Here is a 57,671-nt window from a genome sequence, read left to right as displayed (position 1 = left end):
CGCCACCATGCACCCCTGGGAAGACTGGGCCGAAACCTGGGCCCACTACCTGCACATGATGGACGCGGTCGACACCGCCCTCGGCTTCGGCATGAGCGCCCGCACGATGGAGCTGGATTACCAGCCATTCCCGCTCAGCACGCTCTACGACCCTGAACACCCTGGCGGTGCAGCGTTCCTGTCGTTCGTCAATGCCTGGATCGAACTGGCCGGCATGCTTAACGAGCTGTCGCGCAGCATGGGTCAGCCGGATTTCTATCCCTTCGTGCTGCCACCGGCAGTAATCGCCAAGCTGCACTTTATTCACCTGGTGATCCAGGAAGAGGGCGGTAGGGCGGATGAGGTGGTACAGGCGCAGTAACTCGCCGTGTGTGGGAGCTGGCTTGCCTGCGATGGCATCACTCGGTAGCCCAGGCAGACCGAGTCGTCAGCATCGCGGGCAAGCCCGGCTACCACAGGGTTCTGTGTGGCTCCCTGGGGCGCAGACAAGTGCTTGAGCCCCTTCATATTTTTAATCCGGCCCCAACGGTTGTAACTTCCGATGAGATCGGTACAATGGCCCCGCTTGCCGAGAGGCAGGCGTCGTTATGGTGACCCCATCGGTCCCCCCGCAACGATTACCCGTGAACCTGGTCAGAGCCGGAAGGCAGCAGCCACAGCGGGAACATTGTGTGCCGGGGTGTGGCTGGTGGGGTTGCCTCCATAACGCTCTTTCTTGCAACACCTCATCACTTTCAATTCAAAAATGCTTTCACGCCATCTGCCATCGGGCAGTCCATGGCGGCATACTCCTATGCCTGGCATCCGGAGACAGCACACGTGGAAAAAGTCGACGACCTCACGCGCGAAAAACTGCGGGAATGGCAGATGCGGCGCCTGGAGATCAAGGACCGTATTCAATCGCATCCTGAACAGACCCTGGAATTGTCGAGGGTATTGGACCTGATGGACGACGAACACGCGCAAATCCTCAGCGAGGCGCAAATGATCCGGGTCGAGGAAGTGACGGATGCCCCCGCGCCGATCGCCCAGCCCGCGCCGCCGCCACTCGCGGGCGCCTGCACGCTGCAATTGAATGTGGCCGCGCAGAGTGCCGAAGACTTGCGCAGGTTGCTCGAGATGGCGGTTTTCGAACTCCAGCAGCAGATCAATGCGATGGCCTCTGGGGCTGACTCGCCGGCCCACTGCGGCGGGATGTCAGGCTCCCTGGGCGAGTATCGGTTCGAACTGGGTAGCCAGGACCATGCCTGATCCACGCGACGTACGTCGGCCCCTGGCTGCGAGGAACTATGCAACCGGAACACTTTGATTTATCCAGCCCCGTCTTCCTGCCCGTCACGGACGAAACCTGCACCGCCCTGCTCGGCACGAACGGCGCCGAGGCCTTGGTCGGCCTGACGGACCCGGAGCTGGCCGCCGTGCTCGTCATCCAGAACCTGGCCCAGGCCGCGGAAAAAGACCTGACGTGCGCTGGCGCTGAACGCATCCTGGAAAAGTTGCTCGGCTGGGCAGTGGATTCACCGTCTTCGGGCGCTGCGACGTTGCTGTCTGAAGCGCAACGGCTGTTCGACCCGCGCAAGCTGTACTTTGGGTTTAACGCGCTCAAAAGCGTGAACCTGCGCCTGCTTTCAGCTGAAGAAGTGGCGACGCGGGATTACCTATTGCCTACGGGTAAATGGGATATCGGCTACAAGGTCCGTCATCTGCGCAGCAATGACCCGTTCAGCCAGCAAATGATTACACCCCGGCACCGCGAACGCTGGCTCAGCCCGGCCCAGGACAAGCTGGTGCGCACCTTTCGGGCCAACTTGAATGAAGACTTGCATGTTCAAGGCTACGCGGGCATCGGCAAGAGCCACCTGCTCGGCGCCTTGATGGAGTGCCTGCGGCCTGAACAGACCCTGATACTGGCGCGCACGCCAGCAAAGCTGGCGACTCTTCGCGAACGTATGGGGTTGGGGCGCGACAGCAAGGCCGGCTCGACGTTTGCCGGTTTCGCCAAGGCCCTGTTGCACGGGCCACGCCCGCCCGCGCAGGCAACGCCGGCCAGGTTGCCCGGCAAACTGGCTGTGGCGCAAACCCTGGATATCCATGGGTGGCGCGGCCACGAGGGTCCAGCGACCGTCGATGTGTGTCTCAAGGTGCTCGAACGCTATTGTCACTCCAGCCATCACAGCCTCTCGGCCAGGCATTTGCCGCATTTCAAACAACCGTTGTCAGGTGTGGATGCCCAGGTGTTACTGGAGTATTCCAGCCGTGTGTGGACTTACCTGGAGGCCAACCCGCAATGGGCCAGCCCACCCGAGTTCGCGGCGCTGTTGCTGATCAAGCGCGCGAGTCTCGACGGTTGTGTGGTGCCGCCTCGGTACACCCATGTATTGATCGATGAAAGCCAGGACATCCCGCCTTCGTTGTTACAGATTATCGAACGCGGCCGCCAAGTGCTGATCACCCTCGGCGATGAGTACCAATTGGCCAGCGGTGTGATGGTCAGAAGAAAGCGCGAAGTCCGGCACACCGACATCAGTTATTCCGTGCGCTCGGGCCGCAATGTCGAGCGGCTGGTCAACCCGTTGATCAGCGTGCACTCGCAAAAGTGCAAGACCCCCTTCGAAGGCGCGCGGGATGCGGATGTCGGCATCGAACATTACCCCCAGGGCTTCGTGCCGCCGGAAGGCTGCGTGGTGTTGACCGCGTCGCCTTGGGACACGATGAAATGGGCCATTCAGTTGCAGCAGGCCAACTGCCCGTTCGGGTTACCCGACAACGCGGCGCAGCAGGATCTCCAGCGCTTCATGATCAGCGCCATCGCCCTGTTCAAGCCGCAGTTCTACAGCAACGAGCACAACGAGAACGGGCCGCACGTGTATTTCAGCGACATGGCTGACTGGCAACAGGTGCGTGATGCCAGCCAGTTTGATGAGTCGTTCCTGTGGGTCGAGAGTGAGCTGGAAAAAGGCTTCAATGTCGCCGATATCACACGCTTGAACCGCTTGGGCGGGGTCCCCGGCAAGCGTTGCCTGCTGATGCTGGCGGAAGAGGCGGGTGGCATGGAATTCAATCGGGTGCTGCTGACCCCTGAGCTGCTGACCAACGTGAAGTTCAAGGATGCCTACGCGTTCGATCAGCGGATCTGTGCCGTGTACATCGCAATTTCCCGCGCAAAGCAACAGCTTTACGTCCCTTACGATGTGGTCGAATGGCTCAAGTATCACCATTATCAGGGGTTCAGCGGGTCGCACGGTTACTGATATTACGGCCGGTACACCGGGAATGCCTTGATCACCGGGACAATTTCGGGGCCCATCGCCTCTACCGTTTTTGGCGGATCGCTCGGTGTTGGAATGTTCCTGGCAAAGTGAAAGATGATGGTCTGGCCGGTGCCACTGTCCCGGTAATATTTGAAGAAACTGACTTCAGAGAAACGTCCGTCCTTGCGCAGAGACTCGGGGAAATACATCACCAAATACACGATTCCGGTGGCATTGTCCGTCGCGAGGATCGACGGCATATTGGGGTTTTCCTGCTGGTGAAGCCGGACGGTATTCTTGGCGAGGTCGAGGGGTTCGAAACGGTTCATCTCGCGAGGGACCACGGTAAAATCCACCATCTCATTCCAGGCATCGACGCTTTCCTGCGCCGGGAAGTATTCCCATAGGCCGGGTTTCTGAAATTTCAGGACGAATGTCTTGCCGTCGAACACCACCGATTTGGTTTCGGCAATGGATGGGCGCGACAGGTCGGGGGCAACAGTGGCTGTGGGCGAAGCGCAACCGCAGAGCAGGGCCAAGACAGACAAAACAACTAACGTGATTTTCATTTCAATCCTTGAAAATAATGTGAGGCAGAGACAGTAGCCCAACAGGCGGCTGAATACTGCCTATCAGTCGAAAAACTGCGTGTTCCCGATCTGTCCTTGAGGGCTCCCTCACAGCTTTTAAAACACTTTCTGGACAACCCCAAACCGCCTTGCTAGTTTCCGCCAGCCACTTGTTTCAGAGTATGACAAGGGCGTGTAGTTGATATTGAAGTGCTATCACTTCTTTAACTAACAAGGATGTCTGTGATGAAAAGCCTGCAAGGGTTACCCCGTCTTATCAGTGCTTCGGTAGGGACTCCCGGTAAAGCCCGCAACTTGCCCGCCGATGTGCAGTGCATCCAGTATTTATTCAACCTGATCATTCCCAAACTGGGTTTTCCGCTGGCCGAGAACGGCAAGTGCGATGGCCAGTTGGTGCAGTGCATCAGCCAGTACCAGTTCCGTCACCTCAAATACGCCCACCCCGATGGCGTGATCGACCCCACCGGTCGCACCTTCAACAGCTTGATCGAAGAAGCGGTAAAGGTGCCGCTGAAGGCCTTCCCGAGCATGCGCATTCCGAGCTTTCTGAACGCATTCGGTAACAATCAGGGTGATGCAGTGCAGGCGACGGTCAACGTGTACCTGGACCGCATGCGCGCGATGATCGAAGCCGAGCGACGTAACCGCCAGTTAATGCTCCAGGCCACGTGCGACGGCGGCATGACGCTCTCCGATGCGGATTTTCAGAATGCCGCCAAGCAGTTGGGCAACGGCATTTCGGTGAATGTCATCAGGGCCTTCGCCACGGTTGAGTCCGGTGGTCGATCAGGTTTTGGGCCGGCCAAGTTGCCGATCATTGCGTTTGAAGGGCACCAGTTTCGCAAGTACACCAAGCATATCTACGACCAGGCGCACCCGTTGCTTTCGTACGTCTATGTAAGAAAGGCCGGGCCGCAGTGGCAGGTCAATAACAAGGATCAGGTCAAGGCCTGGGAAACCATGGCCACCGCCTTCGCCCTGGATCAGGAAGCGGCGTTGATGTCGGCGTCGTGGGGCATGTTTCAGACCATGGGGTTCAACTACGCCTCATGCGGTTACAAGACGGTGTTTGAGTTTGCCGCGGCATTGAAAGTGAATGTCGGTAACCAACTGAAGGCGTTTCTCGCGTTTTGCGCTAACAGCTCAGCGTTGATGACGGCCATGAAAGCCAAGGATTTCACTTCCATGGCGCGAAACTATAACGGCAAGGACTACGGCAACTATGACGTCCTGATGAAAGAAGCCTACGAGAAACTTGAAGGGAAAAAATAAGATGATCCGTTTTCTAGCAGTGGGTGTGTTGTCGTTGTGCGCCGTAGCGCCTGCCTTGGCCGGTGCACCCGCGTTGCATTCGGGCAAGTACGAGGGGTTGATGCTGGCGGTGACGCCCGAGCATCAGGTCGAAGGCTATTACGCAGAAGCGATGGGTGAGGGTGTCACGCGCAGTTGCACGTTCTACCTGCAAGGCAAGCCTGACGCGCTGACCACCTGGAACGATGAGGCCTACCCTGGCAGCGTGGCGCCTTCTTCGGACGGCGTGACCCTGACCGTAAAAGAGGGCCGCCAGCACCCCGGTTGCTTGAATGTGCTGATGCCGGAGATCGCCACCGGCCTGGACTTGACCCAGACCGCCAACAAGAAATGGATCGGCCTGGTGACGGTGTCCGCCGACAAGGCGTACTTGCTGAAAACCCCAACTGCCAAGCCCGTGAAACGCCCCTACATTGTCAAAAACGACGTGGTCGGCGTGCTGGCCTTTAAGGATGGTTGGGCGCAGGTCGAATTCATCAATGCGCAGAGCCGTTCGTTTACCGGTTGGATCAGCCAGGATCAGTACAGCCGTTTGTCTGCGCCTAAACCCTAGACACGCGCGGCCCAACTCCGAGCCTGCGATTACGCCGCAACGTGCCACGCACGTTGCGGCGTTTTCATGCCTGGGTTCAGGCTTTGTTGCGGTTGAACAACTTACGGATCACGGCGAACAACGCCACCACACCAATCACCAGGAATTTCTTCGCGGCCAGCAGGAAGATGCCGATCTTGGCGAACAGTCCGGCTTTGGCCGCAATCCCGCCGGCGACCAACGCCGCGAGGCCGTAAGTGGCAAGCTTGTCGGTGCTCGGGTTGAAGTCGGTGTACAGGTTGCCGTCGGTGAAGTTGGTGAAGGCCAAGACCTTGGGCAATTCCTGCTTGATGGTGGGCAGGTCGGTCATGGCGGCGACGGCGTTGAGTTCCAGCACGCCTTCACGGCCCAGCACGCGGATGCTGTAGTTGAGGGTGGTCTGCTCGGCGTCGTCGGCCTTCAGTTCGCGGGCCCAATACATCTTGTGGGTGGTGTCGTCGTAGTGCGGCGGCTCGGCCCAGCCCAGCAAGTGCAGGCCGGCGTAGCCTTGTTGCTGGCGTTCTTTGTTTTCGGCCTCGTCTTCTTCCTGCATTTGTTTGAGCAGTTCGGCGTAGTCGATTTTTGCGGCGTCCTCGTCGGAAATGTGCCCGTCGGCCTTGTAGCTGACGATCACGCCCCAGCCACGTTCCGACAGTGGGCTAACGGCTTTCGGCACGATCATGCCCAGGGTCTTGAAGCCCGGCGGGTTGCCCCAGCCGTCCGTCAGCAAGCGCTCGGTGTCGGCGGGGTCGAGGTAATAGAACTCGTCGTTGAGCTTGAGGGTTGCTATGCCACTGGGCAGGGTGACCGTGCCGGTCTTCTGCTTGAGGGACTTGAGGAAGTGCTCGGCCGTTTCCGCGGGCGCACTGGCTTCAACGGGCGCGGGTGTGGAAGCGGCAAAGGCGGGGGCGGCAGGCAGGCTCAAAACGGCCGCCGCCAACAACAGGCGGAAGTAATTCATGGTAGTCCCTTACATTTTGAATTAATTTCGCAAAATAATAACTGAAAGAACCTGTTACGGGTTAGCCAAAAGTCTCCCGCAACAACCCGGCAAACGCATCCCGCGCCAGGTGCCGCTGGGTGTCCTTGTGCCAGAACAGCAAATTGTCCACGGCCTGCAGTTCATCAAACCGGTACGACGCCAGCTGATTGGCCTGCTCATAGCGGGCCAGGATGCCTTCCGGCGCGAGCGCCACGCCAATCCCCGCGCTGACACAACCGATGATCGTGCCCCAGCTGGCATAGCTGGCGATGGCCGGCTTGAAGTCATGGGGCTTGACCCAGTTCTCCAGCGCCGCCCGATACGGGCAGCCAGGCGGCCATACCAGCAGGGTACGGCCGGCCAGGTCCTCGGCGCTGTGGATCGGTGCGCTGGAGGCGCTGGCGATCAATACGAGGCGTTCGCTGTAGACCACGCTGTGCTCGAGCTTCGCGCGTTTGTTGCCGGCAGCCACCAGCGCCACATCCAGGCGGTGGTGTTGCAGGTCATCGAGCAGTTCGCCCCAGGCGCCGGTGACCAGCTCCAGGCTCACATCCGGGTAGCGCCGGTGATATTCCGCCAGCAGCGGCGGCAGACGGCCGCTGGCGCTGGACTCCACCGCACCGATGCGCAGGGTGCCACGGGGAATGGCGTTGGCATCCACGGCGCGTTTGGATTCGTCGACCAAGGCCAGGATGCGTTCGCAATACTCGAGGAAAATCTCACCGGCAGCACTGATCGCCAGCCCGCGCCCGGCGCGGATAAACAGCGGCGTGCCCAACTCGCCTTCCAACTGCTTGATACGCGTGGTGATGTTGGACGGCACACAGTGCAATTGCAGGGCGGCCTGGGCCACGCTGCCGGTCTGCGCCACGGCTCGCACCATTTTCAGTTGGGCCAGTTCCATTACTCAGTTCCAGTGATTTCAGAAGTCAGAAACGCTTAATTGTCCTACGCCTTGCCCGGGCCAAGACTGACGGCATTCCTTCTCAGTTTTCGGATGCCGTCGATGAACACCCCGTCACCCCTGAAGCTTACGCTAGTCATCGCCAGCGTCATCCTCTGTTGGGCCTATTCGCCGATTGGCGTGCACATCGGGCTGCACAGCTACAGCCCTGGGCAGCTCGCGCTGCTGCGGTTTCTGATCGCTTCGGTGTTCATGGCTGGTGTGGCGCTGGTGATGGGCATCGGCCGGCCGCGCCTGAGGGATGTGCCGTGGCTGCTGGTGTTGAGCTTTTTCGGGGTGTTCCTGCATCACACCAGCCTCAATTATGGACAGCAATTCGTGAGTGCCGCGGCGTCCAGCGTACTGGCGCAATCGGCACCCCTGTTCAGTGTTTTGATCGCGTTTTTCTGCTTGAAGGAGCGAGTCAGCCTCTGGCGCTGGAGCTGCGTGTTGCTTGGCTTGCTCGGCGTGCTGGTGGTGATCTGGGGCGATCACGGCGTGGGCGATATCGACCCGCGCGGTTCGCTGATCCTGCTGGCGGCGGTGTCGTGGAGCCTGTACTTCGTCATCCAGAAACACTATGCCCATCGCTATAGCCCGCTGACGATGGCGTGCTACATGGTGTGGGTGGGCACGTTGATGCTCTGCGTGAACCTGCCAGGCCTGCCCGCTGCCGTGATGCAGGCGCCGCTGTCGGAGAACCTTGCAGTGCTGGTGCTCGGGATTTTCCCCAGCGCTTTGGCGTACCTGGCGTGGGGCTACGTGTTGAAGCATGTCGAGGTCAGCCGCGCCTCGGTGGCGATGTACCTGATCCCGCCGGTCGCCATGGTGATGGCGGCGACGTTGCTGGGTGAGCACATCGCCCTGCAAGTGGTGCTGGGCGGCGTGATTGTATTGGCCAGCGTGGCAGCAATCAGTCTGGAGGGGCGTTTACGCTGGCCTCTCCGGTATACAGCTTGATGATTTCGTCGATCTCGCCCGACATTTTCATCCGCAACAAGGTGCGCAGGATTTTTTGCACCGGCACATTCGGATCATTGCGCACGGTGCAGCCCAGGTTCTGTTGATCGATCACCGCGACCTTGTGCAGGCGTTTGCCGACCGGCATCCGCTGGTTGAACCGGTCGAGTGTCCATTCATTGGTCACGGCGAACTTGAAGCGCCCGGCCACCAGTTTTTGCAGCACCTGCTCTTCGCTGCGGGCATCGTCACGGCTGAGCTGGCCGCTGGCAAACAAAGGCTCAAGGGTGGCGTAGCGATAATTGAGCACCGTGCCGATGGCTTGTGGCGCAAGTTTGACAACCTGAACCGGCTGCGCAGGGATATGGGTGCTGATCAACAGGTTGCGCTGCACCATCAACGGGATACTCCACGTGTAGTCACCGGACAAGTTGTCGACCCAGGCCTGGGTGACATAACAGCGCACATCAATCTCGCCATGCTCCATAGCGCTGGCAATTCGCGCGCGAGCCAGTACGTGGAATTCGGCCGGGTGGCCGACCTGGGTGGCCAGGCTCAACATCAGGTCATACAAAATGCCTTGGGTGGGCTGTCCGCCCTCCAATTGCACCATGGGCATCGCCCAGCTGTCGGAAACCGAGAAACGCAACGGTGCGGGCGCTGCCAGGCTTGCCGTGGTAATCATCCATAAGGCGCCCAGGACTACGCGCATATGCTCTCCGGGTTCAGGCCTTTTTGGGGCCAATCAGGCAAGCTTAGTCAGATTAGGCGAGCGTGCCGGATGCAATTTCCCCCTTGCTCCGCTAGCATTACCGGCTTCCGCTTCCCAGTTGCGACGGTTTTCGATGAGTTATCAGGTTCTTGCACGTAAATGGCGTCCGCGCTCGTTCCGCGAAATGGTCGGCCAGACCCATGTGCTCAAGGCTCTGATCAATGCCTTGGACAGCCAACGGCTGCACCATGCCTACCTGTTCACCGGTACCCGGGGAGTGGGCAAGACCACCATTGCGCGCATCATCGCCAAATGCCTGAACTGTGAAACCGGTATCACTTCGACGCCCTGCGGCACCTGCTCGGTGTGCAAGGAAATCGACGAAGGGCGTTTTGTCGACCTGATCGAGATCGACGCCGCGAGCCGTACCAAGGTCGAAGACACCCGCGAGCTGCTGGATAACGTGCAGTACGCGCCGAGCCGTGGCCGCTTCAAGGTCTACCTGATCGACGAAGTGCACATGCTGTCCAGCCATTCCTTCAACGCCTTGTTGAAAACCCTGGAAGAGCCGCCGCCCTACGTCAAATTCATCCTGGCCACCACCGACCCGCAGAAACTTCCTGCAACGATCCTGTCGCGGTGCCTGCAGTTCTCCCTGAAAAACATGACCCCCGAGCGGGTCGTCGAGCATTTGACCCACGTGCTGGGCGTCGAGAACGTACCGTTCGAAGACGACGCACTGTGGCTGCTCGGCCGCGCCGCCGATGGTTCGATGCGTGACGCCATGAGCCTCACCGACCAAGCCATCGCCTTTGGTGAAGGCAAGGTCATGGCCGCTGATGTGCGCGCCATGCTCGGCACCCTCGACCACGGCCAGGTGTTCGACGTGCTGCACGCGCTGATCGAAGGCGACGCCAAGGCGTTGCTTGAAGCCGTGCGCCACCTGTCGGAGCAAGGCCCGGACTGGAACGGCGTGCTCTCGGAAATCCTCAACGTGCTGCACCGCGTCGCCATCGCCCAGGCCCTGCCGGAAGGTGTCGACAACGGCCATGGCGACCGCGACCGCGTGTTGGCCCTGGCCCAGGCATTGCCGGCCGAAGATGTGCAGTTCTATTACCAGATGGGCCTGATCGGTCGCCGGGATCTGCCTTTGGCGCCGGACCCGCGCGGTGGCTTTGAAATGGTGCTGCTGCGCATGCTGGCCTTCCGGCCCGCCGACTCGGCCGATGCGCCGAGACAGCCGCTAAAGCCAGTGGGGATCAGCCAGGCCACAGTTGATTCCGCCAAACCAGTGGCTGGCGCGGCAGCGGTTGCGCCAGTGGTGGCTGCACCCGCGCCGGTCGCGCCGGCACCTGAGCCTGAGCCTGTGGCGCCAGTGGTCGAGCCGGAACCGATTGTCGAGCCTGAGCCGGTCGTCGATTTGCCTTGGAATGATCCGGTAGACGCCGACGCTGAAGTCGAGCAGGTGCCTGCCGTGGAGCCCGTGCTGGAAACCAGCAGCGAGCAGCCCGAGCTGACGCCGATGCCCACGCCGACCCCGGACAGCGTGGTGCCGGATGCCCCTGAGTGGGCCTCTGCGCCTGTCCCCGAACCAACCGTGGCCCAAGTGGAAGCTGCCACCCCAGGCATCGACCTCGACGACGAACCGCCGCTGGACGAAGACTATATCGAGCCGGACATGGATTCGGCCTACAGCTACCTGGACGACCTGGCCAGCGAACACACCGCCGAGCCGGCCCCTGAGCCCGAGGCGGAACCCGCTGCAGCCCCGGCCACCGGCCTGGCCCTGCAATGGCTGGAGCTGTTCCCGAAACTGCCGATCTCCGGCATGACCGGCAGCATCGCCGCCAACTGCACACTGATTTCCATTGAGGGCGACCACTGGCTGTTGCACCTGGACCCGGCCCACAGCGCCCTGTTCAACGCGACCCAGCAGCGCCGCCTGAACGATGCGCTGAACCAGTACCATGAGCGCACGCTGACCATCGCCATCGAGCTGATCAAGCCTGAGCAGGAAACCCCGGCCCAGGCCGCGAGCCGCCGGCGTATCAACCGCCAGCGTGAAGCAGAGGACTCGATCCACGCTGATCCGCTCATCCAGCAAATGATGCAACAGTTCGGTGCGGTCGTCCGTCACGATACTATTGAACCCGTCGAAGCCCCGGTGCCCCAAGCGTCATAACACCGGGCTACTCATTGATCCACGTACTTTTGAGGTGATTCCCATGATGAAAGGTGGCATGGCCGGCCTGATGAAGCAGGCGCAGCAGATGCAGGAAAAGATGGCCAAGATGCAGGAAGAACTGGCCAACGCCGAAGTCACCGGTAAGGCCGGTGGCGATATGGTCAGTGTGGTAATGACCGGTCGTCACGACATCAAGCGCGTGAGCATCGACCCAAGCGTATTGCCAGGCACCAGCGAAGATGACCTGGAAATGCTCGAGGCGCTGTTCGCCGCGGCCGTCAACGACGCCGTGCGCAAGATCGAAGCCAACAGCCAGGAAAAAATGGGTGGCGTAACCGCTGGCATGCAGCTGCCACCGGGCATGAAGCTGCCGTTCTGATCGGCAAGCTTTAGCTAGACTCCAATGCCAGGCCTCGTGCCTGGCATTTTTTTTACTCGCCCGTAGCAGCTGTCGAGCGCCAGCGAGGCTGCGTGGGGGCGCCTCGGATATTCGCCTGGCGCAAGACATTGGTGTGGCCGACGCAGCCTCGCTGGCGCTCGACAGCTGCTACGAGTCGGTGACTCTATAGAACCTCGAGGTATCAGCCGGTGTCTGCACCCTATACCGATGAATTCGATAAAGGAGCCCCCTCATGTCTCAAGAACCGATCCTGAACCAGCGCATTGTCCTGGTCTCACGCCCGCAGGGCGCCCCCACCCCGGAAAACTTCCGCCTGGAGCGGGTGAATCTGCCGGACCTGGCAGACGGCCAGGTCCTGCTTAAGACGCTGTACCTGTCACTTGACCCGTATATGCGCGGACGCATGAGCGACGCACCGTCCTACGCAGCGCCGGTGGAAATCGACGAAGTGATGACTGGCGGCGCTGTCAGCCGTATCGAGCAGTCGCGTAATCCGAAATTCGAAGTGGGCGACCTGGTGGTCGGTGCTACCGGCTGGCAGAGCCATAGCATTTCCGATGGTCGCAACCTGATGCCGGTGCCAAAAGGGCTCGCCAGCCCGTCGATGGCCCTGGGTGTGCTGGGCATGCCGGGCATGACCGCCTACATGGGGCTGATGGACATCGGCCAGCCCAAGGAGGGGGAAACCCTGGTAGTGGCAGCGGCATCCGGCGCGGTCGGTTCGGTGGTGGGGCAGGTGGCCAAGCTCAAGGGCTTGCGCGTCATCGGGATCGCCGGGGGGGCGGACAAGTGCCGCTACGTGGTGGACGAATTGGGCTTTGATGCCTGCATCGACCATAAGAGCGAGGACTTTGCCAACGAATTGGCGCAGGCGTGCGACAAGGGCGTGGACATCTATTTTGAGAACGTCGGCGGCAAAGTCTTCGACGCCGTGGTGCCCTTGCTCAACCCCAAGGCGCGCATTCCGCTGTGCGGGTTGATCGCCGGCTACAATGCCCATGAAGCCCCCAGCGGGCCGGACCGGTTGCCGGCCTTGCAGCGTACGTTGCTGACCAAGCGTGTGCGCATCCAGGGTTTTATCGTGTTCGACGACTACGGTGATCGCCAGCCCGAGTTCCTCAGCGCCATGGCGCCGTGGGTGCGCGATGGCAAGATCAAGTTCCGTGAAGACGTGGTCGACGGCCTGGAGCAGGCGCCCGAAGCCTTCATCGGTTTGCTGGAGGGACGCAACTTCGGCAAGTTGGTGGTGCGCGTCGCACAGGATTGAGCATTTGACGCTAATCCGAGGCGCGGGTATAAACCGCGTCTCGTTGTTTTGTCGGACCTTTCGCCCATGAGCTTCAGCCCCCTGATTCGCCAACTGATCGACGCCCTGCGCACTTTGCCGGGCGTGGGCCAGAAAACCGCCCAGCGCATGGCGCTGCAACTGCTGGAGCGTGATCGCAGCGGCGGCACCCGGTTGGCCCAGGCCCTGAGCCAGGCCATGACCGGAGTGGGCCACTGCCGCCAGTGCCGCACCCTCACCGAAGAGGAACTCTGCCCGCAATGTGCCGACCCGCGCCGCGACGACACGCTGCTGTGCGTGGTGGAAGGGCCGATGGATGTGTACGCGGTGGAACAGACGGGCTATCGCGGGCGCTACTTCGTGCTCAAGGGCCACCTGTCGCCGCTGGACGGCTTGGGCCCGGAAGCCATCGGCATTCCGCAACTGGTGGCGCGAATTGAAGAGCAGGGCACCTTTACCGAAGTGATCCTGGCCACCAATCCGACGGTGGAAGGTGAGGCGACCGCGCATTACATCGCCCAACTCCTGAGTAACAAAGGCCTGATCACCTCGCGCATCGCCCATGGCGTGCCGCTGGGTGGCGAGTTGGAATTGGTGGACGGTGGGACGCTGGCGCATTCCTTCGCCGGTCGCAAACCCATCGCCCTCTAAAGGCACACCGCACTACAACGGTGGGAGCTGGCTTGCCTGCGATAGCATCACCACGGTGTAACTGACACACCCCGGTGCCTGCATCGCAGGCAAGCCAGCTCCCACACTGGTTTTGTGTTGTTGGTGAAATCTGCATCCGGCTTGATAACCAAGCAAGCGCTTGGTAATTTTGCTCCACCTCTCCGTGGAGCTTGCCGATGTCTGCCTATCAGGACTACTTCGACCCCAGCCACCAATTGGTCCGCGACAGCGTGCGCCGTTTTGTCGAACGCGAAATGTTGCCCGGCGTCGAGCAGTGGGAAGAGGCCGAGAGTTTTCCCCGAGCGCTGTACCTCAAGGCCGGCGCGGCGGGGATACTGGGCATCGGTTACCCCGAAGCCCTGGGGGGCAGCCATGAAGGTGATCTGTTCGCCAAAGTGGCCGCCAGCGAGGAGTTGATGCGCTGCGGCTCCGGCGGCGTGGTGGCGGGGCTGGGTTCGCTGGATATCGGCCTGCCGCCTGTCGTCAAGTGGGCGCGACCCGACGTCCGTCAGCGCGTAGCGCCGCTGGTGTTGTCGGGTGAGAAGATCATCGCCCTGGCTGTCACAGAGCCGGGCGGCGGTTCCGACGTGGCCAGCCTGCAAACCCGCGCCATTCGCGACGGCGACCACTACCGCGTCAGCGGCAGCAAGACCTTTATCACCAGCGGCATCCGCGCCGATTTCTACACCGTGGCCGTGCGCACCGGCGGGCCGGGCTTTGCCGGTATCAGCCTGCTGCTGATCGAAAAAGACACCCCCGGTTTTACCGTCGGCCAGCCTCTGAAGAAAATGGGCTGGTGGGCGTCGGACACGGCTGAATTGTTCTTCGACGATTGCCGGGTGCCGGTGGGCAACCTGATCGGCGCCGAGAACATGGGGTTCGCCTGCATCATGGGCAACTTCCAGAGCGAACGCCTGGCCTTGGCCCTTATGGCCAACATGACCGCACAGTTGGCACTTGAGGAAAGCCTCAAATGGGCCGCGCAACGCGAAGCCTTCGGCAAGCCTATCGGCAAATTCCAAGTGATCAAGCATCGCCTGGCGGAAATGGCCACCGCCGTTGAAGTCTCCCGCGAATTCACCTATCGCCAGGCGGCAAAGATGGCCGCCGGAAAAAGTGTGATCAAGGAAATTTCCATGGCCAAGAATCTCGCCACCGACACCGCCGACCGCGTGACGTTTGACGCCGTGCAGATACTCGGGGGCCAGGGGTATATGCGTGGGAGCCTGGTGGAGCGGCTGTATCGGGACAACCGCATCCTGTCCATCGGGGGAGGGACCCGGGAAGTGATGAATGAAATCATCAGCAAGCAGATGGGGTTGTGAGCTGCAGTGTTCTTTCGGGCCTCATCGCAGGCAAGCCAGCTCCCACAGATATGAATGTGTGGACCCAATCAAATGTGGGAGCGGCGGTGCGACGATTCGACTTGCCCGCGAAAAGGCCAGTCCAGGCAACCGTTACCTTTCAGTCAACGCGAACTGCGTCAGACAAAACGTCGGAATCCCCATGTCTTCCAACCGCTGCGACCCACCCAACTCCGGCAAATCAATGATCGCCGCCGCTTCAAAAATCTGCGCACCCATGCGCCGCACCAGGTTCGCCGCCGCGATCAGGGTGCCGCCGGTGGCAATCAAATCATCAAAGATCAATACCGAGTCACCCTCACACAGGCTGTCAGCGTGCACTTCCAGGAAGGCCTCGCCGTACTCGGTCTGGTAACCCTCGGCCAGCACGTCGGCTGGCAGCTTGCCCTGCTTGCGAAACAGGATCAGCGGCTTGTTCAGTTGATAGGCGATGATCGAACCGATCAGGAACCCCCGCGCATCCATCGCGCCGATGTGCGTGAAGTCAGCCTCGACATAACGCTGGGCAAAACTGTCGGCCACCAGGCGCAGGGCGCGAGGCGATTGGAACAGCGGGGTGATGTCACGAAAGATCACCCCAGGCTTGGGGAAGTCGATGACAGGGCGGATCAGGGATTTGATGTCGAACGAATCAAAGGTCATCGTCGAAGAGTCCTGGGCTGGAAACGGACTCGAAGTATACCTGCGGCCTCGCCGGTTGGCGCGGCCGCAGCGTCTGGATCAGGCGTCGACCGTGCCGCCGGCCAATGCGCACAGTTGGATCGGGTCGAGGATATGCACTTCCTTACCTTCGGCAGCGATCAACTCGTTCTGCTGGAAGCGGGTAAACACGCGAGACACGGTTTCCACCGCCAGGCCCAGGTAGTTGCCGATTTCATTGCGCGACATGCTCAAACGGAACTGGTTGGCCGAGAAACCACGGGCACGGAACCGCGCCGACAGGTTGACCAGGAAAGTGGCGATGCGTTCGTCGGCGGTTTTCTTCGACAACAGCAGCATCATTTGCTGGTCGTCGCGAATCTCGCGGCTCATCACGCGCATCAGCTGACGGCGCAGCTGCGGCAATTGCAGGGCCAGTTCGTCCAGGCGCTCGAAGGGGATTTCGCACACTGACGTAGTCTCCAGAGCCTGGGCCGACACCGGGTGAATCTCGGTGTCCATGCCTGACAGCCCCACCAGTTCGCTGGGCAAGTGGAACCCCGTGATCTGTTCTTCGCCGCCATCGCTCAGGCTGAACGTCTTCAACGCGCCCGAACGCACTGCATAAACGGAATCGAACTTGTCGCCCTGGCGAAACAGAAACTCGCCTTTTTTCAGCGGGCGACCGCGTTTAACGATCTCGTCCAGCGCTTCCATGTCTTCCAAATTCAACGAAAGTGGCAGGCACAGGGGGGCCAGGCTGCAATCCTTGCAATGGGCCTGGCTGTGAGCGCGCAGTTTAACTGGCTCGGACATTTCTTAAATCCTTGTGGGAAAACACACATAAGACGTAAGGGTAACGCACTGGAGGTCGCTGAAGCCAGCGTGTACAAAAAACCGGCAACCGTATAAAGGTTTTTGTACCGAGGTCGATACAGCAGGCATACCTATTTAGTCGGAGCCTGGATCATGTCTGTTATCGCCGCCTACAACCCTGCCATCCGCATTCCGACTGTGCCGGATGCAAAACCATTGGCTGAGGCCAATGAAGAAGCACCAGGCGCTGAAACGGCTACTGCACCCAAAGTGGTTGAAGGTGTGACCGTGACTATTTCCGCCGATGCCTTCAAAGCCGCTGGTGCGGCCAAAAGCTCCAATGCGGATATCGATGACAGTGGCCTGGACGACAACGTCAAACAGGTGCTGAAAATGATCCGCCAACTGAAACAGCAGATCGCCGAAAAACAGGCCGAACTGGCGGCAGTCGCGGCGGCCAATAACCTCTCGCCCGAAGAGGCTCGAGCCAAGACCAGTGCTCTGCAAAGCGAAATCAGTGCTTTGCAGGCGGGCCTGATGTCGGCTCAGACCTCCCTGGCCAAGTCGATGAAAGGTATGAGCGCCAACGACTCGATGAAGGCCGCCTCGTTGTCGATGTAATCAGATTACCCGTGAAAATCGTTGCCGATTCTGGTGCTCCAGGTAGGCATCGAACACCATGCACACCGAACGCACCAGCAGTCGCCCGGCGGGCAATACACGAATGCCCTGGGCGCCGAGTTCGATCAGGCCATCTTCGGCCATGGTCTCCAGTTGCGGCCAGATGTCGTCAAAATACCCGCGAAAATCAATGTTGAAGGCCGGCTCGATCTTCTCGAACGCCAGGCTGAAATTGCAGATCAACTGTTGGATAACCTCCCGCCGCAACCGATCGTCCGTGGTGCAGACCAAGCCGCGGCTGGTGGCCAGTTGCGCGCCGGCCAAGCTGTTCTGGTAGGCGTTGAGGTCGCTGCTGTTCTGGCAGTACAGGTCGCCGATCTGGCTGATCGCCGACACCCCGAGCCCGATCAGGTCGCAATGACCGTGGGTGGTGTAGCCCTGGAAGTTGCGTTGCAGGGTGCCTTCTTCCTGGGCGATGGCCAGCTCGTCGTCCGGTAGGGCGAAGTGATCCATGCCGATGTAGCGATAGCCGGCCTGGGTCAATTGCTCGATGGTGGTTTGCAGCATCAGCAGCTTTTCTGCCGGTGAAGGCAAGTCGTCGGTGTTGATGCGCCGCTGCGGCATGAAGCGTTCCGGTAGATGCGCATAGTTAAATACCGACAGGCGGTCCGGTTGCAGGTTGATCACTTCCTCCACGGTGCGCGCGAAGTTCAGCGGGGTCTGCTTGGGCAGGCCGTAGATCAGGTCGATATTGATCGAGCGAAATTGCAGGGTGCGCGCCGCGTCGATGACCGCACGGGTTTCTTCCAGGCTTTGCAGGCGGTTGACCGCGCGTTGCACCTCGGGGTCGAGGTCTTGCAGGCCGATGCTGACGCGGTTGAAGCCCAGCTCACGCAGCAGGCCCATCGTGGCCCAATCCGCCTCGCGGGGGTCGATCTCGATGCCGTAATCGCCGGAATCATCATCCAGCAAATTGAAGTGCTGGCGCAGGCATGCCATGATCTGGCGCAGTTCGTCATGGCTGAGAAATGTCGGCGTGCCGCCGCCGAAGTGCAGTTGTTCCACCGGTTGTTTCGGGTCGAGGTGGCAGGCCACCAGCTGGATTTCCTGCTCCAGGCGTTGCAGGTAAGCCTGGGCGCGGCCACGATCCTTGGTGATGACTTTGTTGCAGGCGCAGTAGTAGCAAATGTTCGCGCAAAACGGCACATGCACATACAGTGACAATGGCCGCACAGCCTTGCGACTGTCGCGCAGGGCGTGGAGCAGGTCGAACGTGCCGACCTGGCTGTCGAATTGTACGGCGGTGGGGTAGGACGTGTAGCGCGGTCCCGCCAAGTCGTAGCGGTGAATCAGATTGGTGTCCCAACGAATGGCGTCGAGCATGCGGGCGCTCCCCCGGATTGGCTAGTGGGGTGAGTCTAGGGGCCCGTCGAAGGTGGCATCTTGATTTGCATCAACGGGGAGCGGCGCTATGCATTTAGTGGCCCATTAGCCAGTGCTGGTGCGGCCCCGGCAACGTCCAGATACCAAACAGGATCACCAACAAGCCACCGGCCATCCGCACGCTGCGTTTGCGCAGTAGCGCCGTGACCCGCTCAGCCGCCAGGCCGGTGGCCAACAGTACCGGCCAAGTGCCCAGTCCAAACGCCAGCATCAGCAACCCGCTGTCCAGCGCATTCCCCTGGCTCGCCGCCCACAGCAACGTGCTGTAGACCAATCCGCACGGCAACCAGCCCCAGAGTGCGCCCAGCAGCAACGCGCGCGGCAGGCTGGACACCGGCAGCAAACGGTTGGCAACCGGCTGGATATGCCGCCACAGGCCGCGCCCGAGGCTTTCGACGCGGGTGAGGCCGGTCCACCAGCCCGCCAGGTACAGGCCCATGCTGATCAGTAACAGCCCGGCAAGTACGCGCATGAACATCGCGGCCGGGCTGTTCGCCACCGCCCAGCCGGCCAGGCCAATCAACACGCCGGCAGCGGCATAGCTGAGGATGCGCCCCAGGTTGTACGCCAGCAGCAGGCGAAACCTGCGGCTGCGCTGCTCCTTGGGGATCGCCAGGGTCAACGCGCCCATTAGCCCGCCGCACATGCCCAGGCAATGGCCGCCCCCCAGCAGGCCGAGGATCAGTGCGGAGACCAGCAGCGGCGCCAGTTCAAGCATGGGGTGGGTCTTTAGGCGGTTGTTCGGGGTGGTTGGCTTCTTCGACGCCGGCCAGGTGATTCGGGTCCTGGTCGTCGAACAGCACGCTATGGGCCGGCCCATCGAGGTCGTCGTATTGGCCGCTGTCCACGGCCCAGAAGAAGATGTAGATGGCCACGCCCACTAACAGCAGCGCCGCCGGAATCATCACGTATAAAGCTGGCATCTGCACTCCATGCCCGCGCGGCTCACACCGGCAGCGGGCGGGTTACTGAGGGGGCTCGGGCAACTGGCGCGCTCGGCAGGCGAGTCAGGCGCAGGGCATTGAGCACCACGGTCAACGAACTGAGGGACATACCGATAGCCGCCCAGATGGGCGTGATCCAACCCAGGGCGGCAAACGGCAGCATTAGGCCATTGTACAGCCCGGCCCACAGCAGGTTTTCAATGATCACGCGACGGGTGCGCCGCGCCAGGGAAAAGGCTTGCACCAGCGCGTCCAGGCGGTTGGACAGCAACACCGCATCGGCGCTGGTCTTGGCTAGGTCGGTGGCGGTGCCCATGGCCACGCTGATATCCGCGGCGGCGAGCACGGGCACATCGTTGACCCCATCGCCGAGCATCAGCACCTTGCGGCCTTCCTTGTGCAGTTGTTGCAGCACCTGCAACTTGTCATCAGGGCGCAGGCCGCCGTGGGCTTCGTCGATGCCCAATTCGGCGGCGACACTGGCGACCATCGGCGAACTGTCCCCGGACAGCAACAGCGTGCGCCAGCCGCGTGCCTTGCAGGCGGCCAGCAGGGCCGGCGCGTCGCTGCGCAGGCGGTCATCGAGCACAAACCAGGCGAGGGCGCCTTCGCGGTCGCCGAGCAGCAGCCATTGACCCGAATCTGTCGGTGAGGCGGGGATCGCGCAACCACTGAGTTCGCAGACATAACCGGGTTGACCAATGCGCAATTGGCGCTCGCCAACGCGACCTTCAAGACCAAGCCCAGGCGAACTGAGCACCTCATCGGCGGCCAGCGGCGCGCGACCAAAGGCGCGGGCAATCGGGTGTTCGGAACGGTTTTCCAGGGCGGCGGCAAGGCTCAGGCACAGGTCCGTGCTTAATGTGCCCAGGGGGCGGATGGCTCTCAAGGCCAAGCGGCCTTCGGTGAGGGTGCCGGTCTTGTCGAAAATCACCGTGTCGATCTGGTTCAGCCCTTCCAGCACGTGTCCGCGGGTCAGCAATAACCCGAGTTTGTGCAAGGTGCCAGTGGCGGCAGTGAGCGCGGTGGGGGTGGCCAGGGACAATGCACAGGGGCAGGTCGCGACCAACATCGCCAGTACAATCCAGAACGCCCGCGAAGAGTCCAATTCCCACCACAGCAAGCCGATCAGGGCGGCGGCGATCAGCGAGCACAGCAGGAACCACTGCGCAGCGCGGTCAGCGATCTGCGCCAGGCGCGGTTTCTCGGCCTGGGCGCGCTCCAGCAGGCGCACGATGGCGGACAGGCGCGTGTCATGGCCCAAGGCGCGCACTTCGACTGTCAAGGCGCCTTCCACATTGAGCGTGCCCGCCGTGACCGCATCCCCGGTTTGGCGCGGTTGCGGCAGGTATTCACCGGTGAGCAGGGATTCATCGATGCTGGATTGGCCGTCGAGAATCACGCCATCCGCCGGCAGTACGGCACCTGGGTGCACCAGTACACGGTCACCCAACGCCAGCTCGGGAAGCAGGATGCGCTCGCTTTGACCATCCGCCTTCAGCCGCAGGCACGAGGCGGGCAGCAAGTTGACCAACTGCGCCGTCGCGGCGGCTGTACGCTCGCGGGCACGCCGCTCGAGGTAGCGACCGGCCAGCAAGAACAGCGCAAACATGCCCACCGCATCGAAGTACAACTCACCTAGGCCGGTGATCGCGGTCCAGATGCCCGCCAGATATGCACCGCCGATGGCCAATGAAACCGACACATCCATGGTCAGGTGACGTGTACGCAAGTCGCGCAGGGCACCCTTGAAAAACGGTGCACAGCTGTAGAACACGATGGGTGTTGTAAGAAACATCGCCACCCAGCGCAGGATCACATGAAGCTCCGGGCTCAGGTCGATGTTGAATTCCGGCCAGGTAGCCATGGTTGCCATCATCGCCTGGAACCACAGCAGCCCAGCAACACCCAATTGGCGCAGGGCCAGGCGGTTTTCGCTGGCCAATTGCTCGGCCGCGCGGTCCGCTTGATACGGGTGGGCGGCGTAACCGATATGGCGCAGCTCGCTGAGTAACTGGCTCAACGGCAACTGCCCATCAGCCCAGCGCACCAGCAAGCGGTGGTTGGACAAGTTCAGCCGCGCCTCGGCCACAGCGGGCAGGCTGCGCAGGTGTTTCTCGATCAGCCAGCCACAGGCGGCGCAGCTGATGCCTTCCATCAGCAGGGTGGCCTCGGCGAGTTCGCCGTCGTGGCGTACAAAGGGTTTTTGCACGTCGGCGCGGTCGAACAGCGCCAGCTCGTCCACCAACTGCACGGGTAACGCCTCGGGGTTGGCCGAGGCTTCGCTACGGTGCTGGTAGTAGCTTTCCAGGCCACCGGCGACAATCGCTTCGGCCACTGCCTGGCAGCCGGGGCAGCAGAGTTCGCGGCGTTCGCCGAGGATCACGGCGGTAAACCGGCTGCCGGAGGGGACGGGGAGGGCGCAGTGGTAGCACGGGATGGTCATGATCTGGAATCTAAGGTGGCTGGGAGGACCTCTTTGCGCAGGTTTTTACTTTTTCAGGTCTTCGGCACCCTGCAGCGGTTCATCACCCAGCAGCAAGTCCTTGTCGTGGCTGACCTGTTCTTCCTCGAACATGCGCCAGGTGCGGTCGCCTTCCACGCCGAGCAATTCGACGAAGCGACGGCCTTCGACCTTGTCGGTGACCTGCCCTATGTAGCGGCCGGGTTCACTGTCACTGCGGGCCAGGTTGATCTTGCGATCCTTCTCGGGCTGGGTCGGGGAAATCAGGTTCAATTCCAGGGTGGTCGGGTTGCTGTTGCCGGTGAGGTTCACCTCGACTTCACCGGTCAACTCATCCAGGTGCACCTTGGCGCGCAGTTGCAGGGTCTGGGCCAGCAGCTCACGGTCGAGAGAACGGTTGATGCCTTTGCCGGCCTCGTAGTAGTTGTCGTTGACCAGGTTGTCCGGGTTGTTCACCGCGATGGTCACCATGGACAGGGTCAAGGTCACCGAGCAGGCCAGGATCCCGATGATGATCCAGGGCCACAGATGCTTGTACCAAGGGCTTGCAGCAGTTGCTACGGACATTGTTCGGTTCTCTTGATTAACGAACTTGCGGGCCGATGAATCGGCTCTTGGCTTCAATCTGGACGCTGGTGTCATCGGCATCCTTGAGCATGAAGGTCACCTCGTTGGTGCTCGACGGCAATTGCTCCGGCGCACTCGACAGCTCCACCGGCATGCTGACGATATCGCCGGCGGCCACCTTGATCTCGCGGCGGCCCTGCAGCTTGAGGTCCGGCAGGCCCGAAGCATCGAGCACGTAGGTGTGGTCGCGCTGGTCCTTGTTCATGATCTTCAGGCTGTAGACGTTTTCGATACGCCCTTCGGCGTTTTCGCGAAACAGCACGCGGTCTTTGCTCACGTCGAAACCCACCAGCGAGCGCATGAAGAACGCCGCCACCAGCAGGCTGATCATCGCCAGCAACACCAGCGCGTAGCCGATCAATCGCGGGCGCAGCTTGTGGGTTTTCTGCCCCGACAGGTTGTGCTCGGTGGTGTAGCTGATCAGGCCGCGCGGATAGTCCATCTTGTCCATGATGTTGTCGCAGGCGTCGATACAGGCGGCGCAGCCGATGCACTCGATCTGCAGGCCGTCGCGGATGTCGATACCGGTCGGGCACACCTGCACGCACATCGTGCAATCGATGCAATCCCCAAGGCCCTGGGCCTTGTAGTCGACGCCCTTTTTACGCGGGCCGCGCAGTTCGCCACGACGTGGGTCGTAGGAGACGATCAGGGTGTCTTTGTCGAACATCACGCTCTGGAAGCGCGCATACGGACACATGTAGATGCACACCTGTTCGCGCAGCCAGCCGGCGTTGCCATAGGTGGCGAGGGTGAAGAAACCGACCCAGAAATACGACCAGCCATCGGCCTGGCCGGTGAAGAACTCGAACACCAGTTCGCGGATCGGTGAGAAGTAGCCGACAAAGGTCATGCCGGTGACAAAACCGATCAGCAGCCAAAGGGTGTGCTTGCTGAATTTGCGCAAGAATTTGTTGGCGCCCATCGGCGCTTTATCCAGCTTGATGCGCTGGTTGCGGTCGCCTTCGGTGACCTTTTCGCACCACATGAAGATCCATGTCCACACGCTTTGCGGGCAGGTATACCCGCACCACACGCGACCGGCGTACACGGTGATAAAGAACAGGCCAAACGCCGCAACAATCAAAATACCTGAGAGCAGGATGAAGTCCTGGGGCCAGAAGGTCGCACCAAAAATAAAGAACTTACGTTCCGGCAGGTTCCACCACACGGCCTGGTGGCCACCCCAGTTCAGCCACACGGTGCCGAAGTAGAGCAGGAACAGGCCGGCACCACCGAGCATGCGCAGATTGCGGAATAGGCCGGTGAAGGCACGGGTGTAGATTTTCTCTCGCGAGGCGTAGAGGTCGACGGTTTTGGCAGGCGGGGTAACGTTATGTACCGGTATTTGGTCGCTCATCATTGCATCCCACGGCGGTGGAGATTTGCCTCGGCCAGTACGTGCCAACCGGGGTCAAATTAAGGGTGTTGCGGTGGCCTAATGATACGCCCCCGATAGTACGTCAAGGGTGCGACCTTTGGTCGCGTTGGGTGAAATCAATTGATGGTGTACGTGACCTGGATCAATTGACTTGGGAAGTATGGACGGTTTTTGCGGCCAAGCCGGTTATTCGTCCCATGGATTAATCAGTGAAACGCCACTGGATGTGAAGTCACTGACGTTGCGCGTCACAACGGTGAGGCCATGAACCAAGGCGGTAGCGGCGATCAACGCATCACTTTCATTGGCCCGATCTGGAACATGCAAATGTGCGCAACGCAGTGCGACCGCAGCGTCAACAGGCAGGATTCGGGTATCGAAAGCGGGCATCACATGGCGTTTGAGCCAGGTACGCAATACCTTCCCCTGCGCCGGGTCTCGCCGCTCTATGCGCAAGACTCCGGTCTCCAGTTCTTTAAGCGTTATCGCAGAGATAAACATGCGTGGAGCGATGACACTCTTTGCCCATGCGACCACCTTTGCGTCGGCGTGGGGTTTGCGAAGTTCAGAAATAACATTGGTGTCGAGTAGATACATCAAGAGAGGTCCACATGTCGATGAGTGATCACGGCGCGTTCGGTTTCGAAGTCGATATCGGCCGCTTCTGGCATCACTAGCAGATCAACGATGTCGGCATTGAGCCCTGTCAGTTTCTGGTAGTCCTCAATGCTTAGCAGTACATGGGCCGGCTTGCCGCGATCGGTGATAAAAACCGGCCCTTGGCGGGCTGCTTTTTTGGCACCACTTGTGTCTTGGTTGAATTCGCGGCTGGAAATGGTGGTGATGGTCATGGGGGAGCCCCCTTTATTTGGCTGGATGTAGTTACGTTACTACTTGGTTGTTGCAGGTCGCAAGTGTGAGGCTACGAGTGGTAGCGGGTACCTGCTTACAGAGTCTTCGAAAGCCAGAATGAACAAAGCCCCGCCAGCGTTCGCTGCACGGGGCTTTGATGTTTCGAGGTCTTACTGCTCTTCAGCCTTCTTATCCCCATGGGACAAGCTGTAAACATAGGCTGCCAGCAAGTGCACCTTGTCGTTCCCCTGCAGTTGCTCCTGCGCAGGCATCTGGCCCTGGCGGCCCCAACGGATGGTCTGTTGCAGTTGGGCGAAGCTCGAACCGTAGATGAATGCACCCGGGTGGGTCAGGTCGGGTGCGCCCATGGCGGGCGTGCCTTTACCGGCCGGGCCATGGCAGGCCACGCAGTTGGCGGCGAAGAGTTTTTCGCCGTTGGCCACGTCAGCCTTGACGCCTTCTGGCAGTTTGCGCCCGTCGAGGTTGGTGACGACGAACGCGGCCACATCGCTGACGCCTTGTTCCTTGAGGATATCCAGCCAGGCCGGCATCACGGCATGGCGGCCCTTCATGATGGTTTCCTTGATGGTGGCGGGCTCGCCACCCCAGCGCCAGTCGGCGTCGGTCAGGTTGGGGAAGCCATAGGCGCCCTTGGCGTCGGAACCGTGGCACACCGAGCAGTTGGAGGCGAACAGGCGGCCCCCCATCTTCAAGGCTTGCGGATCCTTGGCGACTTCCTCAATCGGCATCGAGGCGAATTTGGCGAAGATCGGCCCGAACTTGGCGTCCGACCTGGCCATTTCCTTTTCCCACTCGTGCACGCCGGTCCAACCGGTCTGGCCATTGGCGAAAGCGGTTTGCTTGTCGTTGTCGAGGTAGTTGTAGCCCGGCAGCAGGCCCTTCCAATTGCCCAGGCCCGGGTACAGCACCAGGTAGCCGAGGGCGAAGATGATGGTGCCGACAAACAGCATGAACCACCACTTGGGCAGTGGGTTGTCATATTCCTCGATGCCATCGAACGAGTGGCCGACAGTCTCGTCGGTTTGCTCGGCGCGCTGGCCCTTGCGGGTCGACAGCAGCAGCCAGGTCAGGGCGAAGATGGTACCCAGACTGAGGACTGTGACGTACAGACTCCAGAACGTAGTCATTCTTTGTTACTCCTAGAAGCTTGCTCGACGTGCTTGATGGCTTCGGGATCATCCGCAAAGGGCAGCAAGGTCGCGTCTTCAAACTCCGACTTGCGCTTGGGGCTGAACACCCACAACGCCAGGCCGATAAAGGCCACCATCACCACAACGGTGCCCAAGCCACGAATCATCCCGATATCCATGAAGAATCACCGTTTGCTTTTGATGATGGTGCCAAGGCCTTGCAGGTAGGCCACCAATGCGTCCATTTCGGTCTTGCCTTTCACTGCTGCGGCTGCACCGGCGATGTCTTCGTCGGTGTAGGGCACGCCCAGGGTGCGCAAGACTTCCATCTTCTTCGCGGTGTCCTTGCCGTCGAGCTTGTTTTCCACGAGGAACGGGTACGCTGGCATTTTCGACTCAGGCACAACGTTGCGCGGGTTGTACAAGTGCGCACGTTGCCAGTCATCAGAGTAACGACCGCCGACACGCGCCAAATCCGGGCCGGTACGTTTGGAACCCCACAGGAATGGGTGGTCCCACACGCTTTCGCCGGCGACCGAGTAGTGGCCGTAGCGTTCGGTTTCGGCGCGGAACGGACGGATCATCTGCGAGTGGCAGCCGACACAACCGTTGGCGATGTAGACGTCGCGGCCTTCCAGTTCAAGCGCGGTGCGCGGCTTCATGCCTTCCACCGGCTTGTTGGTGACGTCCTGGAAAAACAGCGGAACGATCTGGGTCAGGCCGCCGATACTCACGGCGATGACCATGAAGAAGGCCAGCAGGCCGATATTCTTCTCGACTACTTCATGCTTCATCAGTGGGCTCCCACAACGGCGATCTTGGCGGCGGCTTCGGCTTCGGCAGGGTCCGAGGCACGCACGGTGCGCCAGACGTTGTAGGCCATGAACAGCATGCCGGTGGCAAAGAACGCACCGCCCAACGCGCGGACGATAAAGCCCGGATGGCTGGCCTGCAGCGCTTCGACGAAGGAGTAGGTGAGGGTGCCGTCATCGTTGATTGCACGCCACATCAGGCCCTGGGTGATGCCGTTGACCCACATCGAGGCGATGTAGAGCACGGTACCGATGGTCGCCAGCCAGAAGTGCGTGTTGATCAGCCCGACACTGTGCATCTGCACGCGGCCGAACAGTCTGGGGATCATGTGGTAGATCGCGCCGATGGAGATCATCGCGACCCAACCGAGCGCACCGGCGTGTACGTGGCCGATGGTCCAGTCGGTGTAGTGGGACAGCGAGTTGACGGTCTTGATCGCCATCATCGGCCCTTCAAAGGTCGACATGCCGTAGAACGCCAGCGATACCACGAGGAAGCGCAGGATCGGGTCAGTGCGCAATTTATGCCAGGCCCCCGACAGGGTCATCATGCCGTTGATCATGCCGCCCCAGCTCGGGGCCAGAAGGATGATCGACATTGCCATGCCCAGGGACTGCGCCCAGTCCGGCAACGCGGTGTAGTGCAAGTGGTGCGGGCCGGCCCAGATGTACAGGGTGATCAGCGCCCAGAAGTGCACGATGGACAGGCGGTACGAGTAAATAGGACGTTCGGCCTGTTTCGGCACGAAGTAGTACATCATCCCCAGGAAACCGGTGGTGAGGAAAAACCCTACGGCGTTGTGGCCGTACCACCACTGGATCATCGCGTCAGTCGCCCCGGCGTAAGCCGAGTAAGACTTGAACAGGCTGACCGGCAACGAGGCGTGGTTGACGATGTGCAGCATCGCCGTCACCAGGATAAAGGCGCCGTAGAACCAGTTGCCCACATAGATGTGCTTGGTCTTGCGCTTGACGATGGTACCGAAGAACACCACGGCATAGGTCACCCACACAATGGCAAGCAAAATGGCGATGGGCCATTCCAGCTCGGCGTATTCCTTGGTGGTGGTGTACCCCAGTGGCAGGGTGACGATGGCGCCGACAATGACCGCTTGCCAACCCCAGAAGGTGAAGGCCGCGAGGCTGTCGGAGATCAGTCGCGTCTGGCAGGTTCGCTGCACGACATAGTAGGAGGTGGCAAACAATGCACATCCGCCGAAGGCGAAGATCACCAGGTTGGTGTGCAGCGGGCGCAGGCGGCCAAAGGTCGTCCATGGCAAACCGAAATTCAATTCCGGCCAAACCAGTTGCGAGGCGATAAACACCCCGAGCCCCATGCCAAGGATCCCCCAGACCACCGTCATGATGGCGAACTGGCGGACTACCTTATAGTTATAAGCAGTCGGACTGATTGCTGTGCTCATTCTAAGGTTCCACGGTTTAGGTTTTTTTATAGGTAAAATCGGCCGCAAGTATGGAGAAAGCGAGGGGCCATTGCAACGCAATGGCTGACCTGTATCAATGCGTTCCACGCCAGATTCTGCGCCCTTTCCATGTTTGGCGTAGGGATAAAATCCGAAATAGAAAGCTGATCAAGTGGACAGGAAAATTTTGGGGTCGCAACGCATGTCGTTGCGTACGCCAGAATTGGTCCGCTGTGGGAACAAGCGTAGACCCGAAAGTGAGGGGGGGAAAGGTGTGCTTTGGAAGGGTGCGACACTTGGTCGCGTAGCGGGGTAGAGCTGCCGCCCCAAGTTGGGGCGGCATTCAGAGGTCACTCGGGCTGGCTTTCTGGCGTTGCACCATCAGCGTTGTGGGACAGGCTGTAAACATACGCGGCCAACAAGTGCACCTTATCGTTACCTTGCAGCACTTCCTGCGCCGGCATTTGGCCTTGGCGGCCGTGACGGATGGTCTGCTGCAACTGCGCGAGGCTGGTGCCGTAGATGTAGCCGGCCGGTTTGGTCAGGTCGGGTGCGCCCATGGCTTCCATGCCGTGGCCTTCTGGACCGTGGCACGCGACACACGTGGTGTTGAACGCCGCTTGGCCTGCGGCCAGGTCAGCGGTGCTGTCGGCAGGCAATGGCAGCTTGGCCACGTCGTGGCGGACGTACGCAGCGACGTTTTTCACCCCGTTGTCGCCGAGCATGTCACCCCAGGCCGGCATCGCCGCGTGGCGGCCGTTCAGGATGGTGGTCTTGATCGCTTCAGCCGAACCGCCCCAGCGCCAGATGTTGTCCGCCAGGTTTGGGAAACCAAACGCGCCCTTGGCATCCGAGCCGTGGCACACCGAGCAGTTGGAAGCGAACAGGCGACCGCCCATTTTCAGCGCTTGCGGGTCCTTTGCGACTTCTTCCAGCGGCATGGCCGAGAATTTGGCGAAGATCGGCCCGAACTTGGTGTCGGCCTTGGCCATCTCCTTGTCCCACTCCTTGGCCGACGTCCAGCCGTCTTCATAGCCCGGCAACACGCCTTTCCAGTTGCCCAGGCCCGGGTAGAGGATCAGGTAGCCGACCGCAAACACCAGGGTGCCGGCGAACAGCATGAACCACCACTGGGGCAGCGGGTTGTCGTATTCCTCGATACCGTCGAAGGCGTGGCCCATGGTCTGGTCGACGCTGCCCTTGGTCTCGCCCTTGCGGGTACCGATCAAGAGCCAGGTCAGGCCGATCAGGCTGCCGAGGGTCAGTACGCAGATCCATGTACTCCAAAACAGGGTCATGGCCGAGTGCTCCTTATTGCAGGCTCTTCTTGAGCGTCGGATGGAGAAGGTTCATCGGCGAAGGGCAGCAGGCGCGCCTGCTCGAATTCCGCATTGCGCCGGTTGTTGAACACCCACAGCGACAGGCCGATAAAGGCGATGGCGACCACCAGCGTGCCGAGGCCGCGGATGGTGCCCGCATCGAATTCAAATCCCATGGCTCACCTCTTGCTCTTGATGGCAGTACCGAGTACTTGCAGGTACGAAACCAGCGCGTCCATCTCGGTCTTGCCTTTGAGGCTGGCCACGGCGGCACTGATGTCGTCGTCGGTGTAGGGCACGCCGAGGGTGCGCATCACGTTCAACTTGGTCTCGGTATGGCTGCTGTCGACCTGGGCGGTGACCAGCCACGGATAGGCCGGCATTTTCGACTCGGGCACCACGTTGCGCGGGTTGTACAAGTGCGCGCGGTGCCAGTCGTCCGAGTAGCGTGCGCCAACGCGCGCCAGGTCCGGCCCGGTGCGCTTGGAACCCCACAGGAACGGGTGGTCCCACACGCTTTCACCGGCGACCGAGTAGTGGCCGTAGCGTTCCGTTTCGGCGCGGAACGGGCGGATCATCTGCGAGTGGCACTGTACACAGCCTTCGCGGATGTAGATGTCACGGCCTTCCAGTTGCAACGCGGTGTAGGGCTTCATGCCTTCAACCGGTTTGTTGGTCACGTCCTGGAAGAACAGCGGGACGATCTGGGTCAGGCCGCCGATGCTCACGGCTAGCACCATGAGCAGCATCAGCAGGCCGACGTTCTTTTCAATCGTTTCGTGTTTCATCACAGACTCCTCAGGCCATCTGCGCCGCAGCGGCAACTTCGGCAGGTTGCGCCGAACGCACGGTGCGCCAAGTGTTGTAAGCCATCAGGAACATGCCGCTGAGGAAGATCGCACCGCCCACCAACCGCACGATGAAGCCAGGGTGGCTGGCCACCAGGGTTTCGACGAAGGAGTAGGTCAAGGTGCCGTCTTCGTTGACTGCACGCCACATCAGGCCCTGGGCAATGCCGTTGACCCACATCGAGGCGATGTAGAGCACGGTGCCGATGGTGGCCAGCCAGAAGTGCGCGTTGATCAGGCCAAGGCTGTACATCTGCTCGCGACCGAAGACTTTCGGGATCATGTGGTACAGCGCGCCAATGGAAATCATCGCCACCCAGCCAAGGGCGCCGGCGTGTACGTGGCCGATGGTCCAGTCGGTGTAGTGGGAGAGGGCGTTGACGGTCTTGATCGCCATCATCGGGCCTTCGAAGGTCGACATGCCGTAGAACGCCAGGGAGACGACGAGGAAGCGCAGGATCGGGTCGCTGCGCAACTTATGCCAGGCACCCGACAACGTCATCATGCCGTTGATCATGCCGCCCCAGCTCGGTGCCAGCAGCACCAGCGACATCACCATGCCCAGCGACTGTGCCCAGTCCGGCAGCGCGGTGTAGTGCAAGTGGTGCGGGCCGGCCCAGATGTACAGGGTGATCAGTGCCCAGAAGTGCACGATGGACAACCGATAGGAATACACCGGGCGCTCGGCCTGTTTCGGCACGAAGTAATACATCATGCCGAGGAAGCCGGCGGTGAGGAAAAATCCTACCGCGTTATGCCCATACCACCACTGCACCATGGCATCCGTCGCACCGCCGTAGAGGGAGTAGGACTTGGTCAGGCTGACCGGGATTTCCAGGTTGTTGACGATATGCAGGATGGCCACGGTGATGATGAACGCACCGAAGAACCAGTTGCCGACGTAGATGTGCTTGGTGTTGCGCTTCATGATCGTGCCAAAGAACACGATGGCATACGCCACCCAGACAATGGTGATCAGGATGTCGATCGGCCATTCCAGTTCTGCGTATTCCTTGGAACTGGTGTAGCCCAGTGGCAAGGAGATGGCGGCCAAGAGAATGACAAGCTGCCAGCCCCAGAAGCAGAATGCGGCGATTTTAGGCGCGAACAGCTGCGTCTGGCAGGTACGTTGCACCGAGTAGAAGGAGCTGGCGAACAGCGCGCAGCCACCGAAGGCGAAGATCACCGCGTTGGTGTGCAACGGGCGCAGGCGGCCGAAGCTGGTCCAGGGCAAGTCGAAGTTGAGTGCAGGCCAAACCAATTGAGCAGCGAGAAAAACCCCGAGCCCCATGCCGACGATGCCCCACACCACCGTCATAATGGCGAATTGGCGGACCACCTTGTAGTTATAGGCGGTACTTAAAGTAGTGTTCATGGTTCCCCATCCACGGTTCAACCCAAGCAGATGCGGCACTTGGGCTGGAGTTATAGGCAGACTAAAAAGCGAGGCAAGCATGGGCAAAGAGCACAAGGCCAGTATTGACGGGGATCAATGGGCGCAGTGTGTGCGGGAACATGGGTGGTTGTGGGATGCGGCGTCGAGGACGACTTCAGCCGCTCCCGTCACGCTGATCCTGGCCCACGGCGCCGGTGCGCCAATGGATTCCGGGTTTATGAACGACATGGCTGCACGCCTTGCCGGGCATGGTGTGAACGTGTTGCGCTTCGAGTTTCCGTACATGACCCAGCGCCGGGTTGACGGGGGCAGGCGGCCACCGAATCCGGCGCCAAAACTGCTCGAAGCCTGGCGTGAGGTGTATGCCGAGGTGCGACGTCATGTCGCTGGAAAACTGGTTATCGGCGGCAAGTCCATGGGCGGGCGCATGGCCAGTTTGTTGGCCGATGAAGTGGGCGCCGATGGGCTGGTGTGCCTGGGGTATCCGTTCTATGCGGTGGGCAAGCCGGAAAAACCACGGGTCGAGCACCTGGCCGGGTTGAAGGCGCCGACGTTGATTGTGCAGGGCGAGCGCGATGCGCTGGGCAATCGGGCGGCGGTGGAGGGATACGACTTGTCGCCGAGCATCGAGGTGATGTGGCTGGTGGCGGGGGATCATGACTTGAAGCCGTTGAAGGCGTCGGGGTGCAGTCATGAGCAGCATTTGGAGGCTGCGGCGGTGCGGGTTTCTAGCTTTCTTAGAGAGCTTGAGTGAAACCTGTGGCGAGGGAGCAAGCTCCCTCGCCACAATCGATTTACCGGTTAAAACGCTCCACCAGCGAATACTGGGTATTCGCGGTATGCGTCAGCTCTTCACTCAACTGCGCCGAGTTCAACGCTTGCTCCGACGTCTGGTCCGCCAACAGCGCAATCGTGCTGATATTGCGGCTGATCTCTTCGGCCACGGAGCTTTGCTCTTCAGTGGCAGCAGCGATCTGGGTGGTCATGTCGGTGATATGTGCCACCGCTTCGCTGATGCCAACCAACGCCTGATCCGCTTCCATCACCCGCGCTACGCCTTCTTCGGCCTGGCGATGCCCGGCGTCCATGGTTTGCACAGCCGCCGCAGCGGTGTGCTGCAGCTTGGCGATCAGGGCATGGATCTGCCCGGTCGACTCGGCGGTACGCTGGGCCAGTTGACGGACTTCGTCAGCGACCACCGCAAACCCACGGCCCATTTCACCGGCACGCGCCGCTTCGATGGCTGCGTTCAGCGCCAGCAGGTTGGTTTGGTCGGCAATGCCCTTGATCACGTCGACTACGCCGCCGATCTCATCACTGTCCTTGGCCAACTGGGTAACGGTCGCGCCCGTCTCTCCAACGGCGGCTGACAGGCGCTGAATCGCCTCGCGGGTTTCCCCGGCAATGTCGCGACCGCGACCGGTCAGGCGGTTAGCCTCTTGGGTCGCATCGGCGGTGCGCTGCACATGGCTGGCGACTTCCTGGGTCGTCGCCGCCATCTGGTTGACCGCCGTAGCCACCTGCTCGGTTTCCACACGCTGGCGTTCCAGGCCGCTGGAGCTGTTATGCGCCAGGGTGTTGGACTGCGCCGCCTGGGCGTTCAGGTGCTCGGCAGTGTCCTGCAAGCGCGTCAGACACGTCTTCAGACGCGCCTCCTGGCTGAGGATCGACATCTCCAGGCGCGCCTGGGCGCCACGGCTGTCGGTGTACATCTGCGCGATCAACGGGTCGGACGTGGTCTGCTCGGCCAGTCGCAGCAAGCGCTTGAGGCCACGCTGTTGCCAGCTCAGGCCGAGCAGGCCCAACGGCACCGACAACCCAGCCGCCAGGGCAAAGCCCCAGTGGGAGTTGAGTGACGCGCCGATCATGAAGCTCAGCTGGCTCACCAGGATAAACGGCAGCCAGTCCTGCAACACCGGCAGCCACTTGTCCCGCTGCGGGATCGCTGACTTGCCCTGGTTGATGCGGTGATAAAGCGCTTCGGCCCGGCGGATCTGCTCAGAGGTGGGCTTGATGCGCACCGATTCGTAGCCGACCACCTGGTTGCCGTCGAAGACGGGCGTCACATAGGCGTTAACCCAGTAGTGATCACCGGTCTTGCAGCGATTCTTGACGATGCCCATCCATGGCAAGCCTTGTTTGAGCGTCGACCACATGTGCGCGAACACCGCCGCCGGAACATCCGGGTGACGGACCAGGTTGTGCGGGGCACGGACCAGTTCTTCGTGGGTGTACCCACTGATTTCGACAAATGCGTCGTTGCAGTAGGTGATCACGCCCTTGGCATCTGTGGTGGAGATCAACCGTTGCTGAGCGGGGAAGGTACGTTCGCGCTGGGTAACGGGTTGGTTATTACGCATGATTGTTCAATCCGCAAGGCTTTCAAGGGTTGTCGGCCGGAAAACGCTTTTATTTAACTTAATTTTGCAACAATCAACCGACCAACGCCTCGCGTCACTGTTCTTTAAGTTTTGCGGTCTCGAGAATGTCGAACGCCATGCGCTGCTGGATTGTGCTTCGGGAATACGCTCTTAAAAATGCCTCGCGGTCAGTCGCACTGAGCCTAAGGCGGGCAAGTGCGGCAACCGCCGCGTCCGCGTTGCCGGGGGCAAACACGCAAGCATTGGGAATATGATTGAGTGTGAACGCTTTTGAATAACCCTCCAGTCCCGCGAGTATTGGCTTTCCGGTAGCGGCATATTCAAACAGTTTGGAGGGAATGACTTTCAAGAATGCCTTGAAGTCATTGAGGTGCAAAAAAAGCACATCGGCTTGCTGATAGTAATGAATCAGTTCGTGTCGGGGCATGGGCGGAATAAGCTCGACATTCTTTACATGTCCCTTGATCAGCGTTTCGCGCAGTTTTTTCATCGTACTGCCATCGCCAATCACGTAGAAACAAGCTGTGTTCGCGAGCCGTTCGGCCAGTGATGGCAGTATTTTATCCAAGCCTTGGCCGACGCCGATATTGCCAGCGTAGACAATCTTCAGTGGGCGTGTTGGTTCGTTAGGCGTGTCTGGATAGAACGGGGTTTCAAGAAAGAGATCGTCCACACCGTGGGTGAAAGTTGAAAAGCGTTTGTGTGGATAACGAGCCGAGAAGTAACTCAGAAACCCGGGTGATATCAGGTTTACCCGCGTTGCGCGATCAAGGGTGAATTTTTCAAAGCGGGAAAATACTTGCGCCAGGAGTTTGCCCAGGACGCCAGGGAAAAGTTCAGGCAGTACGTCGACAAAGATATCTCGGATATCCAGATAGAACGGTGCCTTTTTTTGGCGCGCAATAGCGGCGCCCAGTGCGGCCGTCATCAGCCGGGAAGAAGTCGCGACAATCACGTCGTACTGCTTGCCTTTTACCGCTCGAAGTACGCCGCAGGCATAGTTGGCAAACCCCAAGGCCTGGCCCCAAACGCTGAATCCGTGCGTGGGCAGGTCTATGCGGGTGATGGACAGCCTTGGCTGATGTGCGGTGCGATCCCAGGAGAGCTTATAAGATGGGTAGCGGTTCGGCTGAGTGGTCAGCACGTCGATCGCTATCTCATCGTTACCGTGGGTGAGCAAGCCATTGACCAGCGCCTCGACGCGAAAGGCCGACAGGTCGGGCGGAAAGTAATAGCTCAATAAAAGAATACGCACTGTCATATGCACATCTCAGTCTTGCCCGTCAGTACGCGTTCATACAGTGTTAGCAATTTGCTTTCTTGCTGCTCCCAACTTAGAGACGAGGCGGCATTTTTTGCGTTTTGGGCCAGTGTCTGACGTAACAACGGTTCATCGATCAACCGCTGTAATTCCCGGTGCAGTGATTGATCCGAGCCTGCCGCCACCAACACCCCCACAGCGTGGGACCGGACAATTTTGCGAATCTCCGGAAACTCCGTCGCGACCACGGGCAGCCCGGCGATGATGTATTCGAACAGCTTATTGGAGTCGGTGGTGAAGTGGTTCAGGCAGGTATTTTCTATAGGCTGCACACCGATATCGGCTGACGCGGTATAGCTGGGCAAATCCGCTAATGAAACAGTCGGAATAAAGTGCACTCGCTCTGTCAAGCCAAGCTCCTCGCTCAACATCTTCAGGGGGGTCGTAAGCCTGCCGCCCCCGATCAGTACGAAGTAAGCGCATTGCAATGTGACTGCGACGCGTAACAAACGCTCCAGGCCGCGCCCCTGTTGAAGGCCGCCCTGATAGAGAACGATGGGCCAGGGCTGTTTCAAACCCAGCTCATGGCGAATCCTCTGGCTCGGTGGGCTGGCGATCAGGCACGGACGATTTTGCAGCACCAGCGGACGGGTTATCCCGTAGGCCCTGGCAAAGAACTTAGCCCTGCTTTGTGTGGTGGTAATGGTGCCCTCAGCCCTGGGCATCAAGGCTTTTTCGATACAGGCAACCCACTTGCGAAAGCGCGCATACCCCTCGCGGCTGGTACTGACTTCATGGGCGTCGTACACCAGTCTCGCTCTGCTGAGCCGGGCGGCCAGCCATGCAGTGGGCAGCGTATTAACATCATGGGCATGCACAACTGCGGCGCGATGCAGAGTGATCCGCACCATTAGCCCTGCATGCACCCAAAGTCGTGAAAGGATGCGTGGCAGCGGCATCGACTGTTCTGTTGGCGGTGAGCCGGTTGAATCGCAAGATCCAGCACTTGCGGGTCGCCATCTCAGGCTGCGTGCCACGCGTATCACACGGATGCCTTCCGCCAGTACTTCCTGGCGCTGCGTTACGCCTGGTGTATGCAATGCGAACACTGTCACTTGATAACCAGCCGCTTGGAGTGTCCGGGCTTGTTTCAATACGCGGGCGTCATTGCGGAACTCATTCCAGACGATCATGGCGATAGGGGGCACGGGGGAATTCCTGTTGATTTCGCGGGTGTTCAGTGAATCGGGTTGGTGGCAAGAAACATCCGATTGATGTTCAGCGAGTGACTGCTCAGGTAAAGAACGTCCTGTGTGAGGACCTTCAACCGGCTGAAGCTTTGACGCAGGAGAATCAGCGCTATAAGCGCGATGTAAAGGTGGGGAGGCGTCAGATAAAGAAAGTCGACAATGATGAAGGCGAATGTCACCAGGAAACCGGTGGCATGGAATGTGTCGGCTACTGTGAGAGGGTGGCGGGACAGCATCGAGTGCACGCGGTGACTACGGTTGTTCAAACCAATCAGCACAGCCGCTGCGGTTGCATAATAGATAAGGCTGACGGCCAGGAGTGACGGGTAAAGGTAGAGCAATGCCATGAAAACGGTCAGGGCAAACACGGCATCGGATAAGCCCCGTGTGAATCTGGAAAACGCTTTGGCAGCCAGGGGTAATTGGGTTTTGAGCAGTGTTGGTTCTGCGCAGCGTTTTATCAGAGCGCGTGCGCCGTTTCTTGAGTAACGGGACGCCATAAAACCGGCCCCTAGGTAAAAAACGTAGAGGATGACCGTCAACAGGCCTAACCCGATGATCAGGGTGATTTTATTAAGGTCTTTCAGCACCGGCGGCAAATAGGCTGGAACCGTCTCTGAGCCGAGCAGAATGACAATCTTGATCGGCAGGAAATGGGTCGTTATCAACAACATCTGTGCGCAAAAATGCGCAGCATGAGCCATCAACATTGCGCGTGGAGCGATGTTCATGAAGTTACGGCCCAAGTGTACGCACCAGATGAGTGTCGACAGGATACTGTGGTGCAAGGCCCTGATTTCTCGGCTCACCGTGGGGTTCTCGTATAAGGCTTAGTTCTGATGCGGTGATCAATTGCACATCGCTTTGCATCAGCACTCGTTGTCTGGCGTTCAAGGACTTTTCCTTGAACATTCCCGGGTTTAAAAACAGCGTTTCTATCGCGTCGCTGATCCCGGTAAAACTCTCGGGATCAGCTAAAAAACCGCAGGCGTCATCAACAAACTCGGGGATTGCTCCGACCCGATTGGTAATAGGGACCAGGCCTGAGGCCATCGCTTCATCGCGAGAAACGCCTTGAGTGTCCATTCGGCTGGGGCACAGAAATACGCCGTAGTGTTTATGCAGGTCGGCGATCTGGGATTGTTTCAAGTAACCTTTTTCGATCCGGACGTTCGGGTACTTGCGCAGCGGTGCAAGGGTTTCTTCAAACAACGGCCCATCGCCCACCATCAGGAACTCAAGCTCGTTGAACCAAGGCTTTGTCTCCAGCAGTTGAATGGCTTTGACGCTCAGATCATTGGCGTAAGTGCGTGATACATAGGGGCGGATCGACAGGATCTTTTTGCGCTGTTCAAGCGCTTTCTCCGCGTGAGAAAACAGTCGGGTATCAATGGGGTTGTGGATGATTCGGTGTTGGTTATGAGGCAACCGGAACCCTAGGTCTTCCATTGCTTCCTCGGCGAACTGCCGCGACACGAATACCACTTGCAGATTGGGTGGCATGGGTTGCAGCACGCTGCGCCAGAATGCCATGCGTCTTTCGCTGTCGAGCTTGCCCAGTTGCAACTGCGCTTGATCGCCGTAGTTGTAAGCCCGACGCCACCAGGGTTGGATCTCCGCGCCGTGCACCCAGACAATCACTCGAAGGCGAGGCAGGTAGGGGCGCACTATTTCCCACATCTGCAGGTCCAGAAAGTGCACCAGCACCGATGTGTAGTGTCCGGCGTCAAGCATGTTCTTCAAGGCGCTTCCAGGCCCGGTCACTACGTCAACATTGTCAAATTCGTGATAACTGATCGGTTCGTTGGGTCGCAACCGAAAGACGTCTATGGGCAGGCCCTGCTCCTGATAGGCCGAGACACGGGTATGAATAAAACCATTTCGATACAGGTCGCCATAGGCCGGGTAGTGGTTGGTGAGCAGCAGATGCTTAGCCTTCGCGAGGACGGTAGAGGGTTGAATGTCGAAATGGCCTTGAACCAGCGTCTTGATCGTCGAACTGCCATTGCCGTAGACGCGCAGGCCTAGACGCAAGGAAGCCGTCTCTGGCGGTACATCCCAGGCCTGACTCCGATTAGCCAGTTGCATGACATGGCTGATCCGTTGGGCCTGCGCATCCAGAAACAGTACAACCAGTTGCAGGTTCAGGCCCGGCGTGGCATCGAGCATCAATCTCAATGTGCCTTCGGTCCCCTCTAGTTGCGCAACACTCAAGGTCTGCCTGGCGTAGTGGTATTCGTGTTTTCCGTCTGCGAGAGAGGAGTGGATATGCCAGGTGTTGCCTTCGACCTGGGCTTGCAAATGCTTACTGCGCAGTGGTCCGAACAGTTTTGCCAGGCCCTCGCCGCTGGTCTGCGGGCCGGAGCTACTTGCGTTCAGTGGCGGGATGGCTTCACTGCTGCGCTGAAGCTGATCGAGGCTGATACCGGTATTCAAATCAAGGTCGTTCACCACGTTGATAACATGCTGTAGATCGCTGCCTGCGGCGTTTTCGCAGTAGTTGAAAGCGTCAATCGCGAGGGAATCAGGGTGCGTGTAGGTGAGACTTGACAGGCTTTCCAGCCAATCACGGGCGCGCTGTTGCGCCACTGCCACCGTCCTGATCATGGCTCGGCGTGCGGCTATACCGAGCGTGCAGCGGTATTCCTGACCCGGGTTTATCAGGTGTACGCCTTGTTTGTCCGCGGCATGATGAGCCATCTTGCCGATCACATGCGCCTTGCTGTAACGCGTGGCCAAGGCCAGGTCGAGCAGGTAGTGAGGGCCGTAGTAGTCAGCCGCAATCATCACGCCACACCACTCTGCGCCATTTGCCAAGTCGACCAGGGTAAGGTTATCCAGCTGGCTGCGCCCAATCAGGTGTAAGCGGGAATCCACGCTGGCGGGCTGCCTTGTTGTCGAATCGTTCACCACGACATGCAGATTGACGTGGGGGTAGCGCTGGCGTTGCAGATGCTCCTTGAGTGCCTGCAGCTGAACGTCATTGAGCGCCTCGGCGACGAGGCAAATGGTCGGCAGAGGCACGTCATCCACGCGACCTGTGATTTTGCTCGTCACATAGCGCAAACGATGGGCATAGGTGTGTTCCTGCATCACCTTGCGCAGGCCGGCCAACCGCTGCCTGGCGTGCTCACCGGGAGTGTTGAGGCGACGTAATACTTCCTGACTGCTGTCGCTGCAAATGACCAGATCACCCATCAGTACACGCAGGCCGCGAGAAAAGTTGCTGACGGTGAGGGTGTTGGACCCCAGTAATTCATAGATGCGGCGGGCGAACATGGATTGCGACTGTTTGATCGAGTTGAGATTCATCGCATAGCGGTAGCCCTTATAAGCCAGGTCCATTTGCGCCGCGTTCAACGTGCCAGCAATGTGGCCCCGATACCGGATTGGAAACTGATAGTTGGGCTCTGTGGTACCGAAGTTACGATCGTAGATCTCCAGGGGACGGAAGCCAGGCAGGTCGTTGATAAAGTGTTCCAGATCGCGGGTCCGCTCGGTGTATCGGGTGTAGTAGGCGCCGGCGAAGCAGAACGCATCCTTGCGTTCATACAGTTCGAGCGGATTGTGTATGGCCGGTTGGCAGGCGAAGGGCAGCAGGTAGACACGCTCATGCCCCAACGCGCTTTTATAGCGTTGAATACAGTCGATATCCGTGGTGAACACCAGGTCAAACTGCTTGGCGGTACCCAGGAACGTCTCAAAGTGCACCGGGTCTTCTTTGTTCCAGAACACTGTTGGCACTTTGTGTTCCCGGCACCAGTGCAAGATCCCGCGCAGTTCTACGCTGTTCTGGGCGATCTTGTTCTGCCAGCGGTCCTCCTTGCCGCGCCATGCGGATTCGATGAACAGCAGGTCCGGTTTAAATGCTCGCAGCTCGGCCAGGCCCTGCTCTGGCGTCAGTTGCAACAGCTCGCTTTCATACCGGTATGCCTCATGGGAAAAGGTGTCCAGCACGCAGGCAATTCTGAAGGGCTTGGCCGTGTCATGAGGGGCGAGCATCAGTTGGCTGCGCACATAGGCTGCATCCGGCAATGGCGTGGGGGCCGGTGTTGCAAGGAAAACGGCGGTGTCAGATGACGTTGTTGGGAGAGCGTCACGGTCTGCGAATGACGTGGGTGCTTGGCCATTGCGACGCGCGCAGGCGTGCTGGTACAGCTTGAATAACGCCACTGGCAAACGCAGGCACTCGCGCAGCGAGCCCGCCGCCATACGCAGTTGATAACCCAACTGATAGGTCGTGCTGGCCCGCGTCTTGATCAAGCGATTTTCCAGCAGATGGCATCTGGCATCCGCGCGTTGCAGGCTGGCGGTCAGGGCCTCCATTTGCTGGGTACAGAGCCTAAGCTTGTTCTTGAGTAGGTCAATGTGTTCAGTGGTTCCACGGTATTTCTGATTCGCCTGCTCCCAGTGTTGGCGACTGGCGGCTAGCTGGCGAAGCAGGCTTCGCTCGACTGACTCGAACGCAGTTTCGAGCTGGCGGATGTGGTCAAGCTCCAGTGAGCTCTTCCCCGGCTCGGCTTTGATGGCGACCATTCCCACCCACTTGCCCAGTATTTCAATCCGGACGACGTGCAGGTGCGAACTCAATAACCGAAACGGCTCCAGCAGGTAGAACGTGTGCTTGTGATCGATAAAATCATTCACCCCGAATGGCACGGTGATGATCAATCGGCCATGCGGTTTGAGCATCGACGCTGCTTTCTCGACGAAGGTGGCGGGGTGGATGAGGTGTTCAAGCACTTCACTGATCACGATGCTGTCAGGTTCGACACGCTCGGTATCCAGCGACAGAAAGTCTGCGTTCAAGTAACAAATATTCTGCTGCACGTGGTCGGGTTCCGCCCGCAGATAGTCGCCGGCCTGTTTGATTGCCTGGGGGCTGCTGTCCACGCCCGTGACCACATGCCCTTCACGGGCGAGCAATACAGGAATGATGCCCTGAGAGCAGCCTACGTCGAGGACTGTCTTGCCGATGATCTGGGCGCAGATCCAATGGATCCGCGCGCGCGTCTCCTGCATGAAGTGCTCACCCAGCTTGCCGTAGTAGGCTTCCATGACGCGATCGTGGGTATCGGCCAGTGGCCGTGGGGCATTCATCGTCAGTTCGCCAATACGCCGGCAGCATCAATCACCACCTCGTGGGTGTGTTGCGCAGGCAGTGACCTGAACTCGCGATGCCCGACCAACAACACATGGATATGCGCGGTGTCCCAGGCACAGGCCGTATCGGTCAATGTATGGCTGCGCAGATCGGCGGGAAGCGTATGAATGTTCGGCTCGACCAGCAGCAACGTAACCCCCAATTCCTTGGCCAACTGCCGGGCGATGCCAAGTGCGGGGCTTTCGCGCAGGTCATCGATGTCTGCCTTGAACGCCAAGCCATAGCAGGCAATTCGCACGTCGTGCGCGCTAAGCCCCGGGTGCTTGAATAGAAGATTCGCCACCGCCAGCTTGACCTGTTGGATAACCCATTGTGGCTTGCTGTCGTTGACCCGGCGCGCAGTGTGGATTAACCGCGCCAGTTCGGGCGTTTTACTGACGATGAACCAAGGATCGACCGCAATACAGTGCCCGCCGACGCCAGACCCTGGCTGCAGGATATTTACGCGTGGATGGTGGTTCGCCAGGCGTATCAGCTCCCATGGGTCTATCTCCAACTGCGCGCAGATCATCGAGAGTTCGTTGGCGAAGGCGATATTGACGTCGCGAAAACTGTTTTCGGTCAGCTTGCACATCTCGGCGGTGCGTGTGCCGGTGACAATGCACTGGCCTTCAACACACTGTTTATACAGCCGTACTGCTGCGCTGGAGCAGGCAGGGGTCATGCCGCCGATGATTCGGTCATTGGAGACCAGTTCTCGCAAGATATGACCCGGCAGCACACGTTCCGGGCAGTGAGCGATACGGATATCGCTGGCTTCCCCATGGGTTGGGGGAAAGGTCAGGTCCGGGCGGGCATTGGCCAGCCATTGAGCCATCAGTTCGGTGGTGCCGACCGGAGATGTCGACTCCAGGATCACGAGGTCGTTCTTTTTCAGCACAGGAGCAATGGCGCGGCTGGCCGCTTTGATACAGCTCAGGTCTGGCTCACGGTTTTCCAGGAATGGCGTCGGCACGGCAATCAAGAAGGCGTCCGCTGGTTCTGGCTGGGTTGTCGCACGCAGATAGCCTTGGCTGACCGCTGAGTGGACCAACGGGTCCAGCGCTGGCTCGACGATATGCACTTGGCCAAGATTGACGAGGTCCACAACGTGCTGGTTGATGTCGACGCCAATGACCTGCCGTTGAGGTGAGGAAAACAGCGCAGCGGTGGGCAGGCCGATGTAACCCAGGCCCACGACGCATAACGTTGGAAGGCTCATGCCGCCACCTCGTTTTCGCGCCAGGTTGCGATAAGAACTTCGCGGATGCGTCCGCAAGCGTTGCCGTCACCGTAGGGGTTGTGGGCGTTGCTCATCGCTCGATAGACGGCTTCATTGCTGAGCAACTCTTTAAGGTGATGGGTAATAGTCGCGATCTCGGTGCCCACCAGCCGGACCGTCCCGGCGTCGACGGCTTCGGGACGTTCAGTTGTGTCGCGTGTTACCAGCACCGGCTTGCCGAGCGCAGGCGCTTCCTCCTGGATACCGCCCGAATCCGTGAGAATCACGTACGCGCGGGTCATCAAGTAGACAAACGGCAGGTAGTCCTGTGGCCCGATCAGATGCACATTCTTGATGCCAGCCAGCCGGCGTTGTACGGGTTCTTGCACATTGGGGTTCAGGTGCACAGGGTAAACAAAGGCCACGGTTGGGAAGCTCGCGGCGGTTTCTGCCAACGCCTCGCATATACGCTCAAGACCGTCGCCAAGGTTTTCTCGGCGATGCCCCGTCACCAGGACCATGCGCTGACCTGGGGGCAGGAAGGAAAATTGCTGGTCAAGTCGGCTGCGCAGTGGCGATGTAGCAGAGCGCAGTTTCTCGACAACACTGAGCAGCGCATCGATCACAGTGTTGCCCGTGACATGAATGCGCTCGGCGAGGACGCCCTCATTCAGCAGGTTCTGCCGGGAGGTTTGAGTGGGCGCAAAATGCATCGATGCGAGGCTGCCCGTGAGGCGTCGGTTGCCTTCCTCTGGCCAGGGTGAGTAAAGGTTGTGTGTACGCAGCCCGGCTTCGATATGCGCGACGGGGATTTGCTGGTAATAAGCCGCCAGGCTTGCCGCAAAAGTGGTCGCCGTATCGCCATGCACAAGGATCACATCCGGTTTGAAGTCTTCCAGTACCGATTGCAGCCCTTGAATGATCGCGGTGGTTACATGGGTCAGGCTCTGATCGACGGTCATGATGTTCAGGTCGTAGTCAGGCACCAGTCCAAACAGTTCAAGCACTTGGTCCAACATCTCGCGGTGTTGCGCTGTGACACACACTTTCGAGTGGAAACGATCGTCGTTCGCGAGGTTGATAACCATCGGTGCCATTTTGATGGCTTCGGGGCGAGTGCCGAATATGCACAGTGTCTTGAGAGGCATGGGGATGGCTTCTTGTTTAGCGGATGAATAAACGCTGAGCCTGAAACGCGGGTGCACAGCTGCCTTCAACGCAGTGCCAGGCTTTTGAGCACGTGGTAACTGGGTTGTGCGGATTGGGTTGGGTACGAAAAGAAGAGTTGATTTTGCCTCAAGGGGGCGTGGCCGACTACTGACCGTTCGGCTAGTTACGGCATGTTACCGGTCTTGTGAAAACTCAAAAGCCGCCCTGAGGCGGCCTTTGTGTCACGTAAAGCGGGTCGAGTCAGCCTGCCAGCATCGGGTAGGTAAACAACCCAAAGTGAAGCAGATTCAAACCAAAGTGCGTGGCTATCGCCGCGCCCAGGCCGCCGAAGCGATAAGCCAGGCCATATCCCACCCCGGCAATGCTGGCCAGCAGCACCCAGTGCCAGCCTGCGCCGGCATGCACCAGGCCAAACAGCAGCGAGGCCAGCAGCAGTGCGAGGTTTTCGCCGTAAGGCAGATGTTTGAAGCGCTGGCTCAAGCCGCCCTGGACATAGCCACGGAACAGGGCTTCTTCTACCAGGGTCACTAACAGCAGGTTATTGAGCACCCAGAGCCAGGCCGGTTCCGGCCATTTCGGCGCCCAACTGATCACTCCGAGCAAGGTGGCAGTGCCCAAGGCGGCGATGGCGGTGAGGGTCAGGGCCAGGGCGGTCACGCAGATCGACAGGCGCAGCGAGCGCCGCGCCACGATCCAGGGGCAGGCCAGCAACAGCCAGAAGCCAATCAGCGGTTTGTCCTGGTTCAGGTACATCGAGAAGGGCACGGCGTCGGCGGTGAAACGTTGTGGGGCAATACCACGCCCGTTGTAGAAACCCGGCAGCCAGTGCATCGCCAGGCCCAGGGCCAATACAATAAACAGCCCGTGGCCCAGGTAGCGCGCCCAAGGTGTGCGTTGCTGGCGTACGGCATAGCCGGCGATCAGCAGCAGGGCGACGGACACACCCGCCAGCACCCCCAGTTGCCCGTAGATCAAGGCCAATAGGTAGCCGATAGAAAGAAGCGCCAGGTACAGCCAGGGCAATGCGAGCATGGGAAGTCCTTGGAAAAATCTGGGCGCATTATAGCGACCGGTCCGCCAAGGCCTGCATGAAAACGCCTCCACGCACTGCGCGTGGGTGAAGTGATTGCCAACCCGGGTAACGACTGGTTATAGTCCGGGCCTCTTCATCCCTTCACACAAGATCAGCCCATGCCAGCTTTCCAGCGCATAGCGGTAGTCGATTCAGCGTCCAACGCTGCAGTCGTGCCGTGCGGGAACCAGCAGCCTGCGCAGATCAGCCACTACCCCCCACCTGTCAGTCGCACGCCGGTGTACGCAGTCGTATCACCGCCGGGTGTTGGCCTTTCGGGCTGATCAGCTGATCAGCTGATTGCTGTTCCCGTCTGCCCGCCTGAAAAAAACCTACTGAGTTTCAGCAACTGCTGAATCGGCTTTTTTTGCCTGATGACAGGTGGTATCCATGTCTGTTTTTTCGAAACAATCCGTGGCCGCAGCGGCCTCGACGAGCCTGTTTGTCTTGCTGTGGAGCAGCGGGGCGATCTTCTCCAAATTGGGCCTGGCCCATGCTTCACCCTTCGCGTTTCTGTTGATCCGCTTTGCCATTGCCCTGGCGGGGTTGGTGATTCTGGTGCCGATCCTCACGCTGAAATTGCCACGCCCCGGCAAACCCATGGCGTATGCGGCGGCTACCGGCCTGGTGTTGCTGGGGGCCTACCAGATTTTTTATCTGTTGGCCCTGGACCTGAAAGTCACTCCCGGCATGATGGCAACCATCATGGGCGTGCAGCCGATCCTGACGGTGGTGCTGATGGAACGTCAGCGCTCGTGGCGCCGGCTGTTCGGCCTGGGGCTAGGGTTGGCGGGGCTGATCATGGTGGTCTACCAGGGCATCGGGTTGTCTGGTATGTCCCTGGCCGGCGTGCTGTTCGGGCTGTTGGCCCTGGCAAGCATGACCTTCGGCTCGATCATGCAAAAGCGTATCACCGACAACCCCTTGGGCACGCTGCCGGTGCAGTACCTGGCGGGGCTATTGCTGTGTTCGGTGGTGGTGCCGTTCCAGCCGTTCCACTTCGAGCATAACAGCGGTTTCTACCTGCCGGTGTTGTGGATGGCGCTGGTGGTGTCGGTGCTGGCAACGCTGTTGCTGTACCGCCTGATCGCCCGGGGCAACCTGGTGAATGTCACCAGTCTGTTTTACCTGGTGCCGGCGGTGACGGCGGTGATGGACTACCTGATCTTTGGCAACACGCTCGCTGTGCTGAGCCTGTTGGGGATGGGGTTGATCATCATCGGGTTGATGTTTGTCTTCCGTAAAAACTGATCCAATCAAACTGTGAGCGAACGGCTTCGCTCACAGTTTTTTCGGCCGCAACACCAACCACAACGCGCCCGCAATCAACACCCCGCCATACAGGTGCGCCATGGACAATGGCTCATCCAGCAGCAACGCCCCCCACAGTACGCCGAACGGCGGGATCATGAAGGTCACGGTCATCGACCTCACCGGCCCAATGGACGTCAGCAGGCGGAAGTACAGGATGTAGGCAAACGCCGTGCACACCAGCCCCAATCCCAGTAGCGACAACCACACCTGCCAACCACCCCAACTCGCTGGAGGCTGGCTGATCGCGCTGTAGGGGAAGAACGGCAGCAGAAACAAGGTCGCGCCAAGCATGCTGCCCAGGGCCGACAGGCGACTGTCCAAGCCGCCGCGCTGATCCAGCCAGCGCCGTGCCAGGAACCCGGCAAAGCCGTAACAGGTGGTTGCCAGCAGACAGGCCAGTGCGCCCATCAATAGCTCCAAGTCAAACGCCACCGGCCCCGCGCGGGTCAGCACACCCACGCCCAACAAGCCGAGGCACACCCCAGCGACTTTCGACGGCGTCAGGCGTTCGCTGAAAAACAGCCCGCCAATCAGCACGCCCATCAACGGCGTGGTGGCATTGAAGATCGCCGAGTAACCCGCCGGCAGCACCTGGGCCGCCACCGAATACATGGTTGCCGGAATTCCGGAGTTGATCACCCCCAATAGCAAAACGGTCTTGAACTTGCCCTGGAAATCCCAGCTCACCCGCATCATCGCCAGGATCGCCAGCAACCCGGCGGCGGCAATCGACACGCGGAAAAACGCAGTCGGCACCGTGCCGATTTCCGGCGCGATAATGCGCATGAACAGGAAACTCGCGCCCCAGATGGCGGCGAGCCCCAGCAGATAAAGGGTGTCGACAGGTCTCACGGATCACTCCCACATAAATAGGCGGCGAGTGTTGCATGACATTTCTAATGATTACAGAACAAACCGCGTCACCATCCCATTCAGGTCCACCGCTAAACGCGACAGTTCCTGGCTGGCCGCCGAAGTTTGAGTGGCGCCAGCGGCGGTCTGGGTGGACAGGTCGCGAATATTCACCAGGCTGCGATCCACATCACGTGCCACCAGCGCCTGTTGCTCGGCCGCGCTGGCGATCACCAGGTTGCGCTGGCTGATCTGCGAGATGGCCGCGGTGATTTTCTCCAAGGCGCTGCCAGCGCTGTTGGCCCGTTGCAAGGTTTGGCCGGCGTGCTCGGCGCTGCTGTTCAGGGCTTCGACGGTGTCCTGGGTGCCTTGCTGGATACCGGTGATCATCTGTTCGATTTCTTCGGTGGAGTCCTGGGTGCGTTGCGCCAGGGAGCGCACTTCGTCGGCGACTACCGCAAAACCACGCCCGGCTTCGCCTGCACGCGCCGCCTCAATGGCGGCGTTGAGTGCCAGCAGGTTGGTTTGCGCGGCGATGCCACGGATCACTTCCAGCACTTTGCTGATGTCCTGCGCCTGCACCGCCAGGCCTTCGGCCTTGTTCGAGGCGCCGAGCACTTCGTCCACCAGGTTCTGGATCGAGCTGATGGTTTGGCTGATCTGGTAGTGGCCGTGCTTGCTGTCCTCGTCCGAGGCCTGGGACGCCTCGGCGCTGGACACGGCATTGCCTGCCACTTCGTCCACGGCGGCGCTCATTTCAGTCACGGCGGTGGCGGCCTGTTCGATCTCATCGTTCTGCGCCTGCAGGCCACGGGTGCTTTGTTCCATCACCGAACTCATCTCTTCGGCAGCCGACGCCAGCTGTTGCGCCGATTCGCTGATGCCGCGGATAGTGCCCTGCAATTGCAACTGCATGGTGGCGAGGGCGGTGAGCAATTGAGCCGGTTCGTCGTTACCGCTGACGGCGATCGGCTGGCTCAAGTCGCCGCTGGCGATGGTGCGTGCCACGATCAGTGCCTGGCCGAGCGGGGCGATGATGCTGCGCGTCAGCAACCAGGCCAGCAGCAAGGTGGCGACGAGCGCGAACACGATGATCAAGCCGACAATCCACTGCGCGCTGGAATACGTCTGCGCGGCGGCGTCCGCTGCGGCTTCCACGCCGTTCTGGTTGAAGCTGATCATGTCCTCCAGACTCTTGTTGAGGACCACGCCCTGTGGCGCGAGGCGGCTGTTGAGCAGGTCGATGGCTTCTTGTTGCTGATCCTTGTCCACCAGGGCAATGATCTGCCCGACTAGGCTCAGGTAGGCGTGTACGTTAACGTCGAGCTGCTTGAGCAACTCGCCTTCCTCGTCGCCGCTGAGCAGGGTTTTATGATGGTCGAGCAGGGTTTGCAGTTCGACGCGCTGGCGGGTGATCTGGACTTTGCTATTGTCGCGGATCCGCGATTCGTCAGTAGTCGCCAGACGCAAGGCCTCCAGGCGGATACTGGCGACAATGGCCGCGCTGTCGTGGATATTCTCGATGCTCGGCATCCACGATTCTTCAATGATCAGTGCGCTTTGCCGCAGCTTGGCCATCTGGCCCAAGCCAAACATCCCGACGATCACCAGCAAGCTGGCCAAAACCGCAAAACTCAGACTGGCACGCAGACCGATCTTCATGTTCCTCAATGACATCTCAGTGCTCCTTGGGCGATTAGAACCTGCTCCCGGATCGGTCTTAGGACCTTGTTAGGGTGGGAGAGGGCGCGCTGTATATCAAAGTGCTATCACTGTGGTAATCAGGGTTTCCCTTAGCTGGAACCAATGCCCTTGGTGGCTCAACCAGACCAGTGCGCAAAGCGATGTCGCAGGCTCAGGCTGACAAGGCCCGCCGTTTCAAGCGTGCAGAGAAAACGCAGAGGGACTAAACGGTGCGTTTATTGACCGAGTGGTCGAATTAAAGAATTGAAAATAAATGTACGAAATGAACGAAGTTGTACAAGGCAGTCCAAAAAATGACCCTTCTCCTGCACTCGTACACTGGCTAAGCTCAGGGCTTCCAGATGCCCATAGAGGTTTCCCGCATGTCGCAGTCCGTCCTCGCTGTCGCTCAGATGATCCTCGATGGCTTCGACGATTACCGCGAGCACTTCCGCCAGATCACCGATGGCGCCCGCGAGCGCTTTGAAAAGGCCCAGTGGCAGCAGGGGCAGGCAGCGTCGGCGGCGCGGATCAACCTTTATGAAGACAAGGTCAGTGAAGTGACCGCACGCCTGCGCGAGCGCTTCGATGCGGCCGCCTTACTCGACATTAATGTGTGGCCCGTGGTGAAAAGCGCCTACATTGGCCTGATCGACCTGCGTTTTGACGATGAGCTTTCCGAGACCTGGTACAACTCGATCTTCTGCGGCCTGTTCAGTCACGACCTGATCAGCGACGGCTGCATGTTTATCCACACCACCCGGCCCAGCCTGCGCCGGGCAAGGGCCGCGCAGACGCGCACCTACACGCCCGCCGGTAAGATCCCGGAAATGCTCACGCAGATCTTTGCCGACTACCGCTTCAGCGAACCCTACGCCGACCTCGCCGCCGACCTGAGCCGCCTTGAAGCCCAGCTGCGGGAAAACCTGCCGGACTGGGTATGCAAGGACCCGGACCTCAAGCTCGAGCTGTTTTCCTCGGTGCTCTACCGCAATAAAGGCGCCTACCTCGTCGGGCGTATCTACACCCGCGATGAACAATGGCCCCTGGTGATCCCGCTGCTGCACCGCGAAGGCCAGGGCATCCAGATCGATGCGCTGATCACCGACGAAGCCGATGTGTCGATCATCTTCTCGTTCACCCGTTCCTACTTCATGGTCGATGTGCCGGTGCCGGCGGAATTCATCGGTTTTCTCAAGCGCATCCTGCCGGGCAAGCACATCGCCGAGCTGTACACCTCCATCGGTTTTTACAAGCACGGCAAGTCAGAGTTCTACCGTGCCCTGATCAACCACCTGGCGACCACCGACGATCAATTCATCATGGCCCCCGGTGTGCGCGGCATGGTCATGAGCGTGTTTACTCTGCCGGGCTTCAACACCGTGTTCAAAATCATCAAGGACCGCTTTTCACCGTCGAAAAACGTCAACCGCGCCACGGTGATCGAAAAGTATCGCCTGGTTAAAAGTGTCGACCGCGTCGGGCGCATGGCCGATACCCAGGAGTTCGCCGACTTCCGCTTCCCCCTGAGCAAATTCGAACCCGAGTGCCTGGCCGAGCTGTTGGAAGTCGCCGCCGGCACCGTTGAAGTAGAAGGCGACACCGTGCTGATCCGCCACTGCTGGACCGAACGGCGCATGACCCCGCTCAACCTTTACCTCGAGAATGCCAACCCCGCCCAAGTGCGCGAAGCCCTGGAGGACTACGGCCTGGCCATCAAGCAACTGGCGGCGGCGAATATCTTCCCCGGCGACATGCTGCTGAAAAACTTCGGCGTCACCCGCCACGGCCGTGTGGTGTTCTACGACTACGACGAAATCTGCTTTCTCACCGAGGCCAACTTCCGCCACATCCCCGCACCGCGTACGCCCGAGGATGAAATGGCCTCCGAGCCCTGGTACTCCATCGGCCCGCTGGATGTATTCCCCGAAGAATTCCCACCGTTCCTGTTCGCCGACGCCGGCCAGCGCAAGCTGTTTGATGAGCTGCATGGCGAGTTGTACAACGCGGACTACTGGAAAGGGCTGCAGGAAGCGATTCGCGCCGGCAAGGTCATTGATGTGTTTCCTTACCGGCGCAGGTGAGGAGGAGTGTCTTGAACAGCTTAATGATCGCGACTTAGTAATCTTTAGAACGTGCCGTTAAACTACTGACACTTATGAAAGTGTCAGTAGTTTGAGGTGGGAGGTATTTACAGGTGGTGTATTTTCGGTAAGGCTTATTTGCTATTTTGTCAAAAACGGCGTGTATTGATTAGTTTGTAGTATTTGATCACTCCAGTTGGTCAGGCGGTTCCTGTCTTTCTCGTCTGGGGCCTTACTCTGGGCTTTCGAAGTTTCCTGATACAGATTGTTTATCGAATCCTTATAGGCTTGGTCGACATTCTTGGTCGAACCGCCCTTGCCCTCCAATTCTATTTTTCGCTGTAATAAGCCTATAGGTCTATCAAGGGAACTTTGACTCACGATGGACGTAGGGAAGTCCGTGGGGAGCTTTTTTAAAGTCTCAAGTGTTTTCCATGAGCTGGAAGAGGGGGCCGATGCACCTTGTGACGTGTATTCGGGGGTGCGTTGGTGCTTTCCGCAAATGAATGTCCATAGCCCCCGACACGAGAAGAAGACATACGATCTATAGGCATAAATACTCCGACTAACCATTTTGGTAATTAATAAGTGGAGCGCTCACTCTGATTTGGAGGTCTTCATGAGCACATGAACTTTATCTCAAAAGCGCGCGGGATTTTTTCAACGTTCTCTCGTAAGAAAGCTCTGATATCGCTGCTTCTGTGAGTTATAGACCGCTCATAAAACTCATTCCTCGTACTGCTTGGCTTGTAACGGGGTAGTTCGAAATTATATTCGCCCTCAGGTTGGTTGGCTGCTCCGACGAGACTTGGCTGTTGGGGGGGTGAGGACGGCTTTTCCGTGTAGGCCGGAGGGAACTCATAGCGGGGCGGTGGCTGCGTATCCGCCGAACGCGGTTTTGCTCGCATGGATTTTTCATAGCTTGGCAAGCGCGACGTGACGGAATCGATTGGCATATAAAGCTCCGTTTTCAGGGTTGAGCGGTCTAATTTGCGAGGTGTATCTGGAGACTTATTGAAGCCTGCATATCTCATCCATCAAATCGGACTTTCGCTTTTTAACAGTGAGAAGAGCCTCCACAGCTGTGTAGTAAAAGTCGCTATTGGGCTGGCACTAAAGACCATCGCCACGTGATGGAACGTCTCCCGGTCGGTCGAAATCTGCGACAATCCCTCCCACTCAATCGATTAATGCTGTGCAGGTCTCGCCTGCCTTACCCAAAAGACCCTTGCCGCCCTGATGACTGACCAAGCGCCGACTATCGACCAACTGCTCAAAACCCTCGATCACGCCATGCTTGCCGACCGCAACCGCTTGCGGCGGCAGTTGCTTGAGCTGCGCAAGAAACCCGACGAGGAAAAGCTGGCGCAGTGGGTTGCGCGGATGCAGGCGTCCTGCGCCCAGGTCACGGCGCGGCGTGCCAGCCTGCCGGTGATTCGCTACGACGACAGCCTGCCGATTGCCGCCAAGCGCGATGAAATCAAGGCGGCGTTGAACAAGCATCAGGTGCTGATCATTGCCGGTGAGACCGGTTCGGGTAAGACCACCCAGCTGCCGAAAATCTGCCTCGAAATCGGTCGGGGCCAGTTCGGCCTGATCGGCCACACCCAGCCACGCCGGATCGCTGCGCGCAGCGTTGCCAGCCGGGTGGCCGAAGAACTGGCTACGCCGCTGGGCGCGCTGGTCGGCTATCAAGTTCGGTTCGAAGACCAGAGCGATTCGAACACCCTGATCAAGCTGATGACCGACGGCATCCTGCTGGCGGAAACCCAGAACGACCGCTATCTGGAACGCTACGACACGATCATCGTCGACGAAGCCCACGAGCGCAGCCTCAACATCGACTTCCTGCTGGGCTACCTGAAAACCCTGCTGCCGCGTCGCCCGGACCTGAAGGTGATCATCACCTCGGCGACCATCGATCTGGAGCGTTTTTCCAAACACTTTGACGGTGCACCGATTGTCGAGGTGTCGGGCCGCACCTTCCCGGTGGACACGTGGTATCGCCCGTTGACCCTGGAGCAGGACGAGGAGGGCAACCGCGTCGAAGACGACTTGACGGTTGACCAGGCGATCCTCGCCACCCTCGATGAGATCGCCGCTTATGAGCGCAGCGAACGGCGTAGCCCCGGCGACGTGCTGGTGTTTCTACCGGGTGAGCGCGAGATTCGCGACGCCGCCGACATGTTGCGCAAAGCCCAGCTCAAGCACACCGAAATCCTGCCGCTGTACGCGCGCCTGTCACCGGCCGAACAGCAGCGCATCTTCCAGTCCCATCCGGGCCGGCGCGTGGTGTTGGCGACCAACGTTGCGGAAACCTCGCTGACTGTGCCGGGCATCCGTTATGTGATCGACAGCGGCACCGCGCGTATCAGCCGCTACAGCTATCGCGCCAAGGTGCAGCGCCTGCCGATCGAGGCGATTTCCCAGGCCAGCGCCAACCAGCGTAAAGGCCGCTGTGGCCGGGTCGAGCCGGGGATCTGCATTCGCTTGTTCAGCGAAGAAGACTTTATCGGCCGCCCGGAATTTACCGACCCGGAAATCCTGCGCACCAACCTCGCTGCCGTGATCTTGCAGATGCTGCACCTGCGCCTCGGCGAAATCACCGACTTCCCGTTTATCGAGCCGCCGGACGGCAAGGCCATCAGCGACGGTTTCAACCTGCTGCAAGAGCTCTCGGCGGTCGACCGTAACAGCCAGCTCACGCCGTTGGGTCGCCAACTGGCGCGCCTGCCGGTGGACCCGCGCATGGGCCGCATGCTGCTGGAAGCGGCCAAACTCGGCAGCTTGCAGGAAGTGCTGATCGTCGCCAGTGCTATGTCGATCCAGGACCCGCGCGAGCGTCCGCCCGAACGTCAGCAAGCCGCCGACCAGGCCCATGCGCAGTGGAAAGATCCGGACTCGGACTTCGCTGGTTTGGTCAATTTGTGGCGCGGCTTTGAAGAACAGCGCCAGGAATTGACCGCCAGCCCGCTGCGCAACTGGTGCCGCAAGAACTTCCTCAACTACCTGCGCCTGCGCGAGTGGCGCGATTCCCACCGGCAGTTGAGCCTGATCTGCCGCGATATGCAGTTGACCCTCAACAAAGAGCCGGCGGACTTTCCAAAGCTGCACAAGGCGGTGTTGTCCGGCTTGCTCAGCCAGATCGGCCAGAAAACCGAAGACGGCGATTACCTCGGCGCACGCCAGCGACGCTTCTGGATTCACCCGTCGTCGGGCATCGGCAAGAAGCGCCCGCAATGGCTGATGACCGCCGAACTGGTGGAAACCACCAAGCTGTATGCGCGCATGGTCGCCAAGATCGATGCCGACTGGATCGAGCCGCTGGCCGGGCACTTGATCAAGAAAAACCACTTTGAGCCCCATTGGGAGAAGAAGCGCGGGCAAGTCGTGGCCTTTGAGCAGATCACGTTGTTCGGGCTGATTGTGGTCGGGCGGCGCCCGGTGCATTACGGGCCGATCGACCCAGTGGTGTCGCGCGAGCTGTTTATCCGCGAAGGCCTGGTGCGTGGCGAGATTCAATCGCGGGCCAAGTGCCTGACGGCCAATCAGCAATTGCTGGAACAGCTCGACGAGTTGGAAGCCAAGGCGCGCCGCCGTGACATCCTGGCCGATGAAGAAACGCTTTACGCTTTCTACGATGCGCGCCTGCCCGCAGAAATCCACCAGACCGCGACCTTCGACAGCTGGTACAAGGTCAACAGCCAGAAAGACCCGCAACTGCTGATCATGCGCGAAGAAGACGTGCTGGCCCGCGAGGCCAGTGAAGTCACCGCCGCGCATTATCCGGACACCCTGCACTTGGGCGACCTGGAACTGGCGTTGAGTTACCACTTCGAACCCAATCACCCGCGCGACGGCGTGACCCTGCGCGTGCCGGCACCGCTGTTGCCGGCCTTGCCGCCGGAGCGTCTGGAATGGCTGGTGCCGGGGGTGATCGAGGCCAAGTGCATCGCCCTGGTGCGCAACCTGCCCAAGGCGCTGCGCAAAAACTTTGTGCCAGTGCCGGACTTCGTCAAGGCCGCTTTGCAACGCATCGAATTCGGCCAGGGCTCGTTGCCTCAGGCGTTGGGCCGCGAGCTGCTGCGCATGACCGGCGCGCGGGTCAGCGATGAAGCCTGGGCCGAAGCGTCACAGCAGGTGGAAAACCACCTGAAGATGAACCTTGAAGTGGTCGACGGCCAGGGCAAGTTCCTCGGCGAAGGCCGCGACCTGGCTGAACTGACGGCGCGCTTTGCCGAGGCCAGCCAGGCAGCGTTGGCCGTGCCGCAAACCGCGAAAAGCCAGCAGCCGGTGGAGGCCAAGGTGTTTGCGGCGGTGGCGGAAAAAACTCAACAGAAGATTGCCGGGCTGTCGATGACGGTGTATCCGGCGCTGGTGGAAGAAAACGGCACGGTCAAGGAGGGGCGCTTCTCGACGGCGGCCGAGGCTGAATTCCAGCATCGCCGCGCATTGCAGCGTCTGCTGATGCAGCAACTGGCGGAACCGGCCAAGTTCCTGCGCGGCAAGTTGCCTGGCCTGACCGAACTGGGGCTGATGTACCGCGAATTGGGGCGTATCGACGCGCTGGTGGAAGACATTCTGCTGGCCAGCCTCGACACCTGCGTACTTGAAGGCGAAGCCAGCCTGCCGCGTGACGGTGCCGGTTTGGCTGCCTTGGCTGAGCGCAAGCGTGGCAGCTGGACTGAACACGCCGAACGCCTGGCGCGCTTGACCCTCGAGGTGCTGAAACTCTGGCATGGCTTGCAGAAGCGCTTCAAAGGCAAGATCGACCTGGCCCAGGCCGTGGCCCTAAATGACATCAAGCAGCAGTTGAGCAGCCTGGTGTACCCCGGTTTCGTGCGGGAAACCCCGGCGCAGTGGTTCAAGGAACTACCGCGTTACCTCAAGGCTATCGAGCTGCGCCTGGAGAAACTGCCCAGCCAAGTACAAAAGGATCGGGTATGGAGCGGCGAGCTGGGAGGCTTGTGGACGCACTACGAAAACCGCCTGAAAAAGCACGCCCAGGAAGGCAAGCGCGATCCCCAGTTGGAGCTGTATCGCTGGTGGTTGGAGGAGTATCGGGTGTCGTTGTTTGGCCAGCAATTGGGCACCAAAGTGCCGATTTCCGACAAGCGCCTGAGTAAACAGTGGAGCTTGGTGGAGGCCTGAGATCGTTCCCGGTTTCAAGGACGACGCAGGTCCAGTGTGGGAGCGGGCTTGCTCGCGAAGGCGGTGTTTCAGTTGATACATCTGTGACTGACACACCGCCTTCGCGAGCAAGCCCGCTTGTGTCTTGAACCAGGCTTAAACTGAAGGTGAGAGCGGTGAGTGACAAGCTGAATGCCCGAAGTGCTTAAAGCACGTGTGGGAGCCCATGCTGTCACTCACCTCTCCACTCTGGTCATTGAGCCCGAACAGTTGAACGAGCCCACCTCGAACAGTTACAAGCGTGGGCCAAGCCAGAGCGCTCTCACCTTGAGTGTAAGAGGATTTGGCTATGTTTTCCTATCCAGCAGGTATTGATGTCTCCAGCGGTAGCCTCGAGATTCGGGTTGATCAACTGGATGTAGCGATGAGTTGTTCCAATTCGCAGAGTGATTTTCCTGGGTTAATTGGATGGCTAACCCTGCATCGCGTGGGTCGAGTGTTGCTGGAGGCCACTGGCGGTTACGAGCGCAAAGTCATGAAAGCGCTTCAAGCTGCGGGCTTTGAAGTCATACGGATCAACCCTTGCCGAGCCAAAAGCTTTGCCCGGGCTATGGGGCAACAAGCCAAAACCGATCCGATAGATGCACGCCTTCTTGCGCAGTTCGCAGCGGTCATCAAATCGCCCGATAGCCGGGTTACCAGCGCCGAGCAGGATGATTTGCGCGCCCTAGTCCAACAGCGAGAGCACTTTGTTCAGCAAAGAGATGACGACAAACGGCGGCTTAAAACGGCCTCCTCTGACGTGGTCAAGCCTGCGCTGCAGAGTCATATCGACTATTTGCAAAAAGTGCTGAAGGAGCTGGAAAGCCTGATCCGCCAAAGTACAGAACGTCTGGATCGTAAAAAAGTAGCCCTTCTGTGCTCAGTCAAAGGCATAGGACTTGTTACAGCGGCCAGCTTGATGTCCTATCTTCCGGAGCTAGGCGAGGTGGGTAGACATCAGATTGCAGCATTGAGCGGCACTGCGCCCTACAACGACGATAGCGGCAAGCACAAAGGCAAGCGTCATATCAGCGGCGGCAGGTTCGCCGCGAGGCGCTCACTGTATATGGCCTGTTGGTCAGTGATCCGGTTTCAGCCTGAGTT

The 57,671-nt window shown here is 59.7% G+C and carries 49 protein-coding genes and 1 other RNA gene (1 of these 50 running past the window's edge); 18 read left to right on the top strand and 32 right to left on the bottom strand.

All coding sequences use genetic code 11. The annotated features are described in order from the left end of the window. The 4 genes from BFP95_RS02545 to BFP95_RS02530 all read left to right on the top strand — a co-directional run. On the top strand, nt 1-361 hold the end of the coding sequence (locus tag BFP95_RS02545; protein WP_065881252.1) for a zinc-binding metallopeptidase family protein. Its footprint begins 806 nt before the window's first position; only the last 361 of its 1,167 coding nucleotides appear in the window; its start codon lies off the left edge, out of view; its stop codon occupies nt 359-361. Between the two features lie 236 nt (nt 362-597). Beyond that, nucleotides 598-694: signal recognition particle sRNA small type (gene ffs, locus BFP95_RS02540), an RNA gene on the top strand. A gap of 125 nt (nt 695-819) precedes the next feature. Continuing rightward, nucleotides 820-1,251 (top strand): hypothetical protein, encoded by a 432-nt coding sequence (locus BFP95_RS02535; RefSeq protein WP_065873857.1) that lies wholly within the window; start codon nt 820-822, stop codon nt 1,249-1,251. A 38-nt stretch (nt 1,252-1,289) separates the two neighbouring features. Further along, complete coding sequence (locus tag BFP95_RS02530; RefSeq protein WP_065909204.1) at nt 1,290-3,251, top strand: hypothetical protein; 1,962 nt, start codon at nt 1,290-1,292, stop codon at nt 3,249-3,251. Between the two features lie 2 nt (nt 3,252-3,253). On the opposite strand, the gene BFP95_RS02525 is transcribed toward BFP95_RS02530, so the two are convergent. Then, nucleotides 3,254-3,820 carry a hypothetical protein gene (locus tag BFP95_RS02525; RefSeq protein WP_065909202.1) on the bottom strand — a complete coding sequence of 189 codons (567 nt, stop codon included), beginning with the start codon at nt 3,818-3,820 and terminating at the stop codon, nt 3,254-3,256. 246 nt (nt 3,821-4,066) lie between these two features. On the opposite strand from BFP95_RS02525, the gene BFP95_RS02520 reads away from it, so the two are divergent. Next, the gene (locus BFP95_RS02520; RefSeq protein WP_065889799.1) at nt 4,067-5,113 is read left to right on the top strand and encodes an N-acetylmuramidase family protein; all 1,047 of its coding nucleotides are present in this window, start codon (nt 4,067-4,069) and stop codon (nt 5,111-5,113) included. 1 nt (nt 5,114) lies between these two features. Next, the gene (locus BFP95_RS02515; RefSeq protein ID WP_065889797.1) at nt 5,115-5,705 is read left to right on the top strand and encodes a hypothetical protein; all 591 of its coding nucleotides are present in this window, start codon (nt 5,115-5,117) and stop codon (nt 5,703-5,705) included. Between the two features lie 76 nt (nt 5,706-5,781). On the opposite strand, the gene BFP95_RS02510 is transcribed toward BFP95_RS02515, so the two are convergent. Together BFP95_RS02510 and BFP95_RS02505 are read right to left on the bottom strand one after the other, a co-directional pair. Next, a complete protein-coding gene (locus BFP95_RS02510) occupies nt 5,782-6,684 on the bottom strand; it encodes a DUF2167 domain-containing protein (RefSeq protein ID WP_065873852.1) in 903 nt (300 codons plus the stop codon). A gap of 61 nt (nt 6,685-6,745) precedes the next feature. Next, complete coding sequence (locus BFP95_RS02505; protein WP_065873851.1) at nt 6,746-7,609, bottom strand: LysR family transcriptional regulator; 864 nt, start codon at nt 7,607-7,609, stop codon at nt 6,746-6,748. Nucleotides 7,610-7,711: 102 nt separating this feature from the next. Here BFP95_RS02505 and BFP95_RS02500 point away from each other — a divergent pair, with 102 nt between their 5' ends. After that, nucleotides 7,712-8,608, top strand: a complete 897-nt coding sequence (locus tag BFP95_RS02500) for a DMT family transporter (protein ID WP_065909198.1) — start codon at nt 7,712-7,714, stop codon at nt 8,606-8,608. On the opposite strand, the gene BFP95_RS02495 is transcribed toward BFP95_RS02500, so the two are convergent. Further along, a complete protein-coding gene (locus BFP95_RS02495) occupies nt 8,562-9,320 on the bottom strand; it encodes a substrate-binding periplasmic protein (RefSeq protein ID WP_065909197.1) in 759 nt (252 codons plus the stop codon). The genes BFP95_RS02500 and BFP95_RS02495 overlap by 47 nt on opposite strands. A gap of 133 nt (nt 9,321-9,453) precedes the next feature. On the opposite strand from BFP95_RS02495, the gene dnaX reads away from it, so the two are divergent. The 5 genes from dnaX (at nt 9,454) to BFP95_RS02470 (ending at nt 15,187) form a co-directional block, all read left to right on the top strand. Continuing rightward, a complete protein-coding gene (dnaX, locus tag BFP95_RS02490; RefSeq protein WP_065889790.1) occupies nt 9,454-11,502 on the top strand; it encodes a DNA polymerase III subunit gamma/tau in 2,049 nt (682 codons plus the stop codon). A gap of 43 nt (nt 11,503-11,545) precedes the next feature. Continuing rightward, nucleotides 11,546-11,884, top strand: a complete 339-nt coding sequence (locus BFP95_RS02485) for a YbaB/EbfC family nucleoid-associated protein (protein ID WP_049712036.1) — start codon at nt 11,546-11,548, stop codon at nt 11,882-11,884. Between the two features lie 253 nt (nt 11,885-12,137). Then, nucleotides 12,138-13,172, top strand: a complete 1,035-nt coding sequence (locus BFP95_RS02480; protein WP_065909196.1) for an NADP-dependent oxidoreductase — start codon at nt 12,138-12,140, stop codon at nt 13,170-13,172. Nucleotides 13,173-13,238: 66 nt separating this feature from the next. Further along, nucleotides 13,239-13,841: a recombination mediator RecR gene (gene recR, locus BFP95_RS02475; RefSeq protein ID WP_065873846.1), complete on the top strand. Its 603-nt coding sequence runs from the start codon at nt 13,239-13,241 to the stop codon at nt 13,839-13,841. 197 nt (nt 13,842-14,038) lie between these two features. Then, entirely contained in the window at nt 14,039-15,187 is a 1,149-nt protein-coding gene (locus tag BFP95_RS02470) for an acyl-CoA dehydrogenase family protein (protein ID WP_065889789.1), read from the top strand. Between the two features lie 132 nt (nt 15,188-15,319). On the opposite strand, the gene BFP95_RS02465 is transcribed toward BFP95_RS02470, so the two are convergent. After that, complete coding sequence (locus BFP95_RS02465) at nt 15,320-15,868, bottom strand: adenine phosphoribosyltransferase (protein ID WP_065873845.1); 549 nt, start codon at nt 15,866-15,868, stop codon at nt 15,320-15,322. A gap of 78 nt (nt 15,869-15,946) precedes the next feature. Next, a complete protein-coding gene (fnr, locus tag BFP95_RS02460; RefSeq protein WP_065873844.1) occupies nt 15,947-16,681 on the bottom strand; it encodes a fumarate/nitrate reduction transcriptional regulator Fnr in 735 nt (244 codons plus the stop codon). Between the two features lie 153 nt (nt 16,682-16,834). Between fnr and BFP95_RS02455 the strand changes: the two genes are divergently transcribed. Further along, nucleotides 16,835-17,302: a FlxA-like family protein gene (locus BFP95_RS02455; RefSeq protein ID WP_065909194.1), complete on the top strand. Its 468-nt coding sequence runs from the start codon at nt 16,835-16,837 to the stop codon at nt 17,300-17,302. Here BFP95_RS02455 and hemN read toward each other — a convergent pair whose 3' ends face one another. From hemN to ccoN (BFP95_RS02375), 16 genes are all read right to left on the bottom strand, one after another. Further along, nucleotides 17,303-18,685 (bottom strand): oxygen-independent coproporphyrinogen III oxidase, encoded by a 1,383-nt coding sequence (hemN, locus tag BFP95_RS02450; protein ID WP_065909192.1) that lies wholly within the window; start codon nt 18,683-18,685, stop codon nt 17,303-17,305. Nucleotides 18,686-18,779: 94 nt separating this feature from the next. Then, nucleotides 18,780-19,463 (bottom strand): sulfite exporter TauE/SafE family protein, encoded by a 684-nt coding sequence (locus tag BFP95_RS02445; protein WP_065909190.1) that lies wholly within the window; start codon nt 19,461-19,463, stop codon nt 18,780-18,782. Continuing rightward, the gene (gene ccoS, locus BFP95_RS02440; protein ID WP_010208549.1) at nt 19,456-19,668 is read right to left on the bottom strand and encodes a cbb3-type cytochrome oxidase assembly protein CcoS; all 213 of its coding nucleotides are present in this window, start codon (nt 19,666-19,668) and stop codon (nt 19,456-19,458) included. The genes BFP95_RS02445 and ccoS overlap by 8 nt, the downstream gene beginning before the upstream one ends. Nucleotides 19,669-19,690: 22 nt before the next feature. Beyond that, nucleotides 19,691-22,135, bottom strand: coding sequence for a heavy metal translocating P-type ATPase (locus BFP95_RS02435; protein WP_065909188.1), 2,445 nt, complete (start codon nt 22,133-22,135; stop codon nt 19,691-19,693). A 45-nt stretch (nt 22,136-22,180) separates the two neighbouring features. Then, complete coding sequence (locus tag BFP95_RS02430; RefSeq protein WP_015885303.1) at nt 22,181-22,720, bottom strand: FixH family protein; 540 nt, start codon at nt 22,718-22,720, stop codon at nt 22,181-22,183. 16 nt (nt 22,721-22,736) lie between these two features. Next, a complete protein-coding gene (gene ccoG / locus BFP95_RS02425) occupies nt 22,737-24,140 on the bottom strand; it encodes a cytochrome c oxidase accessory protein CcoG (RefSeq protein ID WP_065873840.1) in 1,404 nt (467 codons plus the stop codon). 207 nt (nt 24,141-24,347) lie between these two features. Then, nucleotides 24,348-24,758: a type II toxin-antitoxin system VapC family toxin gene (locus tag BFP95_RS02420; protein WP_065873839.1), complete on the bottom strand. Its 411-nt coding sequence runs from the start codon at nt 24,756-24,758 to the stop codon at nt 24,348-24,350. Then, complete coding sequence (locus tag BFP95_RS02415) at nt 24,758-25,012, bottom strand: type II toxin-antitoxin system Phd/YefM family antitoxin (RefSeq protein WP_065909186.1); 255 nt, start codon at nt 25,010-25,012, stop codon at nt 24,758-24,760. The genes BFP95_RS02420 and BFP95_RS02415 overlap by 1 nt, the downstream gene beginning before the upstream one ends. Before the next feature lie 171 nt (nt 25,013-25,183). Beyond that, complete coding sequence (ccoP, locus tag BFP95_RS02410; protein WP_049712048.1) at nt 25,184-26,161, bottom strand: cytochrome-c oxidase, cbb3-type subunit III; 978 nt, start codon at nt 26,159-26,161, stop codon at nt 25,184-25,186. After that, nucleotides 26,158-26,343, bottom strand: coding sequence for a CcoQ/FixQ family Cbb3-type cytochrome c oxidase assembly chaperone (locus BFP95_RS02405; RefSeq protein WP_003175465.1), 186 nt, complete (start codon nt 26,341-26,343; stop codon nt 26,158-26,160). The genes ccoP (BFP95_RS02410) and BFP95_RS02405 overlap by 4 nt, the downstream gene beginning before the upstream one ends. Nucleotides 26,344-26,349: 6 nt before the next feature. Further along, a complete protein-coding gene (ccoO, locus tag BFP95_RS02400) occupies nt 26,350-26,958 on the bottom strand; it encodes a cytochrome-c oxidase, cbb3-type subunit II (RefSeq protein WP_003193167.1) in 609 nt (202 codons plus the stop codon). After that, on the bottom strand, nt 26,958-28,400 hold the full coding sequence (ccoN, locus tag BFP95_RS02395) for a cytochrome-c oxidase, cbb3-type subunit I (RefSeq protein ID WP_065873838.1): 1,443 nt from the start codon (nt 28,398-28,400) through the stop codon (nt 26,958-26,960). Before ccoN (BFP95_RS02395) ends, ccoO (BFP95_RS02400) begins: the two co-directional genes overlap by 1 nt. Before the next feature lie 350 nt (nt 28,401-28,750). Then, on the bottom strand, nt 28,751-29,698 hold the full coding sequence (gene ccoP, locus BFP95_RS02390; RefSeq protein WP_065873837.1) for a cytochrome-c oxidase, cbb3-type subunit III: 948 nt from the start codon (nt 29,696-29,698) through the stop codon (nt 28,751-28,753). Further along, nucleotides 29,695-29,895 carry a cbb3-type cytochrome oxidase subunit 3 gene (locus BFP95_RS02385; RefSeq protein ID WP_010208563.1) on the bottom strand — a complete coding sequence of 67 codons (201 nt, stop codon included), beginning with the start codon at nt 29,893-29,895 and terminating at the stop codon, nt 29,695-29,697. Before BFP95_RS02385 ends, ccoP (BFP95_RS02390) begins: the two co-directional genes overlap by 4 nt. A gap of 3 nt (nt 29,896-29,898) precedes the next feature. Next, nucleotides 29,899-30,507, bottom strand: a complete 609-nt coding sequence (ccoO, locus tag BFP95_RS02380) for a cytochrome-c oxidase, cbb3-type subunit II (RefSeq protein ID WP_065881223.1) — start codon at nt 30,505-30,507, stop codon at nt 29,899-29,901. 10 nt (nt 30,508-30,517) lie between these two features. Beyond that, nucleotides 30,518-31,942 (bottom strand): cytochrome-c oxidase, cbb3-type subunit I, encoded by a 1,425-nt coding sequence (gene ccoN / locus BFP95_RS02375; protein ID WP_049712053.1) that lies wholly within the window; start codon nt 31,940-31,942, stop codon nt 30,518-30,520. A 79-nt stretch (nt 31,943-32,021) separates the two neighbouring features. On the opposite strand from ccoN (BFP95_RS02375), the gene BFP95_RS02370 reads away from it, so the two are divergent. Further along, nucleotides 32,022-32,717 carry an alpha/beta family hydrolase gene (locus tag BFP95_RS02370; protein WP_065881221.1) on the top strand — a complete coding sequence of 232 codons (696 nt, stop codon included), beginning with the start codon at nt 32,022-32,024 and terminating at the stop codon, nt 32,715-32,717. 40 nt (nt 32,718-32,757) lie between these two features. Here the strand turns inward: BFP95_RS02370 and BFP95_RS02365 are convergent, their stop codons facing one another. From BFP95_RS02365 to BFP95_RS02330, 8 genes are all read right to left on the bottom strand, one after another. After that, complete coding sequence (locus tag BFP95_RS02365; RefSeq protein WP_065873833.1) at nt 32,758-34,323, bottom strand: methyl-accepting chemotaxis protein; 1,566 nt, start codon at nt 34,321-34,323, stop codon at nt 32,758-32,760. 94 nt (nt 34,324-34,417) lie between these two features. Next, nucleotides 34,418-35,605 carry a glycosyltransferase family 4 protein gene (locus BFP95_RS02360; RefSeq protein WP_083213937.1) on the bottom strand — a complete coding sequence of 396 codons (1,188 nt, stop codon included), beginning with the start codon at nt 35,603-35,605 and terminating at the stop codon, nt 34,418-34,420. Next, nucleotides 35,602-36,813, bottom strand: a complete 1,212-nt coding sequence (locus tag BFP95_RS02355) for a glycosyltransferase family 4 protein (RefSeq protein WP_139114526.1) — start codon at nt 36,811-36,813, stop codon at nt 35,602-35,604. Before BFP95_RS02355 ends, BFP95_RS02360 begins: the two co-directional genes overlap by 4 nt. A 29-nt stretch (nt 36,814-36,842) precedes the next feature. Next, on the bottom strand, nt 36,843-37,601 hold the full coding sequence (locus tag BFP95_RS02350) for a hypothetical protein (protein ID WP_139114525.1): 759 nt from the start codon (nt 37,599-37,601) through the stop codon (nt 36,843-36,845). Continuing rightward, the gene (locus BFP95_RS02345) at nt 37,591-41,913 is read right to left on the bottom strand and encodes a methyltransferase domain-containing protein (protein WP_256534085.1); all 4,323 of its coding nucleotides are present in this window, start codon (nt 41,911-41,913) and stop codon (nt 37,591-37,593) included. Before BFP95_RS02345 ends, BFP95_RS02350 begins: the two co-directional genes overlap by 11 nt. A 44-nt stretch (nt 41,914-41,957) precedes the next feature. Beyond that, nucleotides 41,958-43,220: a UDP-N-acetyl-D-mannosamine dehydrogenase gene (gene wecC / locus BFP95_RS02340; RefSeq protein WP_065889783.1), complete on the bottom strand. Its 1,263-nt coding sequence runs from the start codon at nt 43,218-43,220 to the stop codon at nt 41,958-41,960. Beyond that, nucleotides 43,217-44,368, bottom strand: coding sequence for a non-hydrolyzing UDP-N-acetylglucosamine 2-epimerase (wecB, locus tag BFP95_RS02335; RefSeq protein WP_065889781.1), 1,152 nt, complete (start codon nt 44,366-44,368; stop codon nt 43,217-43,219). The genes wecC and wecB overlap by 4 nt, the downstream gene beginning before the upstream one ends. A gap of 262 nt (nt 44,369-44,630) precedes the next feature. Further along, a complete protein-coding gene (locus BFP95_RS02330; RefSeq protein ID WP_065881219.1) occupies nt 44,631-45,422 on the bottom strand; it encodes a CPBP family intramembrane glutamic endopeptidase in 792 nt (263 codons plus the stop codon). Nucleotides 45,423-45,852: 430 nt separating this feature from the next. Here BFP95_RS02330 and BFP95_RS02325 point away from each other — a divergent pair, with 430 nt between their 5' ends. Then, on the top strand, nt 45,853-46,713 hold the full coding sequence (locus tag BFP95_RS02325; protein ID WP_065873831.1) for a DMT family transporter: 861 nt from the start codon (nt 45,853-45,855) through the stop codon (nt 46,711-46,713). 30 nt (nt 46,714-46,743) lie between these two features. On the opposite strand, the gene BFP95_RS02320 is transcribed toward BFP95_RS02325, so the two are convergent. Next, entirely contained in the window at nt 46,744-47,628 is an 885-nt protein-coding gene (locus tag BFP95_RS02320) for a DMT family transporter (RefSeq protein WP_065909184.1), read from the bottom strand. A 51-nt stretch (nt 47,629-47,679) separates the two neighbouring features. Continuing rightward, entirely contained in the window at nt 47,680-49,290 is a 1,611-nt protein-coding gene (locus BFP95_RS02315) for a methyl-accepting chemotaxis protein (protein WP_371914446.1), read from the bottom strand. Between the two features lie 404 nt (nt 49,291-49,694). On the opposite strand from BFP95_RS02315, the gene aceK reads away from it, so the two are divergent. The 3 genes from aceK to BFP95_RS02300 all read left to right on the top strand — a co-directional run. Further along, nucleotides 49,695-51,395, top strand: a complete 1,701-nt coding sequence (aceK, locus tag BFP95_RS02310) for a bifunctional isocitrate dehydrogenase kinase/phosphatase (protein WP_065909182.1) — start codon at nt 49,695-49,697, stop codon at nt 51,393-51,395. Nucleotides 51,396-52,634: 1,239 nt separating this feature from the next. Further along, nucleotides 52,635-56,546 (top strand): ATP-dependent RNA helicase HrpA, encoded by a 3,912-nt coding sequence (gene hrpA / locus BFP95_RS02305; RefSeq protein ID WP_065873827.1) that lies wholly within the window; start codon nt 52,635-52,637, stop codon nt 56,544-56,546. Nucleotides 56,547-56,874: 328 nt separating this feature from the next. Then, nucleotides 56,875-57,671, top strand: a 797-nt coding sequence (locus BFP95_RS02300; protein ID WP_065909028.1) for an IS110 family transposase, incomplete at its 3' end; no start/stop codon positions are given.

The organism is Pseudomonas sp. 58 R 12 (assembly GCF_900005865.1).
In the GTDB taxonomy this organism is placed as follows: Bacteria; Pseudomonadota; Gammaproteobacteria; order Pseudomonadales; family Pseudomonadaceae; genus Aquipseudomonas; species Aquipseudomonas tritici.
This window is presented reverse-complemented; position numbering and strand designations above follow the sequence as displayed.

Bases quoted from the DNA above. Each gene is read 5' to 3' on its own strand.
- BFP95_RS02530 (WP_065909204.1), top strand. From the start codon at position 1,290: ATGCAACCGGAACACTTTGATTTATCCAGCCCCGTCTTCCTGCCCGTC.
- BFP95_RS02525 (WP_065909202.1), bottom strand. From the start codon at position 3,820: ATGAAAATCACGTTAGTTGTTTTGTCTGTCTTGGCCCTGCTCTGCGGT.
- BFP95_RS02520 (WP_065889799.1), top strand. From the start codon at position 4,067: ATGAAAAGCCTGCAAGGGTTACCCCGTCTTATCAGTGCTTCGGTAGGG.
- BFP95_RS02515 (WP_065889797.1), top strand. From the start codon at position 5,115: ATGATCCGTTTTCTAGCAGTGGGTGTGTTGTCGTTGTGCGCCGTAGCG.
- BFP95_RS02510 (WP_065873852.1), bottom strand. From the start codon at position 6,684: ATGAATTACTTCCGCCTGTTGTTGGCGGCGGCCGTTTTGAGCCTGCCT.
- BFP95_RS02505 (WP_065873851.1), bottom strand. From the start codon at position 7,609: ATGGAACTGGCCCAACTGAAAATGGTGCGAGCCGTGGCGCAGACCGGC.
- BFP95_RS02500 (WP_065909198.1), top strand. From the start codon at position 7,712: ATGAACACCCCGTCACCCCTGAAGCTTACGCTAGTCATCGCCAGCGTC.
- BFP95_RS02495 (WP_065909197.1), bottom strand. From the start codon at position 9,320: ATGCGCGTAGTCCTGGGCGCCTTATGGATGATTACCACGGCAAGCCTG.
- dnaX (WP_065889790.1), top strand. From the start codon at position 9,454: ATGAGTTATCAGGTTCTTGCACGTAAATGGCGTCCGCGCTCGTTCCGC.
- BFP95_RS02485 (WP_049712036.1), top strand. From the start codon at position 11,546: ATGATGAAAGGTGGCATGGCCGGCCTGATGAAGCAGGCGCAGCAGATG.
- BFP95_RS02480 (WP_065909196.1), top strand. From the start codon at position 12,138: ATGTCTCAAGAACCGATCCTGAACCAGCGCATTGTCCTGGTCTCACGC.
- recR (WP_065873846.1), top strand. From the start codon at position 13,239: ATGAGCTTCAGCCCCCTGATTCGCCAACTGATCGACGCCCTGCGCACT.
- BFP95_RS02470 (WP_065889789.1), top strand. From the start codon at position 14,039: ATGTCTGCCTATCAGGACTACTTCGACCCCAGCCACCAATTGGTCCGC.
- BFP95_RS02465 (WP_065873845.1), bottom strand. From the start codon at position 15,868: ATGACCTTTGATTCGTTCGACATCAAATCCCTGATCCGCCCTGTCATC.
- fnr (WP_065873844.1), bottom strand. From the start codon at position 16,681: ATGTCCGAGCCAGTTAAACTGCGCGCTCACAGCCAGGCCCATTGCAAG.
- BFP95_RS02455 (WP_065909194.1), top strand. From the start codon at position 16,835: ATGTCTGTTATCGCCGCCTACAACCCTGCCATCCGCATTCCGACTGTG.
- hemN (WP_065909192.1), bottom strand. From the start codon at position 18,685: ATGCTCGACGCCATTCGTTGGGACACCAATCTGATTCACCGCTACGAC.
- BFP95_RS02445 (WP_065909190.1), bottom strand. From the start codon at position 19,463: ATGCTTGAACTGGCGCCGCTGCTGGTCTCCGCACTGATCCTCGGCCTG.
- ccoS (WP_010208549.1), bottom strand. From the start codon at position 19,668: ATGCCAGCTTTATACGTGATGATTCCGGCGGCGCTGCTGTTAGTGGGC.
- BFP95_RS02435 (WP_065909188.1), bottom strand. From the start codon at position 22,135: ATGACCATCCCGTGCTACCACTGCGCCCTCCCCGTCCCCTCCGGCAGC.
- BFP95_RS02430 (WP_015885303.1), bottom strand. From the start codon at position 22,720: ATGTCCGTAGCAACTGCTGCAAGCCCTTGGTACAAGCATCTGTGGCCC.
- ccoG (WP_065873840.1), bottom strand. From the start codon at position 24,140: ATGAGCGACCAAATACCGGTACATAACGTTACCCCGCCTGCCAAAACC.
- BFP95_RS02420 (WP_065873839.1), bottom strand. From the start codon at position 24,758: ATGTATCTACTCGACACCAATGTTATTTCTGAACTTCGCAAACCCCAC.
- BFP95_RS02415 (WP_065909186.1), bottom strand. From the start codon at position 25,012: ATGACCATCACCACCATTTCCAGCCGCGAATTCAACCAAGACACAAGT.
- ccoP (WP_049712048.1), bottom strand. From the start codon at position 26,161: ATGACTACGTTCTGGAGTCTGTACGTCACAGTCCTCAGTCTGGGTACC.
- BFP95_RS02405 (WP_003175465.1), bottom strand. From the start codon at position 26,343: ATGGATATCGGGATGATTCGTGGCTTGGGCACCGTTGTGGTGATGGTG.
- ccoO (WP_003193167.1), bottom strand. From the start codon at position 26,958: ATGAAGCATGAAGTAGTCGAGAAGAATATCGGCCTGCTGGCCTTCTTC.
- ccoN (WP_065873838.1), bottom strand. From the start codon at position 28,400: ATGAGCACAGCAATCAGTCCGACTGCTTATAACTATAAGGTAGTCCGC.
- ccoP (WP_065873837.1), bottom strand. From the start codon at position 29,698: ATGACCCTGTTTTGGAGTACATGGATCTGCGTACTGACCCTCGGCAGC.
- BFP95_RS02385 (WP_010208563.1), bottom strand. From the start codon at position 29,895: ATGGGATTTGAATTCGATGCGGGCACCATCCGCGGCCTCGGCACGCTG.
- ccoO (WP_065881223.1), bottom strand. From the start codon at position 30,507: ATGAAACACGAAACGATTGAAAAGAACGTCGGCCTGCTGATGCTGCTC.
- ccoN (WP_049712053.1), bottom strand. From the start codon at position 31,942: ATGAACACTACTTTAAGTACCGCCTATAACTACAAGGTGGTCCGCCAA.
- BFP95_RS02370 (WP_065881221.1), top strand. From the start codon at position 32,022: ATGGGCAAAGAGCACAAGGCCAGTATTGACGGGGATCAATGGGCGCAG.
- BFP95_RS02365 (WP_065873833.1), bottom strand. From the start codon at position 34,323: ATGCGTAATAACCAACCCGTTACCCAGCGCGAACGTACCTTCCCCGCT.
- BFP95_RS02360 (WP_083213937.1), bottom strand. From the start codon at position 35,605: ATGACAGTGCGTATTCTTTTATTGAGCTATTACTTTCCGCCCGACCTG.
- BFP95_RS02345 (WP_256534085.1), bottom strand. From the start codon at position 41,913: ATGGAAGCCTACTACGGCAAGCTGGGTGAGCACTTCATGCAGGAGACG.
- wecC (WP_065889783.1), bottom strand. From the start codon at position 43,220: ATGAGCCTTCCAACGTTATGCGTCGTGGGCCTGGGTTACATCGGCCTG.
- wecB (WP_065889781.1), bottom strand. From the start codon at position 44,368: ATGCCTCTCAAGACACTGTGCATATTCGGCACTCGCCCCGAAGCCATC.
- BFP95_RS02330 (WP_065881219.1), bottom strand. From the start codon at position 45,422: ATGCTCGCATTGCCCTGGCTGTACCTGGCGCTTCTTTCTATCGGCTAC.
- BFP95_RS02325 (WP_065873831.1), top strand. From the start codon at position 45,853: ATGTCTGTTTTTTCGAAACAATCCGTGGCCGCAGCGGCCTCGACGAGC.
- BFP95_RS02315 (WP_371914446.1), bottom strand. From the start codon at position 49,290: ATGAAGATCGGTCTGCGTGCCAGTCTGAGTTTTGCGGTTTTGGCCAGC.
- aceK (WP_065909182.1), top strand. From the start codon at position 49,695: ATGTCGCAGTCCGTCCTCGCTGTCGCTCAGATGATCCTCGATGGCTTC.
- hrpA (WP_065873827.1), top strand. From the start codon at position 52,635: ATGACTGACCAAGCGCCGACTATCGACCAACTGCTCAAAACCCTCGAT.